The following is a 57,128-nucleotide window of genomic DNA, read 5'->3' as shown; positions in this document are numbered from 1 at the left end:
CGCCAAGTCCCGCGCCTGTTGCCGCGCTTGCGCCCGCACACCACGTCCGCGGGATCGTTTTCCCGCCAGCGTTATCTCCAGCATCGCGAGTACAATGCTCTGATTGGTACAGCGGTGATGATCGCGGCGCTCGTGGCCAAGCTGCTTTGGGCCGGCCGGTAGCTTGATCTTCGTCATGAAACGACTTCTCCTCGCGACCGCCTGCGCACTACTGTGCGCCGCCATCGGTGTCAAGCTCGCAGGCCAGCAGCCCGCGACCATCGGCCCGGTGGCGCAGATCCATCCCGTGCCCGACAACTACACCTTCCCCAACGGCCAGGCATTCGTGTACCAGGCCGAATGGCGGCTGTGGACCGCTGGTACTGCCCGCATCACCATTAACCAGGCCGGCGACAATGAGAGCGTCAGCGGCACGGCCGAAGCCAGCGGCGTCGTTGCCCTGCTCTATCCCGTCCACGATCGCTTCGAGTCCACCTTCGACCGCCGCACCTTCTGTTCCCAGACGCTCACCAAGCACACCGAAGAGGGCTTCCGCGCCCGCGAAACGCTGATCAACTTCAACTATGCCCGCCGCCGCAGCATCCTCGATGAAACCAACCTCAAGAGCGGCCAGGCCAAGCACGTGGAGCACGAGATTCCCGGCTGCGTCACCGATATCCTTTCCGGCGTCTTTTATGTCGCCGCGCAGCCGCTCGCTCCCGATTCCACCTATACCTTTCCACTCAACGAAGGCGGAGACACGGTTGACGTGCGGGTTCACGTCGAGGCCCGCGAGCAGGTGAAAACGCCTGCCGGAACCTTTTCCACCATCCGCGTCTCCCCGGAAGCCGCTTCCGGGCTGCTCAAGAGCCGCGGACGGGTCTGGATCTGGCTTTCCGACGACGCCCGCCGCATCCCCGTCCAAATGCGCTCCCGTATGTTCTGGGGCACCCTGACCTTCCGTCTGGCCAGAATCGACGCCAAGTGACTGGGCAAAATCCGTGGTAGCCTGCGGCGTGCTGCCCGATCTCGTCCTACGCCGGTGTCCGATTTGTAACTTCGACAACCGTTCCCAACCTGTCCATCCCTATTCCGAGCCGCCGTGGGAATTGAAGCAGTGCGCCGGATGCGGGCTGGTCTACCTGGAGAACGCACCCGCGTATCAGAAGCTGGAAACGGAGTTGGCCTGGGAAAAAACCTGGGCGGAAGAAGGCCGGCTGCGACGCCGGCGAGAGCCGATCTTGTACTATGCAAGCCGCACTCTGCAAAGCATTCCCAAGCGGCTCTTGCGGCGGGATAAGCTCATGTCGTGGGTTCGGCGGTACATTGCGCCCGGGCAAATCCTGGACCTCGGATGCGCCGGCGGCCACACCCTGCTCAAGCTACCGGATGACTACGTACCGTTCGGAGTCGAGGTTTCCAGGGAGCTGGCGTCCATGGCACGCGCTCGTTTTTCCGGCCGCGGAGGAGACGCTATCCAGGGCCACGCCATCGCGGTGCTCCCACGCCTCCCGGCGGACTCCTTCTCCGGCGTGCTCATGACTTCCTATCTCGAGCACGAGCTGGACCCGGGCACCGTGCTGAAGCATGTGGTACGGGTCATGCGCACCGGAGCTCGCGCCATTGTCAAGGTGCCGAACTTCGCCAGTTGGAACCGCATCGTCCGTGGCCGGCGCTGGTGCGGTATTCGCCATCCTGACCACGTGAATTACTTCACGCCGGCACTGCTCGACCGCCTGCTGCGCGCCAGCGGACTGCGCGTGCTGCGCTTCGGTCCATTCGACCGTTTTCCTACCAGCGACAGCATGTGGCTGGTGGCAGAAAAGCCCAGCTAGCGAATTTGCCGGTTTCCACAGCCACCCTTCTCCCCTCCTGCGCATCAAGGCGCGTGGGCCTCAACTTCCAGCGACAGGTGTTTTTTGCGCGGCTTCCCGCCACATCGAGAGGCCAACTATGTATGTAATTAGCTGATATTAAACGTGAAACAATGATTGACAGTAACACACTAAGATTTTATGATTGTAAATTGTAAAGCACTGATGAAGCCCCCAAGCTGGCGCTTGAGGCGAGTCAGCCACCAAAGTCAAGGAGGAACTTGCTATGCCGATCATTCGTTGGGATCCGTTCCGGGAGTTGAACCTGATCACCAGCCGCATGAACCGTCTGTTCCAGGACACTTATGGCCCGGGCAGCACGGAAGAGAGCCTGGCCACATCGGCTTTCGTTCCGCCCGTGGACATTTACGAGGACGAGCACAACATCACCCTCAAGATTGAAGTTCCGGGCATCGAGCAGAAAGACATGGATGTCCGCATGGAGAACAACACCCTGACCGTGCGCGGCGAGCGCAAGTTCGAGAAGGAAGAGAAGGAAGAGAACTTCCATCGCCTCGAGCGGCGCTATGGCAGCTTCTACCGCGCCTTCACGCTGCCCAACACGGTGGATCCGGACAGCGTCAGCGCCGAGTACGACAACGGCTTGCTGAAGATCAAGCTGGCCAAGAAGGCCGAAGCCAAGCCGAAGCAGATCAAGGTCAGCGTCGGCCCGGGCCAGAAGACCTTGGAGGGCAAGGGCAAGGCGGCGTAAAACAGCCATTAGCGATCAGCCGTCAGCAATCAGCGGCGGAGCAGGGGGAGACGGCTGTGAACACCGTCTCCCCGATTTTTTTGAAGTTTTGAGCGGTTAAGAATCAAATATCTGAAGCAAGAGTGCTTTCAGGATCGGCCGTCTTTAGCTGACGGCTGATAGCTGAAAGCTGAGAGCTAAAAATATGCCAATCCGTTGGGACAAATTGACGGTCAAGGCGCAGGCCGCGGTGCAGCGCGCCATGGAAGTTGCCTCCGAGCGCGGCAATCCCGAATTGCTGCCCATGCACCTGCTGGTCGCGTTGCTGGAGGACCGGGAGGGCATTGTCGCTCCGGTGCTGGAGAAAGTCGGCGCCGGTCCGCAGACAATCCTTGCGCAGGCCAACCAGGTTCTGGAGGAACTGCCGCGCGTCTCCGGCGGCGCCGCGCAGCCCGGCCTTTCCACCACCGCGCAGCGCCTGCTCGACCAGGCTTTCAAAGAGGCGGATAACTTTAAGGACGAGTACGTCTCCACCGAGCATCTGCTGCTGGCCATGACCGACCAGCGCGGCGACCGGGCGCACGACCTGCTGGCCCGTCACGGCGCCACCCACGATGCCGTGCTCAAGGCGCTCACCGCGGTGCGCGGCAATCAGCGCGTTACCGACCAGAATCCGGAAGCGAAATACCAGGCTCTGGAGCGCTATGCCAAGGACCTGAATGAGCTGGCGCGCCGCGGCAGGCTCGATCCGGTGATCGGCCGCGACGAGGAAATCCGCCGCGTCGTGCAGGTGCTCTCCCGCCGCACCAAGAACAATCCGGTGCTGATCGGCGAACCCGGTGTGGGCAAGACCGCGATCGTCGAAGGTCTGGCCCAGCGCATCGTCTCCGGCGACGTACCTGAAATCCTGAAGAACAAGCGCGTGGTCGCCATGGACCTCGGCGCCATGCTTGCCGGCGCCAAGTACCGCGGCGAGTTTGAAGATCGCCTCAAGGCGGTTCTGAAGGAGATCGAGGAGTCGGAAGGGAAGATCATCCTGTTCATTGACGAGCTGCACACCCTGGTCGGCGCCGGCGCCGCCGAAGGCGCCATTGACGCCAGCAACATGCTGAAGCCGGCCCTGGCTCGCGGCGATCTGCGCGCCATCGGCGCCACCACGCTGAACGAGTATCGCAAGTACATCGAAAAGGACGCCGCCCTGGAGCGCCGTTTCCAGATCGTCTTTGTCGGCGAGCCCAACGTCGAGGACACCATCGCCATCCTGCGCGGCCTGAAAGGGCGCTATGAGGTCCACCACGGCGTGCGCATCAAGGATTCGGCGATTGTCGCCGCTGCCACGCTCTCGCACCGCTACATCACCGACCGTTTCCTGCCCGACAAGGCGATTGACCTGATTGACGAGGCCGCCGCCTCGCTGCGCATCCAGATTGATTCCATGCCCACGGAAATCGACCAGCTCGAGCGCCGCGCCACGCAACTGGAAATCGAGCGCCAGGCGCTGGTCAAGGAGACGGACGTCAACTCGCGCGAGCGCCTCGCCACCGTCGAGAAAGAGCTGGCCAACCTGCGCGAGCAATCGAACCGCCTGAAAGCCGTATGGCAGCAGGAGAAAGCGAAGATCAACCGCATTCGTGAGCTGAAGGAGCGCATCGAAAAGCTCAAGCTGGAAGAGCAGTCGGCCACCCGCACAGGCGACTACACCCGCGCCTCGCAGATCCAGTACGGCGAGCTGCCGCAGCTCCAGGCCGAACTCGACCGCCTCAACCAGGAAGCGGATGGCGCGTCTGCCGACGGCGAGTCCGCGCGCATGCTGAAGGAAGAAGTGGACGAGGAGGACGTCGCTCGCATCGTCAGCAAATGGACCGGCATCCCGGTCAGCAAAATGCTGGAGGGTGAGGTCAAGAAGCTGGTGGACATGGAGAACCGGCTGCGCCAGCGCGTCGTCGGGCAGGACGCGGCGCTGGAGAAGGTCGCCAGCGCCATCCGCCGTTCACGCGCCGGGCTCAGCGACCCGCGCCGTCCCATCGGGTCGTTCATCTTCCTTGGCCCCACCGGCGTGGGCAAGACCGAACTCGCCCGCGCGCTCGCCGAATTCCTCTTCGACGACGAGCACAACATGGTGCGCATTGACATGTCGGAGTACATGGAGCGCCACGCTGTCGCACGCCTGATCGGCGCGCCTCCGGGCTACGTCGGCTACGAAGAGGGCGGGCAGCTTACCGAGGCAGTGCGCCGCCGTCCTTACTCGGTGGTGCTGTTCGACGAAATCGAAAAAGCGCATCCCGACGTTTTCAACGTGCTGTTGCAGATCATGGACGACGGACGCCTCACCGACGGCAAGGGCCGCGTGGTGGACTTCCGCAACACCATCATCATCATGACCTCGAACCTGGGCGCCTCGTACCTGACGCCGGAGAACCTGGCCACGCCCGCCGCGTTCGAGCGTGTGCGCGCGCAGGTGATGGCGGTGGTGCAAGCCAGCTTCAAGCCCGAGTTCCTCAACCGCGTGGACGACATCATCCTGTTCAACCCGCTGGGCAAGGAGCAGTTGACGCGCATCGTCGAGCTGCAACTGGAATCGCTGCGCCACCTGCTGGCCGAGCGCAAGATTTCCCTCGAGCTGACGGATGCGGCCAAGGAATTGGTGTTCACCGAAGGTTACGACGTGCAGTACGGCGCGCGCCCGCTGAAGCGCGCCCTCCAGCGTCTGATCCAGGATCCGCTGGCGCTGAAGATTCTCGACGGCGAGGTGCTGCACGGCGACCACGTCATCGTGGAAGCGGACCTGCCGCGCCGGCGCATGGTCTTCAAGGTTTCGCGCCGCATCGGCGAGGCCGCGCGTGCGAAGAAATAAAGATTCAACCACGGATCGCCGCGGATGAACACGGATCAGACAATCAGATCTGATCCGCGTTCATCCGTATAAACCCGGCCTTGTGGTTTTCCCTTTGCGTCCCTTTGCGTCCTTTGCGGTTAGCTTTTGCTCGCGACTCGCGACTCAACTCAAAACTCCGAACTCGCCACCGTCAGCTTGCCCTTCCGTACCGCCTCGATGAAGTCGGTGTACGCCGGTTCGCCGGCGCGGTCCCGCACCGCCGCCGCAATCTGCCCCCGGTGATACACGCCGTGCATCAGCACGTGCATCAGGATGTCGCGCACCTCGTTGTTGTACTGCTCGCCTTTGGAGTTGGTGTAGGCAATCTCGGCGTCGAGGTCGGCGTCCACAAGTTCCGCCAGGTACTGCTCCCAGGCTTGCCGCAGCTCCGCGATCTGCCGTTCGCAATCCTCCAGCCCGAACTCCGGCCACACCGCGGTCTGCTGCCTCCCCTGCTGCAGCCGCGCCATCCACAACAGCTCGGCGGCCACGATGTGCGCCATCACCTTGCGAGCGCGCTCCGGCGGATGTTCCATCTCCTGCAACGAGCGCAGCGCCTCGCGGTTGGCCCAGTCGTCGAATAGAAACATTTCGCGTAGGTAGCCCAGCATGCCCCTCAGCCTCCCATCAGCAACAGATGCCCGGCCGCTCGCCGCAGATGAACATTTAGTGCTGTTTTGGAGCGCGTTCGCCTGCGAACAAAATCATCAATCGACAATCGACAATCGGCAATGCCTTTGCTTTGTCCCACACGCAACCCGTCCCAGCGGCGCGTCCCGGCGCTGGGCGCCTCGTCGATCCCGCGGCGAAACTGCCTGTAAGCCATTAACTCTGCGGTAAATAGGCGACTTTTCCTGCGCCGCGCAATCCGTGTCTGCCTGTACGATTACACTGTTATTGCAACCGGCTGCCGTGGAACGTCGCTTGCCGTGAAGCTCTATTACGCGCTCTGAGGAGGTGGTTCATGAGGTGCCGCACTCGAATTCCGGTACTCGCAGCCGTTGTTGTCCTGCTCGCCATTCTGATTGCGTGCACCAGCGGAGGCGGAGGCAGCGCCCCGACAAGAATCTCCATCAGTCCCGCTGCGGTTAGCGTCACGATCAGTGACCCGGCCACCTGCTCGTCGGCCGCCGGCGGTCCTTACAGCAACGTCTGGGTGACGATCACCGACGTCCAGATCAACACCAGCGCCACCGCCGCCGACAACGATCCCAACTGGGTTGACCTGACGCCCAACCTGAAAAACGCCCCGCAGCAGGTGGACCTGCTCGCCGCCGCGACCAGCCAGTGCTTCCTGGCGACCCTGGTTTCCAACACCGCGCTGCAGCCTGGCACGTATCAGCTAATCCGCATCATCCTCGCCAACAACAGCGCCATTCCTGCCAACAACCACTGCGGCGTAGCGGGAGCGAATTGCGTTGTCGTAGCGGCAACCGCGACGCCGCAAACGCTCCAACTCTCCAGCGAGTCGACGACCGGAATCAAGATTCCTCCCGGCCAGATTGCCGGCGGCAGCTTCACCGTCGCATCGGGTGAAACCAAGGACCTGAACATCAATTTCGATACCTGCGCGTCGATCGTGGTGCTGGGCACCGGCCAGTTCCGCCTCACGCCCGTCCTGCACGCGGGAGAAGTAGCGGTGACCGCGGTATCGATCACTGGCACGCTGGTGGACAAAGCGACCAACTCCCCCATCGCCGGCGGGAAAGCGATCGTCGCCCTGGAGCAGAAGGACGCCAGCGGCGTGGACCGCGTGATCATGCAGACGACGCCCGACAGCACCGGCGCATTCAACTTCTGTCCTGTTTCCGCCGGCACGTACGACGTGGTGGCGGTTGCGGTGAGCGGCGCCAACGTTGCCTACGCGGCGACCATCACCACCGGCGTGCCACAAGGAAGCGCGCTCGGCAATATCCCGATGACTGCGGTCACCGGCACCAACACTTCGCCGGGGACCATCACCGGCCAGTTGACCTCGGTCAACGCCAGCAGCGCCGCCACGTCTGCCGATGTCTTGCTGTCAGCGTTGCAGAACGTGAATGCCACCAACTTCACGATTCCGGCCGGCACGCAATCGGCGACGCTCAGCGTCACCTCCCCAGCCAGCTACACCATGACCCTTCCGCCGGTGAATCCGACCGTCGGCGCATTCGCGGCGAACGGAACGACGTATACAGCGGGCGCGGCCGGCAACGCGGTTTACGTCGTTGAGGGCCAGGCGTTTGTGCCGATGTCGGGCGGCACGGCCGATTGCACGCAGCCCAAGCAGACCACGGCGCCGGTTACGGTGTCGGCAGGTGGCAGCACCGCCGCGCCCACGCTGGCCTTTACCGGATGTCAGTAGATGTCGGTAATTGTTTCGCTTTGCGTTGTTCTCGCTTGCAGACCAAAGGGCACGGGATTCGTCCCGTGCCCTTTTGATTGCAGCGTGCACTAAGGGTTTGTCATTCCGAGCGCGGCGAGGAATCTAGGTTTTTCTGAAACTGAAACCGAAACTGAAACTGATTTATTTCTTTTCCTTCGCGCCCTTCGAGTCGCTCTTGGTTTCGGTCTTAGTCTTGGTCTCGCCTTTGGTTTCGCTCTTGGTCTCGCCTTTGGTTTCGCTCTTGGTCTCAGCTTTGCTCTCGGCCTTTTTCTCGCCTTTGCTGTCACCGCCAGAGCCTTTGCGCTGGTAGTCGGTCACATACCAGCCACTGCCCTTGAACTGCACCGAGGACGTCGACATCATTTGCGCGATCTTCCCGCCGCACTCGGGACACTTCGGCGGCGGCGGATCGGAGAGGCGCTGCAGTTTCTCAAAGCGGAAATGGCAGGCCTGACATTCGTATTCGTAAAGCGGCACGCTTCGATTGTAGGGGCGCGCGCAAACCAGCGTCAATTCAGCTCTTGGCTCTTAGCCGTTAGCTTTTAGCTGCTTCGGTTTGGCTAAAAGCTAAGAGCTAAAAGCTAAGAGCCAAGTTGCGAACAACTGCTAGACTCTTCTACCGATGAACAACGCGCAAGAAACCGGTGCGCCGCTCGCGCCCGGCGCGGCGCTGTACGTGGTGGGCACGCCCATCGGCAATCTCGAGGACATCACCTTGCGCGCGCTGCGCACGCTTCGCCAGGTGGACGTCATCGCCTGCGAGGACACGCGCCAAACGCAAAAGCTGCTGCACCATTACGGCATCCAGACCCCGATGGTCAGTCATCACGAACACAACGAAATTACCCGCGCCGCCGAACTGATCCTCAAGCTGGAAGAAGGCGCGCGGATTGCGCTGGTCACCGATGCCGGCATGCCCGCGGTCTCCGATCCGGGGTTCCGCCTGATTTCGCTCGCCATCCGGCACCACATTCCGGTGATCCCGATTCCGGGCGCGTCGGCGTTTCTTTCGGCACTGGTGGCCAGCGGGCTCGCCACCGACTCGTTCCGCTTCAGCGGCTTTTTGCCGGCCAAACGCGGCGAGCGCCGCAGCCTGCTGGAAACCATCCGCAACACGCCGCGCACGCAGATCTTCTATGAAGCGCCGCACCGCATCGTGGAGGCGATGGAAGACGTGGTCGCCGTGCTCGGCGGCTCGCGCCACGTGGTGATCGCGCGCGAAGTCACCAAGCTGCACGAGGAATTCCTCCGCGGCCGCGCCGACGAGGTCCTGGAGCGCCTGCGCGCGCATCCCCCGAAAGGCGAGATCACGTTGCTGATCGGCAAAATGGAAGAGCCGCAGGAAAGCGCGGCGCAACCGACTCCCGCCAACGTGCGCGACCGCGTGCGCCAACTGATCTCATCCGAGCAGCTCGACGAAAAAGCGGCGCTGAAGAAAGTGGCGCGCGAGCTGGGCATCTCGAAAAGCGAAGCCTATCGCGAGCTGCAGCGGGCGAAGTAATTTCTCGCCTCTGAGCGCGCGCAGCACGCGGCAGAACGTAGCCCACGGCGTAAGCCGTGGGACAACGTATAAGCATGCGAGAAAGCCCGCTTCAGCGGGCGACAGAGATGCGAGCCACTGTTGCGAGGGGAGTTTTCTTAACCGACACCTCGCCGGGCCGCGTAGCGGCAGCAGCGTCCGTTTGGAGGCCCCGGCGCCCTCGCCGGGGCCGCACTCGCCAACCCAACAACCCGACTGCCGCGGGCGCCCTCGCCCGCAGCGACTGAAACCGAAACTGAGACTGAAACTTACTTTTTCGCCACGATCACCCGTGGGATTCCCTGTAAATCCGGCACCGCGCGCACATCCCGCCAGTCGTGCAGCACCGCGCGCACCGCAGCCTCTTGCGAGTAGCCGATTTCCATGGCGAGGTAGCCGCCGGGTTTGAGGGCGGCACGGGCCTGCGGGGCGAGGCGCCGGATGACGTCCATGCCGTCTGGACCCGCGAAGACGGCGCAGCGCGGCTCGAACTTGCGGACCTCGAGCTGGACCTTGTCGTACTCACTTTCGCCGACGTAGGGCGGATTGGAGGCGACGATATCGAACTCACCCGCGATCCCGTGCAGCAGGTCGGTGGCGTGGAAGGTGACGCGATCGGTGAGCAGCAGGCGGGCGGCATTAGCGCGCGCAATTTCCAGCGCTTCTTCCGAAATTTCCGTGGCATGAATTTCGGCGCGCGGCAGCTCCGACACCAGTGCCAGCGCGACGCAGCCCGACCCGGTGCCGACGTCCACAATTCTTATCGGTTGCCCCACCCTTGTCTCGCCCGATTTTGGCGAGACAGGGTGGGGCAGTCCCTTGCACAGCTCCAGCACCGCTTCGACCAGATGCTCGGTTTCCGGACGCGGAATCAGCACCGCCGGGCCGACGATAAAATCCAGCCCCCAGAATTCCTGGTGGCCGGTGATGTATTGCGAGGGCACGCCGCGGGCGCGTTGTTCAAGCGCTTCGTCGTAACGATTTTGTTCGTCGGGAGAAAGTTCGCGCTCGGGGTGGGCGTAGAGGTAGGCGCGGTCGCAGCCGAGGACAAACATCAGCAGCACCTCGGCGTTCATGCGCGGAGAGCCGACGCGGTTTTCCTCCAGCATGGCGATGGCCGAGCGCAGTGCGTCTTTCAATTGCATGATGAAGCGATTTAACCACAGAGGGCACAGAGGAACGAGTCGCGAGTTCCGAGTTGTGCGTGTGCCGCGCCGCTGGCGCTCGGGTGTGTCTTGCGCAGGTTACCCACCGCTGCCGCGGTGGGCTAACGAATACCGCGCCTCCGGCGCTGCGTGGAGCATAGAATCACGCCGTGCGATGCATCACCACAGCGACCTTCGTCCTCGCGGCCAGCGTGCTTGTCTTGGGCCAGACCGCCGATCCTCCCGCCGTTGAAGAAGTCTTCCGGCAACTGCCGCCCAACCCGCACGCCCTCGAATTTCTACAGATGGGCCTGCACGGGCCGATGCACCCGCAAGTATTCGGGACCAATATCGATGGGAATTTCATCCCGGCGTACAAGGTCGGCGGTGGCGTAACGGCGCCGCGGGGCATCAAGATGCCCGATCCGGATTACCCGGAGAAACTTCGCGCGCGAGGAATAGAGGGAGCAGTCCTGCTGTGGGTAGTCGTTGGTACAGATGGAAGCCCCCATGACATTACGATCGGGCGGTCAGGAGGCTTTGAATTCGACAAGGCTGCGATAAAGGCTGTTAACAAATGGCGGTTCAAACCGGCAACCAAGGACGGAACTCCGGTCGCAGCAAGAATCAATGTTGAAGTGAACTTCCGCCTCTACCACTAGCTGCTACGCCAGCACCGTCGCCTGCTCTCTCAGCAGGCCAGCGCCGGAGGCGCGAAATTCGTTAGCCCACCGCGGCAGCGGTGGGTAGGCTGCGGAATCATTGCGGAGCGCCAGCGGCGCGGCACATTTCGAGCCTGACCGCTTCAATCCCCTCTGTGTCCTCTGTGGCTAGGCCAGCACCGTCGCCTGCTCTTTCAGCTTTTCCGCCTGGAAGTGCGTGGAGAGCGCGTCAATGAACGGCTGGAGTTTGCCGTCCATGACTTCGTCAAGCTGGTGCAGCGACAGGCCGACGCGGTGATCGGTGACGCGGTTCTGCGGAAAGTTGTAGGTGCGGATTTTTTCGCTGCGGTCGCCCGTGCCCACCATGGCGCGACGCTCTTTCGCCAGCGCCGCCTGCTGCTTCTCGCGCTCCATGTCGTACAGGCGTGAGCGCAGCACGCGCATGCCTTTTTCGCGGTTCTTGATTTGCGATTTTTCGTCCTGGCAGCTCACCACGGTGTTGGTCGGAATATGCGTGATGCGCACCGCGGAATACGTCGTGTTCACCGACTGGCCGCCGGGGCCGGAGGAGCAGAAGGTGTCGACGCGAATGTCTTTGGGATCGATCTTGATGTCCACGTCCTCGGCTTCGGGCATGACCGCCACGGTGACGGCGGAGGTGTGGACGCGGCCCTGCTGCTCGGTTTCCGGGACTCTCTGCACGCGGTGCACGCCGCCCTCGTACTTGAGCTTGGAGTAGGCGCCGCGGCCCTCGATCATGGTAATCACTTCCTTCAGCCCGCCGACACCCGATTCCGATGACGACAGCACTTCCACTTTCCAACGCTGCGCTTCGGCGTAGCGCGAGTACATGCGGAAAAGCTCGGCGGCGAACAGCGATGCCTCGTCGCCACCGGTGCCGGCGCGGATTTCCAGGATGACGTTCTTCTCGTCGTTGGGATCTTTGGGGATGAGCAGGACTTTGAGGTCTTGTTCAACCTGGGCGAGGCGCTGTTCCAGCGATTGCAGCTCTTCCTGCGCCATCTGCTTCATTTCGGGGTCGGATTCCTGGACGAGCATTTCGCGGGTCTCCGCGATCCCCTTTTTCAGGTCCTTGTATTCCCGGTACTTCTCGACCAGAGGCGCAATCTCGCTGTGCGCCTTGGCGGTCTTCTGAAATTTGCCGGAATCCTGCATGATATCCGGCGACGCCAGCGCCCTGGTCAGCTCTTCGTAGCGAGCTTCGATTTGTTCGAGGCGGTCAAACATGGTGGTCGATGGTCGATGGCGTTCACTTCGCAGCGCCCTCGGTGACATGTGATTCGTCGAGCGAATTGATCAGTCCCGTAAGGCTTCGAGCGACAACCGTTACCTGCCCAATCAGTTCCTTTGTTTTCTCTTCCGATATGTATTGTAGCTGTTGCGCAAGCAGAAATTGAGTTTCCAGTTCAAACAAGGAGCCGCGCGCGTGGAACAGAAAATGGAGGAACTCACGATCGGAGCGATGACCTTTGCCCTCGGCAATGTTGCTCGCGACCGAAACTGCCGCGCGTCGAATCTGCGACGACATCCCGTACAGTTCGTGTTTGGGGAATAATTCGGTCGCCTTATACGCCCCAGCCGCCAGTGCCATCGCCTGCTGCCATACCCTGAGGTCCTGGAATGAACCGCTCATATAGTGCCTCCGCAAATTGCTTAGTATTTGGAGGAGTGTACTAGAGGAAATCAAAGAAGGAAGGGCCCATCAGGAGGATTCGGCGCCGGGCAGCCATCGGCCATCGGCCATCGACCATCGACGTTCTACGCGATCACCAGCTCCCCACCCCGCTGCGCTTCCATTTCCATGGCGAGGTTCAGGGCGCCGATGGCGCACTCCACCTGGTCGTCGGCGGGAGGCTGGGTGGTGATCCGCTGCAGCCAGAGGCCGGGCGCGGTCATGACGGCAAAAAGCGAGCCGCGGTGCTTGGCGGCGAAGCGGATGATCTCGTAGGAAACGCCGGCGATCACCGGCAGCAAGGCAATGCGGATGGCGAAGCGCGTGCCGAAGGTGTGCGCCGGGATCGCCGTGTAGGCGACGATGGAGATCAGCATCACGGTCATCAGGAAGCTGGTGCCGCAGCGCGGGTGCCAGGTGACGTGTTTCTGGACCGCGGGCGGAGTGAGCGGGTCCCCGGCTTCGAAAGCGAAGACGGTTTTGTGTTCCGCGCCGTGGTACTGGTAGACGCGGCGCAGGTCGGCCCACAGTGAGGTCATCCAGATAAATGCCAGGAACAGCGCCAGGCGGATGACGCCGTCCACCAGGTTGAAGACGATCTGATTGCCGAACACCGGCGAGACGTGCTGCTTCAACTCGGTGGTGGCCACCAGCGGCAGGAACTTGTACATGAAGATGAAAAAGCCGACCGAGAGCAGGATGTTAAGCGCGGCTACCCAGCCGTTGATCTCAAGCTTCTTGCCGTTCTTGCCGGCCGGAATTTCATCGAGCACAACATTGGCGGAATAACGCAGCGCCCGGAAACCCAGTCCCATGGCCTGACCGAGGGTGACCGCGCCGCGAACGATCGGCCATCCCATCCACTTGTGCTTTTCCGAGGGGCGTTCCAGGGTCTCGGAATGCGAGGCAATGGTGCCGTCGGCGCGGCGCACGCAGATGCCCCAGGCGTGCGGCGAGCGCATCATGACACCCTCCAGCACCGCCTGGCCGCCTACCAGGGTCTCTTCACCGCTCTCCAGCGCCGGCAGGAGCTGCACAGCAGCCAGAAAACGCAGGTACTTACGCAAATTCTTCATGCCAGTCACTTGGATGATCGGAGCGGCCTCGGGGGTTCTGTTCAGCCTAGCCGGAAGCCGCGGCGGTGTCAATTTCCCCGAACTCGCAGGCTGCAGGCGGTCTGTTCCGTTTTCGTATCAAGATTCCGTTTCCTGAAATGCGGTTACGGAAATGGGTAGGTTAAGTATGGGAATATCGGACCCACGTTATGGACCATCAGCTCTTCGAACGCGTTCAAGCCGTGCTGCGGGAACTCGCTGCCATTCGCGCCGAGCTCGGCACTCCCACCAAAGACCCGGCCACCGGCCTCGCCGCTCCCAGACTCTCCGCCGAACAAATGCGCGATTTCAAGCGCGAGATTGACCAGATGCGCACGTTTCTGTGGGCGTGCATGGACACCTGGGAGGCCGGCTCTACCGATCCCAGGAACCGCTTGCAGCAGCTCCGCATGGAGTCGGCGGCCGAAATGCTTCGGCAACTTCGGCAGGACTTCGGCATTACCGGCATTCCGCCAACCAAGGCAGGACGCCGACTCTCCGTCCAGATACGGGAGGTTACACCGCTGCTGCCCGAGTGAGTCGCGCGGCGTCCCGTACAAAGCATGGCGTATCCGGCGACCCTGCGGGACCATACCTGGCTGTTTGTTTTCTGAAACTGAAACTGAAACTGAATCTAATTTTTCTTCTTGCCGCGCAGCTTGTGCCAGAGGTCCGGGCCGAACTCGCTCAGCAGATTCCAGCCGGCGGTGTTGGCAAGGCTCAGGCCGCCCGACGCGGCGGTTCGTCCGGGGTCGCGATCCACGTCAGGCAGATAGGTATTGCTCAGCGCCGCCGCGGCAAATGCGCCGCCGACCGCACTGAAATTAAAGCTCTGGCGGTCGGCGTCGGTGCGCGTCACCAGCACGCGCGAGATCGAATAGGCGAAGCGGCTGCCGAAGCCGCCATGACCCTTGCGGAAATAACGCGGGTCTTCCTGCAGGATGGAGGGCAGCAGGAATGACTGGAAAAACCGTGTGGACTCGGTGGTCGCCAGCTCCGCGCCATAGCGCGCGCCATAGGCCTCCCATCCCTGGCCGAAGCCGCGAGGATCGGTGTCGGTGGCCTGCCAGATGGCCGCGTCGACGCCGGCCGCCAGCAGGTTCGCCGGCGAGTAGCTGCGCTTTACCCAGACCATCAGCTTCTGTTGCGCGGTTAACGGGCAGACGTTCGTGTCCGGCGGCGCGTTAACGGTGGTGCTCGGCATGCTCATAACTTTCTGCGCTCCGCCGACAATGCCCCCGCGCCGATGCTTCTCCTCCAGCGTGGACGCGTCCACACAGTTTGAAGTTTGAGCTTGCGCCGCCATCGGCAATGCCAACGCCAGCACCACTGCCGCAAGGGGCAATCGCATTTGATCTCTCCAGCGGAGACGGCAGGATACCAGCAAAGTATTTGGATGCCGATGGAAGTTTAGGCGCTGTTCGGGGACACCGTGTCCTGTGCTGGGCCGAATCGCGGGGGATGAAATCGTTCGCGTCCCACGCGGTTTTGGCTTCATTTTGCACATTCACGATCTCCCGAACGGAGCAAGCAATGCGCTTGCGGGCTTGTACAAAACCGCAAGCTACGCTGCCCGCGCGGCTGGCCTCCGTCTCTCTTGTGAGAGGCTGCACCATTTTCTGGCAGGGGGTTGTGGACGGGCTGCACGCGATTGAAAATGCAGCAGATAAAAAGCACCTCCAACTCTTGACTTATAAATTAGTGAGAGTATAAGGGCACTCGTTCTTTGGCCGCTTCTGAAGTTTGCCCGGTTGGTGCGGCGTCCGGGGCTCGAGCCAAGTCGCTGTCCGCGCTCTCGAGGCGAAAAGGACGGAAGGCAAGGCAAGGGTCTATAGCCAAGCGCTGGTCGAGGGGAACAGGAAACGTAGCCAAGAGCAGGATAGAGTCCCGAGGCGTCAGTTCCGTTTTTCCGGTTGGTGGCAAGCCCGGAGCCCGAGCTCGAAAGATCGCGCGTCGCGACCCGCAAGGAAGTGACGAGAGCAGGTCAGCGAGGGTCTAAAGCAAGCTGCTGGTCGAGGAGAACGGGGCCGACATCACCTCGGGACTCTTAGTCTTTGCTGCTCTCCGCTCTTCTGATAGCTGACAGCTTACTTCGCTTCGTCCTTGTCCTTCGTTTCCGTGGCAGCGGGCTTCCCCTGGTCCTTCAGGCCGTCGCGAAAGCCGCGGATGCCTTCGCCGAGACCCTTGCCCAGCTCGGGCAGCTTCTTGGGGCCAAAAATGATCAGGCAAAGCACCAGGATCACCAGCAGGTGCGTCGGTTGAAACAGTCCTTCAAACATCATCATCTCCTGAGAAGCGGCCCTTGGATTATACGACGACGTCACTGCACCCTGTGACCCTTCTCGCGCCGCCAGACCCGCTCCCCTACTTAGACCCTTTTACCTTGGTGAAGTTGCAGAATTTACGATGGATAGGACGCCGCCGTCGTCCGGGGCCTTGGCCTCAGGCGGATCGGGTCGAGATCAGGCGAGGTCACCGTTTCCGCTTTCCGCTTCCTCCTCTTTTTCGTCCTCGTCTTCCTCGTCGGAGACCTTGGTGAGTTCCAGGGGCTCGGTGGTGACCACCTCAAAGTCGCTGCCGCACTCCGGGCAGGAGACAATTTCGCCTTCGTCCACTTCGTCGACTTCAATGTCGAGATCGCTTTCACATTCCGGACACAAAACCATTCCTGCCCTCCCTGAGCAAAACCGGGCCGTGCCGCAGCGCGGCCGAGCAACCTGATAATATTTAGAGTTTATTGTGTGCGTCGTCAACCATTCTAGTTGATGCCCACTGTTTAAGGATCGTATGCCCCATGAAACGCCATGCAGTTTCCGGCTGATTGCCGGTGTCATTCTGATGGCGGCCGCTTCCACGGCGGTTGCCCAGGCTGTTGCTTCCTCTCCCAAGTCGATCCCAGCCGAGCGGGCCGTGATGGCGAAGCCGCTGCCGGCGCCGCCAGACCCGCAGATCGCCGCCGCCTTGAAGCAGGTGTCCGCGGCGCAGATTCAGGCGACGATTGAAAAGCTCGTCAGCTTCGGCACGCGGCTGACGATCGGTGAAAACCCGGCGCCGAGCGGCCGCGGCATTGCGGCGGCGCGCGCGTGGATCAAGTCGGAGTTCGAGCGTTACTCGCAGGCCTGCGGCGGGTGTCTGGAAGTCAAGACGGACGTCTTCACCGAACAGCCTCGGCCGCGGGTTCCCAAGCCGACGGAAATCGTGAACGTGTACGCCGTGCTGAAGGGCGCGGACCCGCAGGCGGCGAAGCGGATCGTGCTGGTCTCGGGACATTACGACTCGCGGCCGAGCAACGATCAGGACCTCCAGGCCGATGCACCCGGCGCCAACGACGACGGCAGCGGCACGGCGGTTTCCCTGGAGTGCGCGCGCGTCCTCAGCAAGTACAAGTTTCCCGCCACAATTATTTTTCTGACTGTCGCCGGCGAAGAGCAGGGTCTGCTGGGCAGCGCCCATTTTGCCGAGATGGCCAAGCAGCAGGGCTGGAACATCGAAGCCGTGCTCAACAACGACATCGTCGGCGGCGACAAAACTCCCGGACAGGATCACAGCGTCGTGCGCGTGTTTTCCGAGGGCATTCCGCTGGTGGATTTGGGACAGCGGCGTCCGTCACCTCCACAGTTAGATCCCTCGAAAAAACCCGACGGCGCCGTTCCCTTGGACCAACTGCCCAACCTGCCGGCGATTGCGGCCATCCGCTCCCTGGGCGCGGAATCCGATTCGCTTTCCCGCGAGGAGGCACGCTACCTCCGCCAGGCAGGCGCCCAATATCTGCCGCCATCGTTCCAGCCTCTGCTGGTTTTCCGGCCCGACCGCTACCTGCGCGGCGGCGATCACACCTCGTTCAACCGCCTGGGTTTCGCGGCGGTGCGCATCACCGAGTATCGCGAGAATTACCATCATCAACATCAGACCCCGCGCACTGAAAACGGCATCGAATATGGAGACTTGCCGAAATTCGTGGACTACGAATATGTGGCCAACGTGGCGCGGCTCAATGCGGCGACACTGGCGTCGCTGGCTTCGGCGCCGGCGCCCCCGGCCAAGGTGCGCATTGAGGCACAGAAACTGGATAACGATTCCACGCTGATGTGGGACGCCTCGCCGGACGGCCGCGCCGCACGCTACGAGGTCCTGTGGCGGGCGACAACTTCCGCCGACTGGGAGCACGTGGTGCCCGCCGCCGGACTCACGGAAACCACGGTTTCGGTTTCGAAGGATAATGTAGTCTTCGGAGTGCGCGCCGTGGACGCGCAAGGGCGTCGCAGCCTGGTGGTCTTGCCCCGGCCAGATCGATAAAGTGTGTGTGAGAACTCACTTTCGGGAAACGCAGTGGTCCAAGGCACCCATAATCCAGCCGCGGAGCGGCGGGTTTCGTTAGCCCAGCGCGGCAGCGCTGGGGCAAGTCGGACAAAACTGTCGAGCGCCGGCGGCGCGACACAGTTCTCACACAGACTCGATAGTGCAGCTCCGGGACACGCGAGAACCAGGGACTCGCGAGAACCAGCGCGCGCAGCGCGCCAAAGAACGTAGCCCCCGGCGTAAGCCGGGGGAACAATTAGCAAGAGGGCGGCCGAGCCCGCTTCAGCGGGCGAAAGAAACTGGCCGGGAGTGCGCAACTTTGACCACACGCAATTATCGCGGTTACGGCGGAGGTCGCGGCGGCGGCTTCGGCACCATGAGCATGGGATTTCCGCCCTTCACCCGCGCGGTGAAGTGGCTGGTGATCGCCAACGCCGCCGTGTACCTGCTGATGTTGATCCTGGGCGCGGTGGCGCCGTCACTGGCGGGGTTCATCGCCGGAGTGGGCGCGCTCGTTCCCGCCGCCGTCGCCCACGGCTGGATCTGGCAGCTCGTCACCTATTCCTTCCTCCATGCGGGACTGTTTCACGTCCTGTTCAACATGCTGACGCTCTGGATGTTCGGCTCGCAAATGGAGCGCGACTGGGGGCGCCACCAGTTTCTGGAATTTTATTTCTACTGCGCCATCGCGGCCGCGCTGGTCACGGTGGGCATTGCGTACCTGGGAACGGTGGCGGCGTTTGGCTTCCTCGGCATCGGCCCGCTGACGGTCACGGTGGGCGCATCGGGCGCGATCTACGGCCTCATGGTCGCTTTTGCCGTCCTGCACGGCAATCAGGAATTCATGCTGTTCCCGCTGCCGTTCATGATCAAAGCGAAATACCTGGTCGGCATCCTGCTGTTCATCTCGCTGGCCGGCGCCTTCCAGGGCATGGGACCTGGCCGACGTGGCCAGTCAGTCGCCTATTTCGCCCACCTCGGCGGCGCGCTCTTCGGCTGGATCTATGTCCGCTTCCTGCCGCGCCGCGGCCTGATGTCCGGAGCGTCGGAGCAGTATTTCGGGGTGCGCAACGCGTACTACCGGTGGAAACGCCGCCGGGCCGCCCGCAAGTTCGAGGTCTACATGCGCAAGCACGATCGCGGCGACCAGATCGACAGTTACGGCAACTCCCGCCCGCCCGAAGATAAAGTCAATGGAGAGACGCGCCGCCCGCCGTGGGTGAACTGATCCGGCACAGGCACTGGGGAACTGGTCCCCGATAGGGACTTGCAGGCGAGTGGCCAGTGGTCAGCAGGAACACCTGCCTGACTGGGCACTGGTCACTGGTCACTGGCCACTTACATCCGACCACGCCCCCTCAATCAATTCCAGTTTTTCGATCACGCCTTCGACCTTTGAAAGCTCCGACAGGCGCTGCCACAGCCGGTGGACTTCGGAGTCCTCATGCGCTTCCGCGCGCGCCTCTTCCGACCTCCAATAGCGCAGGTTGATCAGCCGCCGGCGGTCTTTGGCGTCGCGGTATAACAGGTCGCGGCTGTAATTCTTCTTCCGCAGGAGAGCATAAAGCTCGGCGAGGATCTCGATCGTCTGCTCTTCCTTCCCCTCTGCCGGCCTGACGTACGCGATCGAAACAAGTTCGGCCATTCGCTTACCTCTTGCTGTCTTCCGGATTGCGTTCCGCCGGGGTCCGCGCCCGGCGGCGCTCCGGCGGTCGTGGTTCTTCGCCGACCATGTGCAGCCGCATCAGGTTGGTGGACCCGGAAGCGCCGCGCGTGCCGGAAATCACCGCCACCACGTCACCCGGCCCGGCGGCGCCTTGCTGCATGAGTTCGCGTTCCGCGCCGCGCACCATCTCCTCGGCGGTGCGCACGTGCTCGCAGGCCACCGGCCGCACTCCCCACAAATGGTTCAGGCGGTTACACACGCTCGGGCGGTGCGCAAATGCATAGATTGAGGCCTTGGGCCGGTACTTCGAAACCAGGCGTGCAGTGGTGCCCGTCTCGGTATAGACGGCGATGGCGCGCATCTCCAGTTCCTCGGCGGCATGCGCAACCGATTCGCAGATGGTTTCGGAAATGGAGAGTTTGCGGCGATGTTCGCGGCGGCGTTGCGGCAGCGAGGCTTCGCGCATGTGGGCTTCGGATTCCAGGACGATGCGGCCCATCATCTCGACCGACTCGCGCGGATATTTGCCGCTCGCCGTTTCCGCCGAAAGCATCACCGCGTCGCTGCCGTCGAACACCGCGTTGGCGACGTCGCTGACCTCGGCGCGCGTGGGGCGCGGGTTGTCCACCATCGATTCCAGCATCTGCGTCGCGGTAATCACCGGCTTGCGCCATTCCGCGGCGCGCCGGATGATGTGCTTCTGGATGATCGGCACCTGCTCCGGCGGCATCTCCACCCCCAGGTCGCCCCTCGCCACCATCACCCCGTCGGCGACTTCCAGGATTTCCTCCAGGTGCTCGATGGCCTGCGGCTTTTCCAGCTTCGCGATCACCGGCACGTCGTCCTCGCGCACCCCGATCAGGCGCTTGGTTTCGCGCACGTCGGCGGCGGTGCGCACAAACGAGATGGCGACCATGTCCACCGCGTGCCGCAGGCCGAACTCCAGGTCTTTGCGGTCTTTTTCGGTGAGCGAGGGAACGCTCAGCGCCGTGCCCGGAAGATTGATCCCCTGGTGCTCGCCGAGCATGCCGCCGTTCACCACCTCGCATTCCATGTCGTCGCCGTGGATCGCTTTCACTACCAGCTCGATCAAGCCGTCCGACAGCAAAACGCGCGAGCCCGTCTCGACTTCCTGCGCCAGCCCCCGAAAGCTGGTGGGAATCAGGGCAGGCGTCCCCAGAACATTGCGCGGCGTGATGGTCACCCGCGAGCCGGTCTTCAGCACCATGGGGCGGCGGTCACGCAGCCGGCCGGTGCGGATCTTCGGTCCCTGCAGGTCCTGCAGGATGCAGATGCTGCGCTCCTGCTTGGCGGCGGCGCGCCGCAGCCGCTCGATCACCCGGGCGTGCTCCTCGTGCGTGCCGTGGGAAAAATTCAGGCGCGCCACGTCCATCCCCAGGCGCATCAGCTCGCGCAGCATCGCCTCCGAGCTGCTCGCCGGCCCGACCGTGCACACGATCTTGGCCCGCCGCTCGGCTGTGCTGCCCGCCTGGCTCATCTCCGTCTTCGACGGGAAATCAATCGTGGCCATGGAGCAATGTGCTAGGTGCTAGAACTGGTTTCAAAATTCGGTTTTTGGGTAGGGCACGGCTTCAGCCGTGCCGCTCAAGGCCGCAAAAATTGTGGGCTTTAGCCCCTGAGGGACATTCCTCCCGAGGCGAAAGTGTATTTGGGAAACCACTTCTAGGTACTAGGTACTCGGTACTAGGTACTGACAAACTGAGAAACTGACCTGCTGAAAAACTATTGCCCCTTGTTCCCCGCCACCACCATGCGCGGATAGAGCAGCGCGTTGAACTCGGCGCCCACCAGCACGATCACCGAAATGATGTACAGCCAGATCAGCAGCACAATGGCCGCCGCCAGCGAGCCGTAGAACAGGCTGTAGGCGGCAAAGTGGCGGACATACCAGCCAAACGCGATGGTGGCGGGAAACCAGATGGCGGTGGCCAGCCCCGCGCCCGGCAATACCGTGTGCCAGCTCAGGGTGCGCGGCACCGCGTTGTGATAGATGAGCTGCATCACCGCCACGCTGGTCAGGATGGCAATCAGCCAGCGCAGGGCGGTCCACACCAGCAGCACGTACGGTCCCAATGCGTACCCCAGGTCGGCGGTCAAGCGCGCTTCAATCTGGTTGCCGAACGCCACCAGCACGGTGGCAAAGGTCAGCGGAATCCCCGCCATGACGACCAGCCCGAAGGCGATCAGCCGTTCCTTCACCACCCCCCATACTTTGGGGAACTGGTAAGCGTTGCGGAAGCCTTCCATCCAGGAAATCATGACCCCGGAGGCGGTCCACAGCGTGATCAGGGATGCCGCCACCAGCACCCGGCCCGACTTGCCCTGGGTGGATTCGAAGAAGGCGCGGACCACGCCGCTGGCGCCGGGCGGCAGGATTTGGTAGGCAGCGCCGGAGACCTCGCGTATGTACTCGGCGCGGCGCTCGAAGGTGGCAATGATGGCGCCGGCCACCATGAGCGCGGGAAACAGCGTCAGGATGGCGGAAAAGGCGCCGCCCTTGGCGACACCAAAGGCATCGTGCACGAAGGCACGCCACAGCGCGACGCGCACGTTCTTCAACAGCTTCAGCACAAATAGCCCGCGAGATGGCTCCGTGGGCCCGCGGTCGGGAGGCCGCGCTGGCGCCGGCTGGTCAGAAATTTTGATGGCGGAGCCGACGGTATCCCCCTCCACAATCGGCGTACTTTATTCCACAATCGGCTACTTTATAAGGTTTCGGCCGCTTCCGAAATACCCTACTTCGGTACCCCACGAAACAGGAAGAGGGGCGGATGCCCCGCATTCACCTCTCCGCCCATATTCTAAATGGTCGATCGCGCCTCAGCCTAGCGTCGCGCCGGTCGCGGGCGCCAGCACGCTGATTCCCGATTACCCACACTTCACTTTTGCCCCCGAGTGCGGGTAGAGTCGCGACCACTCTCGGGGGATCGCCGATCTCTCGCCCGGGTAGAGTCGCGACCACTTTCGGAGGGTCGCTCATCTCTCGCCAGGGTAGAGTCGCGATCACTCTCGGGGGATCGCCGATCTCTCGCCCGGGTAGAGTCGCGACCACTCTCGGGGGGATCGCTCATCTCTTGCCATCACTCCTCAGCCGCGTAGCGGCGGGTGAAAATAGCCCGGCGCTTCAGCGCCGGGAACTCCCCCAAACAAAATCATCCGAGTCCCGTAGGTGTCTGTGTCATAGCTCGATTTCGCCCGTTGCAGTGGTCCAAAAGCGAACCGAAACCAGCCGCGGAGCGGCGAAATTCGTTAGCCCAGCGCGGCAGCGCTGGGTAAAGTGGACCAAAAAGCGTGAGCGCCAGCGGCGCGGCACGGCTATGACGCAGACTCCGCAGGGACGGCACGAGCACAGCCCCGCCGGGGCGGCAGAACCTAGCCCGGCACGTAAGTGCCGGGTCAAATGGCAAAAGAAGACCGAGTCCCGTTAGGGACGGCACGAGTTTCGGAACAGTCTGCTCATGAGCCGTTTCCGCTAACTCCATACTTCCAGCTCGAACCTTCTGTAGCGGTGGATCAGCTCGAAATCGCGGCGATTGGAGGTGATCAGGCGCGCTCCGTGGGAGCGCGCTGTGAGGGCAATCAGTACGTCGAAGTGAAGAGCGCGCCGCCGATGCGGAGACAACCCGTGAGCGGCGCGAATCTTTCCGAGCAACCGGCCTGATTCAATCCAGTTGTTCTGGGTCGGGGTCAGAACCGGATGGCTGCGCTCGAGGGCTCCGACGATTCTGCGCTCAGAACGTGTGCTCGCGCCCCGCCACAGTTCCGCCAAAACGACGGCCGAAGTTCGGATGAACCCTGTAACCGACGGAATGCGCTGGAGACCTCCTCATGCAGTTAGACCGAAGTGGCGTATGGAGTAAGGTGGCCCAAAACAGCAACCTCATCCAGCGTGCTCCGCACAATAGCAGGGTTGCGGTGCCCAATAGCTGAGAGGACTTCATCAGCAAACTCTTTGTACACCTGGATGATTCTTCCAATCCGGTCTTCACCAGTGCCGTTCAAGCCCCCTTCAACCATCACGAGTTCCGGATACTCGTAGAGCAGTTCCGTCTTGGACAAGTGTGCAAAGCGATTACAAAAGAAGATCAGATCCTCAATGTTTCGAAGTTGCTTCTCTGTTGCCTCATTTCCAGGATTGAAAATGTCGAAAATGTAACGGTCGTCATACTTCTCGAGCCCCGAGGCAATCAACGATATGCGCCGCACTATACAGGGCAAGCACGAACCACAGTGGTTAGAGTCCTTGTACCGCAATGTCAGATTCGGGTAGCCCCAGCAGGTAACGGTATGCTTGATCTGCGGCAAAAGCTTCGTGCTTCGGAGAAGCTTGCATTCTTCACTCTTGGTCCAAAACGCAAACGAATTGCGAACAGAAAACTTACGTCCATAGAGCGCACTGATCAGTTCGTTGAAATACCGCAAGAACAGCGGATGGGCGTGGCGAGTCGAGCGGCTGCCCTTCCGCGCCTCAGATATCGGGACGTTCAGCGACATCACGCCGTTCTCGCAGATGTAAATATCTGAAAGACCACGCACCGCGGCGGCAGCGGCGGCGAAGCTCAAGAACATGAAGGACCTTGCGCGATGCGAGCTCTCTTTGCGTTTATAAGGAGGGCTCGTTGACGTCTTGTGAGAGGTTACGCGGTACTTGAGATGTTCGAACGATCGGTCGAATTCTCGTCCTACCGCTTGCATCAACTTGTTCTGAAGAACCTTGAGCTGAGGGCTGGCGTGATGACTGGCGAACAGCGGACGCCGACCGTTCTGAATTAAGTAGACAGCGCCTGCCAGGGAATCCAGTCCACCTGAAAACAGGCTCACACAATCCGAATCGGCGCGGGGCGATGCGGGATGCTGATCAACGACAGGCCGGGTTTCGCTCTCACCTTTCTTCCGTACGAAGCGAAATTCAACGTTGTCGCCGGAAAGAAACCCCACAGCATTGGTGAGGATGGGCTTAACCTCCTCCCAACGGTCACAATCACGCACGGCCACGACGAACGATAGGTTCCGGATCCAGTTCTCGTGGCGCCCACGGGGAATGGCTTTGTCAGCTAGATACACGTAAGCAGCGATCTCGCAGAGATCTCGACTGACCGGATCGAATTCGCTGCTCAACTCCCGCGAAATCCCGTCCACATCCAGGAGCACGTTCCCGGACTGGCGATCAGATGACAGCAACAGGGTTCCCTCGCCGTCTTTCTGTCGGCGGATCTCACTTGCGCCGTAGCCACAGATAATATTGGCCTTCATTGGAAAGCTTGCCCCACGATCCCCCTATTCTACCTGTTCACACTGCGTTTGACGCAGCGCAATGCTTAGGACGGTCTCCCCTGCTCAAGTTTCTCAACAACGTCCCTTTGCATCTCTTTCCATTTATGCCCGCCTCGCTTGAACGCCTTCAGAATGTCCTTTGCGTCAGTCCCCGCTGCTTCCGCTGATTTCACAAATACTTCACCGACCGCCCTCGCCACTCCGCTGTCAATTTTCTTGACAACCTGCTCCACCTTTGCCGGTGAAGCCTTACCACGTGCCCCGTCAAGGGTCCCTCTTTCCAGGGAACTGATCACGTTCTGCAAGAATACAGCTGCGGTCCTGCTCTTTCCGGCGCTCCGGAAAGCCTCGCGGATCTCTTCCGCCGACGCATCGGCCGCGGCCCTCCCCCTTGGGAGGCCTTCCGAGATTACGGTCAACAGGGTTCGGCGAAGTGCATCATTTGCAGCTGGGGCTGCATCGGTCGCCTTGGAGCCTGCAGCAAGGTTTTCGTCCAACGACTGGCTGACCTTTGCCGCCAACGCGCCATAGGGCCTTTGCACGTCCGGGGAGATTCCGTGCTTAGTAAATACATCCTGAGCGTTCCTACTCCTTTGCAGGTCTTCTGCCAGGGTCAAGAGCAGTTCGTAGGCAGTTCTAACGCTTGCGCCTGCCAGGGCCTTTGCGTAGGGACTACTTGTGCTAAAGGTTCCAATTAGATCGGCCCCGGTGTCCCAAGCCTGACGGTCGGCGTCTGGGCTTCTCGGGTTATATTCATAAATCCTTGCCCGGATACGCTTTGTTTTCGCAGCTGAAAAATCGGTTACGCTTTGGCTGCCCATGCGATGACACCTCGCGTTGCATGAACTAATCCAGTTTGGACTTGCTTTGTTGCTCGGCCTTCTCTTGCTCCTCTAGTAGTCCGCGTGCAGCATTAAGGAGGCCTCTGACCTCCTCATTGTTTGAATCGCTGCCGTGTGCTTTTTCCAAGGTGTCGACGGCGTTCCTGTACTCGCCCTTTTGTATATACAGTCGGGCGAGATTGAACAGTGCGAGAATATGCTTATAGTTGAGACGCACAGCCTCTTGGTAGTCCCGAAGGGCGGCATCAATTTGGCCCGTATCCTCATGCGCAATGCCCATGTTGTATGGGAGATCTGCGTCCTTATCGTCCAGTTGGCGGGCTTTTTTATAGATCCCGATAGCTTCCTCCGGTTCCCCATGTTCAGTCAGCGCATTGCCAAGGTTCACAAGGGCCTCGTAGAAGTTCGGCTTAGCCCGCAGGGCTTCGCGGTAAGCAGAAATGGCTTCAGTGAACTTACGGTTTTGTTGAAAAGTTACACCCAGGTTGTAAGCCACAAACCCACCTCGCGGGACGAGGTCGAATGCTCTCTTCACGAGGTTTAATGATTCCTCTATCTTATTTTCCTTGATCAACTCGTCGGCACGAAGCACCGCCGCCAATTCATATAGCTGGATGTCAATCTTCCTATTCTCGCGCATTCTGCACCAACTTCGTCAGACGATCTAGGGCTTGTTCGTACTTGCCGATTGCGATTTCATGGGCTGCCAGAAGTGTGGGGTGCGACGCTTCAACTACTTTAAGACCTAATTCGCGAACTGCCGAGTCCAGACCAACCATAGTTGCTGGTTGTGGACCTATCTTCCAGGGACCCATTTCTTGCGATCGTACCAACAAGAAAAAGATAGTGCCGTCGGTTACCACATCGCCAGAGATGATTCGCTCCTTGCCGAACAACTTCCGGGCAACCGAAATCGCAGCGTCAAGCGAGAATCCCTGTACTTCGACTGAAAAACGAGCCTGAACGCTAAAATCCTTCAGATCCGGCAGCTTGAGCTCTTTTAACTCCGAAGACCCAAGCCCCACCAAACTTGTCGATTTGCCCCGAATGCCATGCTCCGCTTCTCGTTGGATTTCCAGTAGCGCGTCCCGCAGTGCGTTCGCCACAGTGTGCTCACTGAAGGGGAGCTTCGCATCCGCCGGAAGGCAGAAAGGCGAAATCACGGTAGCATCCTTTCTCCCTCTGTAGGCCGCGTAAACAACCACCAGGATTACCGCGTACATGGAAAAATAAGCGGGAAGCGAACCGTGCTCATGAGGCAATAGCCACTTTGCCACGTGTGCAGAGTGAGCTGCCAAAAAAAGTAAGATCTCCCCGAGCCTTTTGAGAACACCGCTGACTCGCGAAACAAAGTGCGGCCAGGTTTGGCTGATTGGCCCGATCAAGCCGAAGAGCACCAGACAGAGTGGTAAAGAGTCAACGACACCTCCCCTGCGATTTCGGCTTCTATTCATAGTTTGTGGGTTGTGAGTAGCTCCGCACACATCGACTCTGTTGCTCGAAAACTAGGAACAACTCGAGAAACGGTTAACGTGCCACCTGCAATTGCGTCAATCACAAACTAGATATGCGCCGAGATGGGGAAGCGAGAGGATACTAGTGTGCATTTCAAGTAGTGTCAATGACTAACAATGCTAGGGGAAACTCTGAATCTAGCCTGGGCCTGGTACCCAAACCGTACGGAGCGAGTCTATCGGTAACAAGCAAAAAATCGCGGGGCCTTTCGGCCCCGCGATTCACAACTGACAACTAACAACTCAGAACTAACAACTACTCCGCCGCCAGCTCTTCCGGTTCGTTCTCGCCTTCGTGGCGCATGAGTTCCAGGGCGCGCTCGGCTTCCTCGTACGCCTGCGAGACCTCCTCCTGCACCTTCTGCGCGGCTTCCTCCAGCTCCGGCGACAGGCGGACGTTGCGGTAGTACTCCATGCCCGTGCCCGCCGGAATCAGCCGGCCGACGATGACGTTTTCCTTCAGGCCGCGCAGGTGGTCCACCGAGCCGTTGATCGAGGCTTCGGTAAGCACGCGCGTGGTCTCCTGGAACGACGCGGCGGAGATGAACGACTCCGTCGAGAGCGACGCCTTGGTGATGCCCAACAGCAGCGGACGTCCCGTTGCCGGGCGTCCACCCTGCTGGATGACCCGTTCGTTTTCCTCGCGGAAGCGGAACTTGTCCACCTGCTGCTCCAGCAGGAACTGGGTGTCGCCCACGTCTTCCACCTTCACCCAGCGCATCATCTGGCGCACGATCACCTCGATGTGCTTGTCGCTGATGTTCACGCCCTGCAGCCGGTAGACCTCCTGGATTTCGTTCACCAGGTAAGCCTGCAGCTCCTTCTCGCCCAGGACCGCCAGGATGTCGTGCGGGTTCAGCGGGCCATCCATCAGCGGCTCGCCCGCCCGGACGCGTTCGCCTTCCTGCACGTTGATGTGCACGCCGCGCGGCACCGAGTATTCCTTCTCCGTGCCGTTGTCGGCGATCACGTACACCTTGCGCTGGCCCTTCGAGATTTCGCCGAACTTGACCGTGCCGTCAATTTCGCTGATCACCGCGGTCTCGCGCGGCTTGCGCGCCTCGAACAGTTCCACCACGCGCGGCAGGCCGCCCGTGATGTCCTTGGTCTTGGTGGTCTCGCGCGGGATCTTGGCCAGCACGTCGCCGGGGAAAACGGTGTCGGCGTCCTGCACCATCAGGTGAGCGCGCGAAGGCATCAGGTAACGCTTGGTGCCCTTGCCCGTGCCCGACTTCATCACGATCGCCGGCTGCCGCTTTTCATCCGGCGAGTCGGTCACCACCAGCCGCGACAGGCCCGTGACCTCGTCCACTTCTTCGTGCAGCGTGAGCCCTTCCTGCAGGTCCTTGAACTGCACCGTCCCGCCGATTTCGGTCAGGATGGCGAAGGTGTAAGGATCCCACTCCACCATCACCTGGCCCAGCGTGACCGGGGAATTGTCCTCCACCTTGAGGCGCGCGCCGTAAACCACGGCGTAGCGCTCCTTTTCGCGGAGCTTCTCGTCCTGCACCGTGATCGAGCCGTTGCGGTTCATCACTACCAGGTCGCCGGTTTTGGACTTCACCGTTTGCAGGTTGATGAAGCGCACCACGCCGTTGCTCTTGGCCTCCAGGCGCGATTGCTCGCTGACTCGCGACGCCGTGCCGCCGATGTGGAAGGTGCGCATCGTGAGCTGCGTGCCGGGTTCGCCGATGGACTGCGCCGCGATCACGCCCACCGCTTCGCCCAGCTCGACCAGGCGTCCCGAAGCCAGGTTGCGCCCGTAGCACATGACGCACACGCCGCGCTTCGACTCGCAGGTCAGCACGGAGCGGATCTTCACCCGCTCGATGCCCGCCGCCTGGATGGCGCCCGCCAGGTCTTCCGTGATGTCGTTATTGATGTCCACGATCACGTTGCCTTCGTAGTCCTTGATCTTCTCCAGGGACACGCGGCCGACGATGCGGTCGCGCATGGGCTCGATGATCTCGCCCGACTCGACAATCGAGCCGACGTAGATGCCGTCCACCGTGCCGCAGTCGTACTCGCTGATGATCACGTCCTGCGCCACGTCCACCAGGCGGCGGGTCAGGTAGCCGGAGTCCGCCGTCTTCAGCGCGGTGTCGGCCAGGCCCTTGCGCGCGCCGTGGGTCGAAATGAAGTACTGCAACACCGTCAGCCCCTCGCGGAAGTTTGCCGTGATCGGCGTCTCGATGATCTCGCCCGAGGGCTTGGCCATCAGTCCGCGCATGCCCGAAAGCTGGCGAATCTGCTGCTTCGAACCGCGGGCGCCGGAGTCGGCCATCACGTAAATCGGGTTGATGTTGCCCTGCTTGTCCTGCTTCTCCATGTCGGAGAACATCTCGTCGGCCACTTTTTCGGTAATCGCCGACCAGATTTCGATCACCTTGTTGTAGCGCTCGCCGTTGGTGATGGCGCCATCCAGGTATTGCTGCTGGACGCTCACCACCTGCTTCTCCGCGTCGCGCACCAGGATCTTTTTGTTCGCCGGGATCACCATGTCGTCAATCCCGATCGACAGGCCGGCCTTGGTGGCGTACAGGAACCCAAGCTGCTTGATCTCGTCCAGCATGGGGACCGTGGTCTCCAGGCCGAAGCGCAAGTAGCAGTAATTCACCAACTGGCCCACGCCCTTCTTCTTCAGCAGGCCGTTCATGAACGGCATGCCCTCGGGCAGGTGATCGTTCAGGATCGCCCGGCCCACGGTGGTGTTGATGTACTGTCGCTCCAGGTGGACCGGATCGGTGTGCAGCACGTCCTGGTCGTCGTAGGCCGAGAGCAGGTCAATCACGTCGCCGGTATAGCGCAGGCGGATCGGCGTCAGCGTTTCCACTTCGCCCATTTCCAGCGCCAGCAGCACTTCGTCAATGTTGGCAAAGGCGCGGCCCTCGCCCTTGGCGCCCGGCTTGGCCTTGGTCAGGTAATAAATTCCCAGCACCATGTCCTGCGTGGGCACGGTGATCGGCTGGCCCGACGCCGGCGACAGGATGTTCTGCGACGCCAGCATCAGCACACTGGCTTCCACCTGCGCCTCCGGCGACAGCGGAATGTGGACCGCCATCTGGTCGCCGTCAAAGTCGGCGTTGAAGGCGGTGCAAACCAGCGGGTGGATCTTGATCGCCTTGCCTTCCACCAGCACCGGCTCGAATGCCTGGATGCCCAGGCGGTGCAGCGTGGGAGCGCGGTTCAGCAGCACCGGATGGTCCTTGATGACCTCTTCCAGGATGTCCCACACGATCGGTTCCTGCGACTCCACCATTTCCTTCGCCTGCTTGATGGTGGTGCAGTGCCCGGTCTGCTCCAGCCGGTGATAGATGAACGGCTTGAACAGCTCCAGCGCCATCTTCTTGGGCAGGCCGCACTGGTGCAGCTTCAGTTCCGGGCCCACCACGATCACCGACCGCCCCGAGTAGTCCACGCGCTTGCCCAGCAGGTTCTGCCGGAAGCGCCCCTGCTTGCCCTTCAGCGTGTCGGAGAGCGACTTCAGCGGGCGGTTGTTGGCGCCGCGCAGCACGCGGCCCCTGCGGCCGTTGTCGAACAGCGCGTCCACCGCCTCTTGCAGCATGCGCTTCTCGTTGCGCACGATGACTTCCGGCGCGTGCAGGTCCATCAGCTTCTTCAACCGGTTGTTGCGGTTGATCACCCGGCGATACAGGTCGTTCAGGTCGCTGGTGGCGAAGCGCCCGCCGTCCAGCGGAACCAGCGGACGCAGCTCCGGCGGGATCACCGGAATCACGTCCAGAATCATCCAGTGCGGCTTGTTGCCGCTCTTGCGGAAGGCCTCGACCACTTTCAGGCGCTTGGCGTACTTCAAGCGCTTCTGCATCGAGGTCTCGTTCTTCATCTTCTCGCGCAGTTCGGTGGAGAGCTCCTCCACCTCCACCCGCTTCAGCAGTTCCTTGATCGCCTCGGCGCCCATCATGGCCTTGAAGCCGGTGGCGCGGAACTGCTGGTCCAGTTCGCGGAACTTGGTCTCTTCCTTGATCACCTCGTGGTCTTTCACCGGCGCGTCGCCCGGCTCCACCACCACGTAGGCCTCGAAGTACAGCACCGATTCCAGGTCGCGCAGCGAGATGTCGAGCAGGTGCCCGATGCGGCTGGGCAGGCCCTTGAAGAACCACACGTGCGAGCACGGCGAAGCCAGCTCGATGTGCCCCAGGCGCTCGCGCCGCACCTTGGAGAGCGTCACTTCCACGCCGCACTTGTCGCAGATCACCCCGCGGTGCTTCATGCGCTTGTACTTGCCGCACAGGCATTCCCAGTCGGTGACCGGCCCGAAGATGCGGGCGCAGAACAGCCCGTCGCGTTCCGGCTTGAAGGTGCGGTAGTTGATCGTCTCCGGCTTGGTGACTTCGCCGTGCGACCAGCTCCGGATCTTTTCCGGCGAGGCCAGGCTGATGCGGATGGCATCAAAATCAGCGATCGTGTTGCCGAGGTCGAATGGGCTCGAACGGTACAAAGTAGCCTCCGATTTGCAGCGCCAACGCCGCTGCGGGCGGCTCCCGAAATCAGCTGGCCAGGGGTCAGTGATCAGTGGCCAGTTTCAATTTTCGATCCGCCGTTTCGGGAGCGTCACCGGCAGACCCCGTTTTCATAAAAATGCAGAACTTGTGTGGGTCGTGGCGTGACCAGGGTCGGCTGACCACTGGCCACTGACCACTGGCCACTTCTTTTTTAATCCGCCGCCGCCGTTGTCGCCTGCGTCGGCTTGCGCTCGCCTACCTTGATCAGCTCAACGTCCAGGCAGAGCGACTGCAATTCGCGAATCAATACGTTGAACGATTCGGGCACGCCCGGCTCGATCGCCGCCTCGCCCTTCACGATGGCCTCGTAAATCTTGGTGCGGCCATAGACGTCGTCCGACTTCGCCGTCAGCAGCTCCTGCAGGATGTAGGCGGCGCCATAAGCTTCCAGCGCCCACACTTCCATTTCTCCGAAACGCTGTCCGCCGAACTGCGCCTTGCCGCCCAGCGGCTGCTGCGTGATCAGCGAGTACGGGCCGATGGAGCGGGCGTGGATCTTGTCGTCCACCAGGTGCGAAAGTTTGAGCATGTAGATGTAGCCGACCGTGACCGGCTGCTCGAACTTGTCCCCCGTCATGCCGTCGAACAGCACCGTCTTGCCCGACTCCGGCAGCGCGGCCTCGTTGAGCAGCGACTTGATCTCGTTTTCGCGCGCGCCGTCGAACACCGGCGAGGCGAAGTACACGCCCCGTCCCATGCCTTCGGCCACGTTCTCCAGCGTCTCGTCGTCCAGGTCGCTCACTTCCTCGCTGAACGGCGTGTCCTTGAACAGCGACTTCAACTCGCGGCGCATGGCTTCAGCCCGTCCGTTGGCGGTCACCATCTCGCCGATCTTGCGGCCCAACTCGTGCGACGCCCAGCCCAGGTGCGTTTCCAGGATCTGGCCCACGTTCATGCGGCTGGGAACGCCCAGCGGGTTGAGCACGATTTCCACCGCCGTGCCGTCCCCCGTGTAGGGCATGTCCTCTTCCGGCAGGATGCGGGCAATCACGCCCTTGTTCCCGTGCCGCCCGGCCATCTTGTCGCCCACGCTCAGCTTGCGCTTCATGGCGATGTACACCTTCACCAGCTTGATCACGCCCGGCGGAAGTTCATCGCCCTTCTGCAGCTTGTCGACCTTCTCGCGGACGATCTTGCGCAGCACGTCGATCTGCCGCGAGGTCATTTCCTCGATTTCGTCGATCTGCTCGTTGTTCCGCGGGTCCTTGTCGGCGAACTTGATGCGCTTCAGATTGCGCGTCGAGATGCGCTCGATGGTGTCGCGGTCCAGCATCGTGCCCTTGGTGAGCAGGCGCTTGTTGGTGCGCTCGTCGTGCAGGTCGGCCTGCACTTCCTTGCCCCCCAGGATCGCTTCCAGCCGCTTCAGGCGCTCGTCGGTCAGGATTCGGATTTCATCCGCCAGGTTCTTCTCCAGCTTCGCCACCTGCGCCGCCTCGATCACCTTGGCGCGCTCGTCCTTCTCCTGGCCCTTGCGGGAGAAGATCTTCACGTCCACCACCGTGCCCTCGATGCCCGGAGGGCAGGTCAGCGAAGCGTCGCGCACGTCGCCGGCTTTTTCGCCGAAGATGGCGCGCAGCAGCTTCTCTTCCGGGGTGAGCTGGGTCTCGCCCTTGGGCGTGACTTTGCCCACCAGGATGTCGCCCGCCTTCATCGTCGCACCGATGCGGATGATGCCGCTCTCGTCGAGATCGCGCAGCGCGCTCTCGCTCACGTTGGGGATGTCGCGCGTCACTTCCTCGGGGCCGAGCTTGGTGTCGCGCGACTCGATCTCGAACTCCTCGATGTGGACGGAGGTGTAGTAATCGTCCTTCACCAGCTTCTCGGAGACCAGGATCGCGTCCTCAAAGTTGTAGCCGCGCCACGGCATGAACGCCACCAGCACGTTGCGCCCCAGCGCCAGCTCGCCGAAGTCCGTGCACGGGCCGTCGGCAATCACCTGCCCCTTGATCACCCGCTGTCCCTTGCGCACGATCGGCTTCTGGTTGATGCAGGTGTTCTGGTTGGAGCGCTTGAACTTGGTAAGCTGGTAGATGTCGCTGCCCACCTCGCGCGAGAGCTGCATCGGGTGATGCTCGCCCTCCACGCGCACGATGATGCGCTCCGAGTCCACCGAATCCACCAGGCCGCTGCGCCGTGCCAGCACTACCGCGCCGGAATCGCGCGCCGTCACCCCTTCCATGCCCGTGCCCACCAGCGGCGCTTCCGCCCGCAGCAGGGGCACCGATTGCCGCTGCATGTTGGCGCCCATCAGCGCGCGGTTGGCGTCGTCGTGCTCCAGGAACGGCACCAGCGAGGCCGCCACCGACACCAGTTGCTTGGGGCTGACGTCGATGTAGTCCACTTCGTCGCGCGACACCAGCACGAAGTTGCCGGCCTTGCGCGCGTTCACCAGTTCGTTGACGATGCGTCCCTTGTCGTCCAGTTCCAGGTTGGCCTGCGCGATGGTGTGTTTGTCCTCTTCCCAGGCCGACAGGTAGAAGGAATACGGCTCGGTATCGATCAGCTTCTTGCGCCGTTCCTTCAGGTCGGCATTGGCCTTGTGGGCTTCCGCCTTCTCGATGTGGTCGCCGACCCGGTAATCGCTGTCCCCGGCATTGACCACGGTGATGAAGTCCATCACCTTGCTCTGCTTCACCCGCCGGTACGGCGATTCGATGAAGCCGTAGTCGTTGATCCGCGCGTAGCAGCTCAGCGACGAAATCAGTCCGATGTTCGGGCCTTCCGGCGTCTCGATCGGGCAGATTCGGCCGTAGTGCGTCGGGTGCACGTCGCGCACTTCGAATCCGGCGCGCTCCCGCGACAGTCCGCCTGGCCCCAGCGCCGACAGGCGCCGCTTGTGCGTGATCTCCGACAGCGGGTTCGTCTGGTCCATGAACTGCGACAACTGCGACGACCCGAAGAACTCCCGGATGGCCGCCATCACCGGCTTGGCGTTGACCAGGTCGTGCGGCATGGCCGTCGACATTTCCTGGTACACGCTCATCTTTTCCTTGATGGCGCGTTCCATGCGCACCAGGCCGATGCGGAACTGGTTCTCCAGCAGTTCGCCGACCGCCCGCACCCGCCGGTTGCCCAGGTGATCGATGTCGTCCACCGTGCCGATGTTCTTGCGCAGCTTCAGCAGGTAGCGGATGGTGGCGTAAAAATCATCCGGCTCCAGCGTGCGCGCGTCCAGGCTGGTGGCGTCGCCCTTTTCGAACAGCTTGATGTTGAACTTCAGCCGGCCCACGCGCGAGAAGTCGTATTTCCGCGCGTCGAAGAACATGCCGTGGAACAGCGACGTCGCCGTATCCAGCGTCGGCGGATCGCCCGGGCGCAGCTTGCGGTAGATTTCGATCAGCGCTTCCTGCGGCGTCTTCACCGAATCGCGCCGCAGCGTCTGGCTGACCACCATGCCCACGTCGTCGCGCTCGGGGAAGAACACGCTGATCTCGGCGATGCCGGCATCCATGAACTTGCTCAGCAGCTCGCCGGTGATTTCGCTGTTGGCCTCCAGCAGCACCTCGCCGGTTGTGGTGTCCACCACGTCAGAGGCGGTCCATCCGCCCTCCAGGTCCGTGATGTCCATCTCGATCTCGGTCACGTGCGCCTTCTGGATGTCCCGCAGCAGGGCGTGGTTCACCTTGCGTCCGGCGTGCGCGATCTCCTCGCCCTTGCTGTTGGTGACGCGGTGCGAAAGCTTCATGCCCAGCAGGTTCGTGGGACGCTCGCTGCCCGCCTCCAGCGTCCAGCGGACCTTCTTCTCGCGCAGCGAAACCCGGTCCACGGTGTAGAACGTGCGCAGGATGTCCTCGTCGGATCGCAGGCCCAGCGCGCGCAGGAAGATGGTGCCCAGGAACTTGCGCTTGCGGTCAATGCGCACGTACAGGATGTTCTTCTGGTCGTACTCGAATTCCACCCACGAGCCGCGGTAGGGAATGATCTTGCCCAGGAAGTAGGTGCGGTTGTTGGCGGTTTCGAAGAACACCCCCGGCGAGCGGTGCAACTGGCTGACGATCACGCGCTCGGTGCCGTTGATGATGAAGGTTCCGTTCGCCGTCATCAGCGGCACGTCGCCGAAGAAGACTTCCTGCTCCTTGATGTCGCGGATGGAGCGGTTGCCGGTCTCCGCGTCCTTCTCGAAGATCGTCAGGCGCATCGTGACCTTCAGCGGCGCCGAGTAGGTCATGCCCCGCTCTTCGCACTCGCTGACGTCGTACTTCAACTGCAGCCCCACCGGGTCGCCGCACTTGTTGCAGAAGTCCGGCGTGTTGGCGTTATACGTTCCGCACTTTTGGCAGAGCACCTCGCCGGGATGGAACGGGTCGGTGATCACCGTGAACCCGCAGTTCCGGCAGGTCGTACGCAGGTGGTGCAGCCCCTTCAGGTGTCCGCACTTGCACTCCCAGTTGCCGATCGCGTAGTCCACGAACTCCAACTGCGAGACGTTGCGGAAATCGCTGATCGGGAACACCGACTGGAACACCGCCTGCAGCCCGGCGTCGTCGCGCTCGCTCGGCAGCCGGTCCATCTGCAGGAAGCGGTCGTAGCTGCGCTTCTGCACTTCGATCAGGTTAGGAATCTGGATGGTCGCCGGTATTTTGGAAAAATCAAGGCGCTTACGGAAAGCATTATGCTTCTTTGTCGGCATTAGAACTCCTCAGCTCTGCGAACGGCGGCCTGGAATCCGCCCGTGCTTCGTCCCGTTGATCGCCCCTGTTCGGCTGGGCGGGGCGAACGAAAGACGGCAGCGCCCTCGGGGACAAGTCTCTCCGTGGGCGCCGCGTGCGGCACTTCAGCTATCTAAATTTTGTATTCCGCGCCAGTAGTTGGCCTGTTCCTACGGTCCCGCGAGGACCGCCCGCCTGTTGTGTGTCACCTGTTCAGGACACGGCCGGTGTACTCCGTTGGATGTCCCCCGGCCCCGTCCTGATTCAGAATTGACTCGTGTGCACCGGCCTCCCGGCCCGTGCACCCTCAGCCCAGTTACTTCGATCCTTGGTGCCCCACATCTGCCTGTTTCTTGGCAGATGTGGGCGACACCTATCTCTACTTCACTTCAACCGTTGCGCCGGCGTCGGTGAATTTCTTGCGGATGTTCTCCGCTTCTTCCTTGTTGACGCCTTCCTTGATCGCCTTGGGCGCGCCGTCCACCAGGTCCTTGGCTTCCTTCAAGCCCAGGCTGGTGACTTCACGCACCGCTTTGATGACGTTGATCTTGTTCGCGCCCACTTCCTTCAGGATGACGCTGAACTCGGTCTTCTCTTCCACCGCAGCCGCCACCGCGCCTGCACCGGCGCCGCCGCCCGCCACCATCACCGGGGCCGCAGCCGCCGCCGACACGCCGAGCCGCTCTTCCAGCTTCTTCACCAGCTGTGCCGCATCCAGCAGCGACAGCCCTACGATTTGCTCTTCCAACTGTTGCAGATCCGCCATTTCAGTCTCCACCTTTTGTTATCAGTTGTTTCGGATTCTCAGATCACCCGATCACCAGATGACCCGATCGCCCGATTTCCTGTTATCCCTTGCCAGGTTTCCAGTGCGGCTGGGTCCGCCGTCGCGCCAGACTACGCGACTACGATTTCCGTTCCGCAACCCCTGACAACCGATAATGAAATTGGTAATCGGTAATCTGTAATTGAGTAATTTGGTCGAGAGCCGATGCGCCCCAACGGCAAATTACAAATTACAAATTGCAAATTACAAATGCCTACGCTCCGGCGGCAGCTTCTCCGCCACCGGCAAACTTGTTCTCCTTCACGCCCTGGTTCACCACCACGGCCAGGTTGCGGCCCACGGCGCCCATCGCCGTTACCAGCCGCTGTGCCGGAGCATTGATCAGGAAGAGCAGCTTCGAGAAGATCTCTTCCTTCGACGGCATGGTCGCCAGCGCCTCGATCTCCTTCACCTGGATCACGCGCCCTTCCACCACGCCCACCTTGAACTTCAGCTCCGGATTGTCCTTGGCGTATTTCTGCAGCACCTTGGCCAGCGTGACCGGATCCCCGGTCGTGTAGGCGATCGAGGTGACGCCGGTCAGGTCCTTCAGCACCGACTCCAGCGCCGTGCCCTGCGCCGCCCGCTCTGCCAGCGTGTTCTTCACCACCTGGAACTTGGCGCCCGCGCCGCGCACCGTCTTGCGCAGATCTTCCGTCTGCGCCGCCTTCAACCCGGAAAACGTCGCCAGGATGGCCGTCGTCGCCTGCTTCATGTCCTGGCTCAGCTCTTCCACTTGCTCGATCTTTTTCGCTCTCGTAACCGCCATCGTCCGATCCCTTCCGATTCCGCCGCTCGGGAGCTCACGCTCAACCTCGGCGACTGAAACTGAAACTGAAACTCGAAACTACAATTTCGCCGCCGCTTCCACCGCCGCGGTGTCAATCGCGATCCCCGGGCCCATGGTCGAGCTCAGGTACACGCCCTTCAAATACTTGCCCTTCGCGGCCGCGGGCTTGGCCCTGATCACGCTGGTCAGGACCGTCGTCGCGTTCTCGATCAGCTTGTCCGGCGTAAAGGAAATCTTGCCCACCGGCACGTGCACCAGCGCCGTCTTGTCGGTGCGGAATTCCACCTTGCCGGCCTTCACTTCCATCACCGCTCGCGCCACGTCCGTGGTCACCGTCCCGGTCTTCGGGTTCGGCATCAGGCCGCGTGGTCCCAGCACTTTGCCCAGTTTTCCCACCGACCTCATCATGTCCGGCGTGGCCACCACGGCGTCATAGTCAACCCAGTTTTCCTTCTGGATCTTTTCCACCATGTCTTCCCCGCCGACATAATCCGCGCCCGCGGCTTCCGCCTCGCGCACCTTTTCGCCGCTGGCGATCACCAGCACTTTCTTGGTCTTGCCCAGTCCGTGCGGCAGCACCACCGTGCCGCGCACCATCTGGTCGGCGTGCTTGGGATCCACGCCCAGGCGCATCGTCAGGTCCACCGTCTCGTCGAACTTGGCGTACTTCACCTTCTGCAGCAGCGGTACCGCTTCGTCCAGCCGATACGCACGGCTCTCGACCGCGGCACGCGCCTTGGTAACGTTTTTTCCTGCCTTGATTGCCATTTCCTTTTCCTCGTCTCCCACCGCTACGGCTTACTCGCCGTGCCGTGGTGTTTTCGACTTGCTACCCTTTTCGGCTGTGTTTTTCAGATCATCCGATCACCAGATCACCCGATTTCAATTCCCATGCTCCGCGCCGTGCCCTTCACGCTGTTGATCGCCGCTTGCAGCGACGCCGCGTTCAGATCGGGCATCTTCTGCCGCGCGATCTCTTCCACCTGCTTCTCGGTCACTTTGCCGACTTTGTCCTTGTTCGGCGTGCCCGAGCCCTTGGCGATCCCGGCCGCGCGCTTCAGCAGAATCGACGCCGGCGGCGTCTTGGTAATAAAGGTGAAGCTGCGGTCGCTATAGACCGACACCACCACCGGGATAATGAGCCCTTCCAGTTCTTTGGCGCTGGTGCGCGCGTTGAACTGCTTGCAGAACTCCATGATGTTGATCTGCGCCTGGCCCAGCGCGGGGCCGACCGGCGGCGCCGGCGTCGCCTTGCCCGCCGCGATCTGCAATTTCACTGATCCTGTTACTTTTTTCGCCATTTCGCCTCTACCTCTGCTTTACGCCGGGTCTAAGATTTTCGGCCCGGTGTTTCTGGCCACTGGCCACTAGCCACTGACCACTGTTACGCCACTTTCTCCACCTGCCCGAACTCCAACTCCACCGGCGTCGAGCGCCCGAAGATGGTGACCATTACTTTCAGCGTCTCGCGGTCTTCGTTCACTTCGTCCACGATTCCAGTGAAGGTCGCGAACGGCCCTTCGGTGATGCGCACCGACTCGTTCTTCTCGAACTTGACCTTGAGCTTCGGCTTGTCCTTGCTTTCGGCGACGCGGAAGATGATGGTGTTGACTTCGTCTTCCGACATCGGCGTCGGCTGATTGCCCGCCCCCAGGAACCCGGTCACCCGCGGCGTGGACTTCACCACGTGCCACAGGTTCTGCCCCTCCGGGCTGGATAAATCCATGTCCAGCTCCACCAGCACGTAGCCGGGCAAAAATGCCCGCTCGGTGGTGTACTTCTTGCCGCCGCGGATCTCGGTCACCGGCTCGGTGGGGATCACCACCTGCCCAATCTTGTGCTCCAACCCATACGCGGCTTTGCGCGATTCCAGCGACTCCCTCACCTTGCGCTCGAATCCCGAATAGGTGTGGATGATGTACCACCGCATGTTCGGGTTCGTCGGAGGCGGGATCGGGCTCGGCTCGGTTCCTTCCGGCGGTACCCCGCCCGCTTCAACCGGAGCTTGAGGAGGAACCGGTTCCGCGCTGGCTTCGTTTTTCTGCTCTTCTTCCATTCTTATGTGGCACGGGTCTCTGACCCGTGCACTCCTTCACTATCGGTGGGTAAAGTGGCGCATGACCGTGTCAATGATCCGCGCGATCGTGTTGTCCACTAACCAGAAATACGCGCCGAACAGAAACACCGTGATGATCACCACCACCGTCGTGCCCTGCACTTCCTTGCGGCTGGGCGTGGTGACCTTCTTCATCTCCGTGCGCACGTCGCTGTAGAAGGCCTTGATGCGCTGCGGCCAGGACTTCATTCGTTCCGTGAAGCTGCCTTCGCTCATCGCTGTCACTGCTGCCGACTTTCCCATTCGTTACTGCCCTTCTCTTGTTTCCGCGGGCCCTTGTCGAACGCTCACCCGTTTCCTGCCCGGCTCTGCAAACTGGCAGGGGCGGAGGGATTCGAACCCCCAAGTCCGGTTTTGGAGACCGGCAGTTTAACCGTTGAGCTTACGCCCCTGTCTCATTGGTAATTTGTAATTGGGTAATTGGTAATTTGATCGAGCCGATGCTTCCGGCCCGCTTTCGCAAATTACAAATTGCAAATTACAAATTACAAATCCGTTGCGGCCCCTACTTCACCTCTTTGTGAGGGGTGTGCTTGCGGCACTTCCGGCAAAACTTGCTCATCTCCAAACGGTCCGGTGTCGTTTTCCGGTTCTTCGTCGTGGAGTAGTTCTTGTCTTTGCACGTCGTGCACTGCAACTGAACAATTTCCCGTGGCATCACTTCTTCCTTCCAAACTTGTCTTCAGATCGCCCGATCAGCCGATCGCCGGATCACCCGATCTAGGAAATAATCTCGGTCAGCGTTCCCGCGCCGACTGTGCGGCCGCCTTCGCGAATCGCAAAGCGCAGCCCCTTTTCCATCGCCACCGGCGTGATCAGCTCGATTTCCAGGTTCACGTTGTCGCCCGGCATCACCATTTCCGTGCCCGCCGGCAAGTGCGCCACCCCGGTCACGTCGGTGGTGCGCAGGTAAAACTGCGGACGATAGCCGTTGAAGAACGGCGTGTGCCGCCCGCCTTCTTCCTTGCTCAGCACGTACACTTCGCCCTTGAACTTGGTGTGCGGCGTAATCGAGCCCGGCTTCGCCAGCACCATGCCGCGCTCCACGTCTTCCTTCGGCGTGCCGCGCAGCAACAGCCCGGCGTTGTCCCCCGCCATGCCTTCGTCCAACTGCTTCTTGAACATCTCCACGCCCGTGACCACCGTCTTGCGCGTCTCGCGGAACCCCACGATCTCCACTTCCTCGCCTACCTTGATCTTGCCGCGCTCGATTCGTCCGGTCACCACCGTGCCCCGTCCCGAGATCGAGAAAATATCTTCGATCGGCATCAGGAACGGCTTGTCCAGTTCACGCGTCGGCATCGGCACGCTCTTGTCCACCGCCGCCATCAGCTTGTCGATCTCCGCTTCCCACTTGGCTTCCCCGTTGAGCGCGCCCAAGGCCGAGCCGCGGATCACCGGCACCTCGTCGCCGGGAAAGCCGTAGCCCTTCAGCAGCTCGCGCACTTCCAGCTCCACCAGGTCGAGCAGCTCCGGATCGTCCACCGCGTCGCACTTGTTGAGAAATACCACCACGTAGGGCACGCCCACCTGGCGCGCCAGCAGCACGTGCTCCCTCGTCTGCGGCATGGGACCGTCGGTCGCCGCCACCACCAGGATCGCGCCATCCATCTGCGCCGCGCCGGTGATCATGTTCTTGATGTAGTCGGCGTGGCCCGGGCAATCGACGTGCGCGTAGTGCCGGTTCACGGTCTCGTACTCGACGTGCGCCGTGGCGATGGTGATGCCGCGCGCCTTCTCCTCCGGCGCGTTGTCAATCGAGTCGAACGAGCGGAACTTCACGTTCGGATTGTTCTTGCCCAAAACCTTCGTGATCGCCGCCGTCAACGTCGTCTTGCCGTGATCGATGTGACCGATCGTGCCCACGTTTACGTGCGGCTTGGTGCGCGCAAATTTTTCTTTCGCCATGATTGCGTGCCTCTAAGAATCTCGATAGACGTGATGAAATTTGTGCCGCAACTCCCCCGGCACCTGTTCCACTTGCCCCAGGTAGAACTCCCGCATCTGGCCCTTGTCGGGTACCGTCAGCGCCTCGTACAGCGCCTGCGCCCCGCATCCCTTCAGCTCCGGCGCCGCGCTCTCCAAAATCCTCTTCGCCAGCACCGTTTCGAAATCGCGTATCCGCACGCCCTTGCTCTTCAGCGCCGCCAGAAATTTCTCTACCCGCCCGGAGCCAAAGATCTTTTCAATCGCGCCACGGAGTTCCGCGAATTCCTTTTCCTTCTCGACCGGAATCGCCGCCCGTTCAAAACCCACCGCAGGTCACCACCCAAAATCTGGAGCGGGAGATGGGAATCGAACCCACGACCAACAGCTTGGAAGGCTGTGACTCTACCACTGAGTTACTCCCGCTCTCTGTTGGACGTCCGCGCAACTACTGCAATCCCTGGAGCCGATGATCAGGATTGAACTGATGACCTCTCCCTTACCAAGGGAGTGCTCTACCAACTGAGCTACATCGGCTACTGACCTTTGTTTTCGTTCCTCTCCAGCGCCACTCGCCGATGGTGCAGCCACGACTTCACCGCAAACATCGCCAGCAAAGCCAGCGTTACGCCGCGGATTTTCTGGTCCGGCAAGGTCAGCCACGCCACCAGTCCCAGCAATCCGTATACGGCCAGCGCGATCGAGAAACGAGACACCTTGCTAATCCTGGTGCACAGGGGAGGATTCGAACCTCCGTAGCTCCAAGGAGCGGCAGGTTTACAGCCTGCTGCCATTAACCGCTCGGCCACCTGTGCATGTCGGCCAGTGCGGAAGGAAAAGCACTCGGCGCAAACATACTTCCGCGCCTCACCACCGCATTACGGGAAGCATCCTGTAGGAGTTCGATCTCTTGAGGAGCGCGCGCCGCAACCGTGACTACTCCCTGGCGTACCGCCACACGCCTGGGTTTCTTGTTCGTGCTTATGGAGCTGGCGAAGGGATTCGAACCCCTGACCCTCTGATTACAAATCAGATGCTCTACCAGCTGAGCTACGCCAGCAAAATCCTTCCCGCCGCCCGGCACAAACTATAAAAGTTATCACAACGGAACTCCGCGTGCAAGCAGAGAACCTCTTTCGCCGGACACACTTCCGCCGCCTCCGCCCTCCGGCACACTTCCGCTTGCCTGGGTTTATTTCGGAATCAGCAGCAAGGGAGTGGACATGACGGCAAAAGCCTGGAATTCCAGTCCAAAACTTATTTTACCGAAATCACGCGCCAAGCGCCAGCCGGGAAAGACTCCATCTTCGAGCTTCTTGCATTACCCAATCGCCGAAATGGTTCGGGCCGTAACTTACGCTAAGTGCTGTTATCAGCAGTTATTCAGGAGGATAATGCGGCTGGCGGTCCCGCATGCCCAATGGCACGAGGCTATTACGATCCGTCGGAGGTTGCCTCGCGGCGCTCTTCATCTCCGTGCTCATCGCACTATTCTTCATCTCCCATCTAATGCCGCCATTGTGGCACGCAATGCGAGGCAATTCGGTATCGGTCGCTGAGTGGCGGGTGCGTGTTCCGAAAGGCTACTCGCGGCTCTGGGGCGATAACTCGTTCTATGCGTTCTCGTTTGGCGCACCGTTTATCAACAGGCGCTACGCTTCCGTTTACGTATATCCGCACACGCCGTTACCCGCTGTCTCGCCGCAGCAAATCGAATCAGCGGTAGTAACAGTCGCGAGAACCGATGGATACGTTTTGGGGCAACGGAAGATCGTCGAGAGCACTGCGGGTACCAATTATTGCTTCCAGTTCAGCGACCCTCTGCAAGCCGACCACATCGTGATTCGGTGCATGACCGCGACCCGCAATCTCTCGGTATTTTTCAACGGAGATCGCCGATTCAGCGATGACTTCTACGCTGTAGTGAGCGGTATCCAGCGGCTGTAACTGTTGTGAAATCCCCTTGTCGCAAGTTACGCCGGCCTGTGTTGCCACCCACGAACTACGTTCTAAATTGCAAATTGCAAATTACTAAATTACAAATGGTGCAAATGCGCCGCCGCCACATCATCATTATTGCCGTCGTCCTGGTAGCCGCTGCGGCCATCACCGCCGCGCTGCTGCTGCGACGCGGCAACGCGCCCCAGGCCGCGCGCCTGCTGCCCGCCGCCGACGCCTACTTCTACGTTGACCTGACGCCCCTGCGCGCCGCCGGCCTGTTCAAGAATGCTCCGGCAAACATAGATCCCGACTACGCCCAGTTCGTCCGCGACACCGGCTTCCAGTTCGAGCGCGACCTCGACCAGGCCGCGTTCGCCGTTCACCTGCCCTCCGCGGCTGACCTGGCCAGTTCCAGGACCCCGCCGGAAACGCGCTACTCGGAAGTTTTTGTCGGCCGCTTCGATGGCGCCAAGCTCGCCGCCTATCTCCGCAGAACCGCCGATTCCATCCGTCCCTACGGCAACACCCTCATCTACTCCATCCCGCTGCCCGGCCGGACGCTGCGCGTCGCCGTGCTCAACAAGCGCATGGTGGCCTCGTCCAACGCCGAGAGCCCGTTCGCCATCCAGGAAATCATTGATCGCCACGCCGAGACCTTCACCGGCGGCGGTCCCGATCTGCTCCGCCGCTACTACCGCCACGTCCCGCTCGCCAGCCTGGCCTGGGCGGTGGCGCGCACCGCCTCCGCCGACCAGCAGGGCAACGCGAGATTCGTCCTGCCCGGCGGCTTCGACCTGTTTTTTCCGCCCGACACCGTGATCGTCGCTGCCGTCCGCTATCTCGGTTCGGTGCAGGTCCGCGCCGACGCCTTTACTCGCACCCAGGAAGACGCACAGCATGTCTCCGACCAGCTCAACGCCTTTCTCGCCATCGCGCGCACCGTCGAATACCGCGCCCAGGCCGGCGCCGTCGATCCCGACCTCAAAGCCTTTTTCGACAGCATCAGCATCAGCCAGTTTCCCGATCGCGCCGAACTGAACGCCACCATCCCTCCCGGTTTCGTCAAAAAACTCGTCTCCGAGCCTCCGGTCGAAGCCATCGGCGCCGCTCCCCAGCCCGAAAAGAAACCCACCCCAAAGACACCGAGACGCAGGGGAAGAACGAAGAAATAGTCTCCAGTCTTCAGTCTTCAGTCGTCAGTCTTGGGTCGCTAACTCGCCAGAATGATTGCGGTTGTCATCCCGAGCGAGCGCACCCGCAGGAGCCTGCCTCTGAGCGAAGTCGAAGGGGCGCGCGAGTCGAGGGACCTTGCGTTTCCTGGGGAATTATCGGCTGGCTTTCCTAGCGACTGGCGACTGGCGCCTGGAGACTACTTGGCTTTCCTGACGACTGGCGACTGAGGACTGGAGACTGAAGACTGACGACCGAAGACTGGCGACTGAAGATTATTCTCCCGCGTTGGTGGGCGTGACACTTGCCATTGTTGTGCGGAGGAAATGGTAAGGATTCACCGGATTGTTGTGCAGCCAGACTTCGTAGTGGAGGTGGGGGCCGGTGCTGCGCCCGCTGAGCCCGACGTACCCGATCACCTGCCCGCGGTGGACGCTCTGCCCCGGTGTCACCGCGAAATTCGACAGATGCCCATAGCGCGTGGTGAACCCCTGGGCATGCTCGACTTCCAGCATCCGGCCGTAGCCGGCGTAGAAATCGGCAAAGGTCACCACCCCATCGGCCGGCGCGACTACCCGGCTGCCGAATTCGGTCGAGATGTCCACCCCGCTGTGGAACGCGCCTTCTCCGTTGAACGGATCAATCCGCTCGCCAAACGACCCGGTGATCCGGCCCTCGACCGGCCACAAGTTCGGCTCTTCGGAAAGCCTCAGCCAGTCGGCCGCGGTAAAGTTCCGGCGGCCCATCATGCTGATCCCGATTGCCGCCCCGCCGTTCAGTGCTGAAGTTTTCAACATCCAGAACTGGTCCAGCGACTTCTTCACCTGCTCGTCCGGCATGGAAGCATCGCGACGCGACATGGCCAGCAGCGGCTGCGACTTCAGCCCGTACAACGCCGTTACCTCGCTGGCGAGGGATCCCAGTGACGCTACCTGGATATCTTTTTCCTGCGCCACTTTCTCCAGCCGGTTATAGCGCGTCTTGAGCTGTTCCTTCTCCGCTCGTACCTGATTGAAGCGCATGGTCTTCATCAGCATGCGGCCATACGAGCCCGCCATCCCGGTGATGCTCAGCATGCCGATCAGCGCCCCGGCGAGAAATACTTGGACGTAATGTAAGGGAATGGGAATCTTGCGGAGTTGGCCTTCGGCGTCTCGGGCTACAAAAAGTATGTAGAAGCGCTTGCGCAAATCTCTCTCCGCTAAGTACCTGGCCGGAAGACTGTCCCTAGCCTGGTTCGATGTCCCGCGTTGAGGCTGGTTTGCCTCGGAGTGGTGCATCTCGTGCGGAACAGTCCTGCGCTCCTGACTGCAAACAAAGGAGCTAGATCGGAACGTCAAAAGTTACCAGAGTGTTACACGAGTGTCAATCTGGATTCCAGATTAGAATGCGAGGATCCCCTTAACCTCAGAGTTACCCCTCCTTAAGTGATTGGCGTCACTGACATTGCCCTACCCAACTTCCACCAGACCGTACCTCCGCTGCCAGTGCGACCGCAGATGCACCAACGCTCGCGATACCTCCAGCGGTGAAACTTCCGGGTCTTTGCCCGATACCACCACCGCCGCCTCCCGACGCGCCGCCTCCAGCAGTTCCCGGTCGCGGAGCAGGTTGGCCACCCGAAATCCCGGCAGTCCGGCCTGCCGGGTACCGAAGAACTCTCCCGGCCCACGCAGTTGCAGGTCGGTTTCGGCGATTTCGAATCCGTCGGTGGTACGCACCATGGTGTCCAGCCGCTGCTCTGCCTCCGCCGTCACTTTGCCGCCGGTCACCAGCACGCAAAATGACTTGGCCGCTCCCCGCCCGATTCTGCCACGCAACTGGTGCAATTGCGCCAACCCAAAGCGCTCGGCGTGTTCGATCACCATCACGGTGGCGTTGGCAACGTCCACCCCCACCTCGATCACCGTGGTCGAAACCAGCACGTCTATCTGCCCCGCCTGGAAGCGCTGCATGATCTCGTCCTTCTGCTCGGCATCCAGGCGTCCATGCAGCAGCCCGATCCGCAAGTCCGGCAGGATCCGCCGCCGGATCTCGTCGTACATCTTGGTTGCCGCCTTGATCTCTTTCTCCTCATTTTCCTCGATCACCGGGTAGACCACGTACGCCTGGTGCCCTGCCGCCACCTGCTTGCGCACAAAGGCGAAGACTTCCTCTGCCCGCTCGTCGCCCACGCGCCGGGTCATGATCGGCGTCCGTCCCGGCGGCATCTCGTCGAGCACACTGACGTCCAGGTCGCCATACAGGGTCAGCGCCAGCGTCCGCGGAATCGGTGTCGCCGTCATCACCAGCGTGTCCGGCTGAAGGTCTTGGGGACCGGTTGCAACATCCGTGCTTCGCGTCCCGGCCATCGACCGTCGACCATCGACCGTCGACTGTTCTTCCTCCGCCGCCAGCGCCTTCTTCATCAGCTTCAGCCGCTGCATCACCCCGAACCGGTGCTGCTCGTCCACGATCACCAGCCCCAGGTTGTCGAATTCGACCTTCTCTTCTATTAAGGCGTGCGTCCCGATCACCAGTTGCGCGTTGCCCTGCGCGATGTGCCGCCGGATGTCGCGCTTCCTCCCCTCCTCCACCGACCCGGTCAGCAGCACGATGCGATACCCCGCCTTTTCCAGCATCCGCCGCGCCGACAGGTAATGCTGCGTCGCCAGGATTTCCGTGGGCGCCATCAACGCCGCCTGGTAGCCGTTCTCAATCGCGATGATCGCCGCCTCCAGCGCCACAATCGTCTTCCCCGACCCGACATCGCCCTGCAACAGCCGCCGCATCGGCGCCGGCTGCTTCATGTCCTCGGCGATCTCCTTCAGCACCCGCTTCTGCGCCGCCGTGGGATGAAACGGCAGGATGCGCTTGATCGCCTCCCGCACCCGGTCGTCAATGCCGAACGCGATCCCCGGCAGCGCCCGCATGCGTTTCCGCTTCAGCTCCAATCCCAGCTCGAGGAAAAACAGTTCTTCGAAGATCAGCCGGATCTGCGCCGGGGTCCGTGCCGCCTGCAGGTCCTCCAGCCCCGCCGACTCCTCCGGCCAATGCGCCCTCCGGAACGCCTCCCGGCGGGGCATCAGCCCCATCCGCCGCTGCACCGCCCCGGGGATTGCGTCCACGATGTCCGGCGTCAGGTTTTCCAGCGCGCCGTGGATCACTCGCCGGAACCAGCGCGACGTCACCTTGCCGCTGCCTGCCGACTCGTAAACCGGCACGATCCGCCCGATCTCGGTTGACTCGGCAATCGACTCCAGCGCGTCGCCATCATCCAGGATTTCGAATTGCGGGTTGATCAGTTGCAGCCGCTCGCGCCCCCGCTTCGATTGTTCAACTTTCCCGTATAGCGCCACCAACTGCCCCGGCTGAAACCGGTCCTTTAAATAGGTGCCGTTGAACCATATGCACTTCAGCATCGCCCGCGCGCCAGCCCCAAACAAGCCCGCCGGTTGCCCCACCCTTATCTCGCCTCCTGGGTGGCCCACCCTTGTCGCTCCCGCCGGAGCCTGCCCTGAGCGCAGTCGAAGGGGAGCGGCAGAGCCTGCCCTGACCTTGTCGAAGGGGTGGGGGTTTTCTCTGCCCAGCACCGGATCCCCCACCGTCAGCTCAAACAGCGGCATCCTTTTGGTTCGAAACAGCGCCGACGTTCTCACCTCGGCGATCACGCTCGCCATCTCGCCCGGCCGCAATTCTCCGATGCGCCGCGGATTCAACCGGTCTTCATAGCGAAAGGGCAGGTAGTACAGCAGGTCCTCGACCGTGGTGATGCCCTTGGTGGCCACCACCTCCGCCAGGCGCGGACCTATCCCCTTCACGTACTGCGCCGGAGTATTCAGTTCGAGCATGTGCTCCCTAGTTTCAAGTCTTGAGAGTCAACTTTCAAGGCCGCTCATTACTTTCGTCGGCTGAAAGCTGATAGCTGAGAGCTGACAGCTAAAACAAAAACGGCCCGAAGCTCTCGCCCCGGGCCGGATCCTCACGAAACCGCCGTTACTTCTTGGTCTTGGTCTTCTGCTTGCCGAACGAGGTCTCCACCTCTGCCCCCAACTGGGCAAGCATTTGTTTCGCGATTTCGGCGTGTTCGCCGGTCGGCTGCAGTTCCAGGTATTTCTTCAGCGTTTCCTCAGTTCCCGGAGGCGCTTCCATCTTATTCCCCTTCAGAGTCGCTTTGTTCAGCAGATTCATCGCCTTCTGGTAATAGGCCTCGGCTCTGGTGGGATCAGCTTGGATCGCCCTGTCGAACGCCTGCGTAGCCTCGTCCACCTTGCCCGTGTTGGTTAGCACCGCGCCTTCATTGTAGTAATACATCGCGGCATTCTGTGGATCGATCTGCGCCGCCTGGCTGTATGAAGCAATCGCAGCTGCGGTGTCGCCCGACTTGGCCTGCGCATCGCCGAGATTGTTGTAGTAAGCCCCCATCGGCTTGATGGCGATGGCTTTCCTGAAATCCTCGGCGGCTTTCTGATAGCGAGCGGTTTTGTCGGCGGGCGTCGTGATCTTGGCCGCGCTCTGGCGCTCCGCATCGGCCAGCTTGAACCACAGCACGTCGCGTGTCGGATCAAGCTGCGTCGCCTCGGCCAGCGTCTGGATGGCGAGATCGTAATTGCCCGCCTGCTCCGCCGCCGCAGCTGCCGCCAGCTTCTCGTTCAGCCCCTTGATCTTGAGGTTCTCTTGCTGGACGGACTCCTGCTGCTTTCTTTGTTCCTCGCTGACCTGCGGCTTCTCCTGCGTGAGGTCAATGTTGACTACGGTCTCTTCGCCGACCGCCAGCGTCACCGGGACGTTGGTCAAGTTGAAGAGCAGTTTCCCGTCCTTGCTGATCTTCACGTCATATCGGCCGGAGATGATGCCGAGTGAATAATAATTGCCGTTCTTATCGGTCTTCAAATCGTACCGCCGCCCGTTCTCTCGGTTCGTCAACTGGACCACGGCGAACGGAACCATTTTGCCCTCGCTGTCCTTCACATAACCCTTAATCGCAGCCAGTTGGCCCCATGCCGCCGGAGCCGACAACACCGCCATCACCGCCGCTAACACGCACAGAATAATTCTGCGTTTCATTGCCAATCTCCCGTTATGAATTCCGCGCATGTCCCGCGCGCGGCCAAATCTTATTACTTACCGCCGGTCGCACCGGGTCCCCGGCAGGCCTGCTGATGGCTTGCTGGGGTGCTCGCACGCGCTCTCTTGCTCGTACGGTATGGGATCGCGCGCACCTGCCGCCGTGAACGCGCGCCGCCGCAATACGCAGCTTTCGCACACGCCGCACGCCCGGTCTTCCCGGCTGTAGCAACTCCACGTTAAATCGAAGGGTGCGCCCAATTCAAGGCCGAGCGTCACAATCTCCGCCTTTCGCATCCCGATCAGCGGGGTCACGATTTCGATCTTCCCTTCCCGGGTCCCGGCGCGGATCACCTCATTGAACGCCCGATAATACGCCGGCCGGCAATCCGGGTACCCCGAGCTGTCCTGTTCCACCGCCCCAATCATGATCTTTTCCGCCCCCAGCACTTCCTGATCGGAACATCGGATGTGGCGCGGGCGCCCTCGCCCGCGTTTGAAGCGCCGGCATTTTCGGTGGTGGAACCGCCGGGCTGGGTAGAACCGCGGGGCTGGTGTGGCACACGCGCCCCCGCGTGTGCATCAACATTCTTCCGGTTGTCATCCTGAGCGAGGTCCAACGCGCCCCGGTTTTGGGCGCGTTGCGACCGAGTCGAAGGCCCCCTACTCCCACCCGCACCTTCCGGGTCGCGACCCTCAAACTCTCCCGCCGCCCGCGGCACCGCCAACGAACGATCCGTCAGCGCCGATCCCCCAATCTGCCGCAGCGCTTCATTCCGGATCACCATCCGCCGCTTAATCCCCAGACGCTGGCACACTTCTTCAAACGCCCGCCGTTCGCGCTCTTCCGTCCGCTGGCCGTACATCACGTGCAGCGCCGCCGCGTCATAGTCGCGCGCCGCCAGTGCCGCGCACACACACGAATCCATCCCGCCGCTCAGCAGCACCACCGCACGTTCACGGCCTGGCGCTCTTCCAATCGACTGGGCTCGTCCAGGCATAACCATTTCCTACGATCTCCGAAACCCCATTTCCGATTGCCGATTGCCGATTTCGCGACGCTCCGGCCCAATCGACAATCAACAATCGACAATCGGAAATGGGGTTGCTGTCAGACCAACACATCGTGATTACACGCCTTTCGTTTCCGGCGCCCAGATGAACTTGTGGATCTGCAGCCCCAGGCGCACGTTCAGCCCGTCGGCCACCATCCAGTCCGCCAATGCGCGCGGATCCAGCAGGCACTGCGACGTGTCCCGCTCCCCGCCGGCGTCCTTGCGGAAGGCCGGCGAGAAGATCGCGCCCGCCCCATTACTATCCAACCCATGTTGCCGCACAAATTCCCGCGCGAACTCATAATCCTCGCGCGAGGCCAGCACAAACTTCACCTCGTCGCCCCGGTTCAGCATCGCCAGGTTTGCCATGTCAAACCTGCCGCCTTCTCCGGATCCGGGGCATTTCACGTCCACGATCTTGTGCACCGCGCGCGGCACCGCGGCCAGCGGACGCTCGCCGCTGGTCTCCAGCAGCACGGTGTAGCCGCCATCCAACAATGTCTGCATGAAGGGAACAAGCTCGCGCTCCTGCAGCATCGGCTCTCCCCCGGTAATCTCCACCAACCCGGAGCCGGCCAGCCGGCGCACCTCGCCTTCCACCTCCTCCGGCGACATCTTCCTTCCGCCGGTGAAGGTGTATTCGCTGTCGCACCACGTGCAACGCAGGTTGCACCCCGTCAGGCGTACAAAGGTGCACGGCAGCCCGGCAAACGAGCTTTCTCCCTGGATGGAGCGGTAGATTTCCGTGATCTGCATGAGCCTGCAAGGGTCTTTCGGTCTATCGGTCTATCGGTCTGTCGGTCGTGTGCTTCTGATTCCTCGGTTTGACAGAAAGACTGATAGACCGACAGACCTTCTGGAAACTAGAAACCGGAAACTGGAGACTATTCGAAGTACGTCGCGGTCGTCGTATCCGTCTCCCAGATCTTGACCTGCTTCACCAGCACGCGCCCGCCCGTCGCCTGCTTCAGGTGCGACGTGGCCTCCTGGTAGAAGTAGCGCGCCATGTTTTCGGCCGAGGGGTTGAGCTGCCGGAACGGCTCGATGTCGTTGAGGAACTGGTGATCGAGCCGATCGATGATCTGGTTCATGGCCTGCTTCAGGTCCTTGAAATCGTACAGCAGTCCGATTCCGTCGAGCTCTTCGCCCGCCAGGGTGATGCGGACCTTGTAGTTGTGCCCGTGCGGATTCTCGCACTTGCCGCGATACCCGCGCAGCGCGTGCCCCGCCGCAAACGAATCTTCTACGCTGATCTCAAACATGCACTTCTATTGTAGCTTGCGCGCAGGAAAAACGCTGTCCGGAAGCAATTAGGCAGCTTTAGCCCTGGGTCTTCCCGTTTGACGCAGGCGCGGGATCCAGCGTGGCACGCGGCGGCAGTAATCGCGGTATTCCTCTCCGAAGCGCCGCTCCATGTCGCGCTCCTCACAGAGCGGCACCCACCAGTGCAGAAACGCCAGAAAGCCGATGAAGCCGAGCCACAGACCGGCCAAGCCGAACCAGAAGCACAGGCCAATCAGGCCCATGCCCACGCCTACCATCATCGGATTGCGCACGATCCCGTACGGGCCGCTGTCCACAATGCGCTTTGTCTTGGCGACGAACGGATGCGGTGAACCCCGTCCTTTCAGCAGGAATAGGCCGGCACACCACAGCATCAGCAGTAGACCGCCAATCGCCAGACTCGCGCCCAGCCACACGATCTTTGGACCACGCCAGCCCATCAGCCGGTCGAGCCAGATCCAGCCCAGCGTGACGAGCAAAACCGACATTGGCAGCCACAACACCCGCAGGACCATCATGGCGACTCTCCTGCAGGTACGCTACTCCGCGGCGGCACTGAGTTGCCGGAAAAAACGTCGGCGAGTGGCGCCAGCGGGCCGATTTGGAACCTGGTTGTGCCGGGCTTCACTCCTACTGTGATCTGCGTTTCGCTAACAACTTACACCTGGCAACTGACAACTGCTTTTTCACACCCTCCCCAGCACTTCCCTCGTCCGTTCATTCCGCACGTTCCCCGTGTTCAGCGTCGTCTTCGGTTCCAGCAGCATGACCTCGACTTCCTCGTCGGCGATCGGCATGTGCTCCAGCCCGCGCGGCACGATGATAAATTCCCCCGGCAGCACCGTCTCCTCCCGCTCCACGCCCTGCTCGCGAAACTTCATCCGCAACCTTCCGCGAATTACCAGGAACAGTTCGTCTTCCTGCTCGTGGTGGTGCCAGACGAACTCGCCCTTGAACTTCACCAGCTTGACGTAGGAATCGTTCACCTCGCCGGCTATCTTCGGCGACCAGTACTCGGAAAACTGCGCCAGCTTCTGCGCCACATTCACGACTTCCATCGTTCCTCCTCCGGCGGGTCGCGGTTGTCCCGCCCTTGTCGTGGTTGCCCCACCCTTATCTCGCCCGGGGTTGGCGAGATAGGGTGGGGTTTTTCTCAACCGACAATCGTCAATATCTTTCGCTAACAACCAACAACTGGCAAGTCCGCGGAATGACCTTGGGATGAATGCAACCACGCAGTCGGCTGTCTGCAATCAACAATCAACAATCGTCAATCGGCAATGCCTCACTCCGTGTTTTAGAATGACTCTAGACTTCCCGTGCGTCGCTCCATCACATTTGCGCTTTCCCTCCTGGGTCTGTTCGACTCCCTTTACCTGCTCTGGGTCTACGCCTCGCCGGCGCATCCCATGGTCTGCCTGGGCGGTGGCTGCGACCAGGTCCGCGCCAGCCGCTTTGCCCACATCGCCGGAGTGCCGACTCCCCTGTACGGCGTGGTCATGTACGGCATTCTTGCGCTTCTCATCTTCGCCGAGCCGCTGGTAGCGCCTGCATCCGGCGCGCTGCTGCGCCGCGCCGTTGCCGTCATCGCCGCCTTGGGCGTGATCGCCTCCGCCGCGCTGACCGCGATTGAAGCCTTCATCATCCGCGCCTGGTGCGTTTGGTGCGTAGTGCAGGCCGTCGCCGTCACGCTCATCTTTATTCTTTCCCTCACGCTGTTGGGCTCGCGCTTCGACGATCGCGCCCGCTCCCGCGCCGCCTTCTGGCGTCACGCGCTGGTGCTGGTGCTGGCCATCGTCGTCGGCTCTCGCGCCTTCACCTGGCTCCAAAGCCGCGAACAAGTCCCCGTCGAGGCCGCCGCGCCCACCGCCGCCGACGTTGCCTCTCGCCTGGTGCGTCCGGACAGCCACAGCACCGGCAATCCGCAAGCCCCGGTCACGCTGGTCGAATTCGCCGACCTGCAGTGTCCGTCCTGTGTCGCCGCGGAGCCCGAGATGCGCGAATTGCGCCGCCTTTACCACGACCGCGTGCGCTTCGTCTTCCGCCAATTTCCCCTGGAAAGCATTCATGTCTATGCCCTCAAGGCCGCCGAGGCCAGCGAGTGTGCCGCCCAGCAGGGAAAGTTTTGGCAGTCGATGGATCGCTTATATTCCGCCAACGGGGACCTCAAGGACGAATCGCTGCTGCGCTACGCCGGAGAGCTTGGCCTGGATACCGCGATGTTCCAATCCTGCCTCGGCAGCGGCGCAACGCTGGCGGTAATTCAGCGTGACCGCGAAGACGGCCACGCCCTCGGTGTTCGCGGCACGCCGACGTTTTTTCTCGCCAACCAGCGCATCGTTGGCGCGCCCGAAATGGCCCGATTCCAGCAGATGCTGAACCAGGCGCTCGCTTCCTCATCCGCCTCTGCTCAAATTCCGGCCGCTTCGGCCCCTGCCCCGCTCGGAGGGTCGAGCAAGCCTGCGCAACAACAGCAAGCATCATCTTCGCTGGGCGCATTCGGCGCCGCCTCCAATCCCTTCCTCAACGTCGCCGGCAACTCCACCGATTGCTCCGAAGACGCCTCCCGGGGACCTGAACCGCCGATGATCCACACCGCGGAAGCCGAGAAGCTGTTCCACAGCGGCGCCGTGTTCGTGGACGTCCGCTCTGCCGACGACTTCCGCGCCTCCCACATTTCGGGCGCGGTCAACATTCCCCTGCTCGAAGCTCAGCGCCGCTCGACCGAGCTGCCGCGCGACAAAACCATCGTCCTCTACGAAGGTGGAACCGGAGGCAGTGCCGATGCCTGCGCCGCCAGCCGCGCCGTCGGCCGCGTTCTGCTTAGCCGCGGATACAACAAGGTCGTCGTCTACCAGGACGGTCTCAGCGGCTGGCAAAAACAATCGCTGCCCATAGGCCACTAGCGTTTCTCAGCGGCTGTCATCGGGAGAGAGCGGGCGGGCAGGCTGAGGGGCTGCAGTGCGCAGCGCTCAGAGTCATTGCTTGCAATGAGCGCCAACGCAGCTAGAATGACGGTGGATGATCGTCAAGCACATACAACTCAAGAACTGGCGTAACTTCCGCTACGTCGATGCTCCACTTCGCGAGCGGGTATTCTTAGCGGGGCCAAATGCTTCCGGAAAATCGAACTTCCTGGACGTGTTTCGATTCTTACGGGACATTGCGAAGCCTGGGGGTGGGTTGCAGAAAGCGGTTGAAGACCGCGGCGGCATCTCCAAAATTCGTTGTCTAGCGGCTCGCCAACACCCGGACATCGAAATTCAGATCGACTTGGCTAACTCGCCGGATGCCTCGGCAGAATGGAAGTACGCGCTTGGAATTAAACAGGCACCCCGCGGACGTCGCCTACCTTATCTCGCCTACGAGCGCGTTTGGCACCGCGAGCGTCAGTTGATTAACCGCCCCGACGAAGATGACAAGAGCGATCCATTACGGCTTACGCAGACACACCTTGAACAAATCAATGCGAACCGATCATTCCGCGATATAGCACGTTTTCTCGAGACAGTGCTTTACCTACATCTCGTTCCTCAATTGCTCAAACACCCGGAGGCGTTCGTCGGTCCAGGCATTCCTGGTGATCCATTTGGGCGTAATTTCCTTGAGAGGGTGGTGAAAACGCCAGAGAAAACTCGCAGATCGCGGCTGAAGAAAATTGAAGGCGCATTGTTGCTGGCAGTACCTCAGTTGAAGGGCCTGACGGACGTTGTCGACCAAACGGGAACACCTCATTTGGAAGCCGAATACAAACATTGGCGGTCAACCGGCGCGAAACAGCGAGAAGATCAGTTTTCTGATGGCACACTGCGGCTGCTTGGGCTGCTTTGGTCGCTTCTTGAAGGCGATTCGCTCCTCCTCCTTGAGGAGCCAGAATTGTCCCTGAACTCTGGAATCGTAAGAAAGATTCCCGCACTCATTCACCGACTCCAACGCCAAAAAGAGCGCCAGGTCATTCTTAGCACCCACAGCGCTGACCTACTTTCTGATATGGGTATAGGAGGTGATGAGGTCTTATTGCTTACACCCAGCGTGGAGGGCACGAAGGTAGAGCTTGCGTCTTCCATCAAAGAGGTCCGAATGATGCTGGAGCATGGTATTAGTGTTGCGGATGCCGCACTCCCGCGCACCGTACCTGAGCAGGTCCATCAACTCGACCTATTCGAATAAATGCCACCAATTCCAGTCAATCTTGCGGTCGAGGACGCTCTCAGCGAGGCAGTTCTACGGCGTATGGTTGCTGCGACCGGTAGAAACTACGCGATTGGGTTTGTGTACGGTCGCGGTGG

At 61.4% G+C, this 57,128-nt stretch carries 54 protein-coding genes and 5 tRNA genes (2 of these 59 only partly in view); 16 read left to right on the top strand and 43 right to left on the bottom strand.

Translation table 11 applies throughout. The features are described 5' to 3' along the window. The 5 genes from LAN70_12785 to clpB form a co-directional block, all read left to right on the top strand. Positions 1-162: the final stretch of an isoprenylcysteine carboxylmethyltransferase family protein gene (locus LAN70_12785; protein ID MBZ5512028.1), read on the top strand. It extends 381 nt beyond the left edge of the window; the window shows 162 of its 543 coding nt (coding positions 382-543); its start codon lies beyond the left edge, outside the window; it ends in the stop codon at positions 160-162. A gap of 13 nt (positions 163-175) precedes the next feature. Continuing rightward, positions 176-967, top strand: a complete 792-nt coding sequence (locus tag LAN70_12780; GenBank protein MBZ5512027.1) for a DUF3108 domain-containing protein — start codon at positions 176-178, stop codon at positions 965-967. A gap of 13 nt (positions 968-980) precedes the next feature. Beyond that, complete coding sequence (locus tag LAN70_12775; GenBank protein MBZ5512026.1) at positions 981-1,814, top strand: methyltransferase domain-containing protein; 834 nt, start codon at positions 981-983, stop codon at positions 1,812-1,814. A gap of 265 nt (positions 1,815-2,079) precedes the next feature. After that, a complete protein-coding gene (locus tag LAN70_12770; protein ID MBZ5512025.1) occupies positions 2,080-2,565 on the top strand; it encodes an Hsp20/alpha crystallin family protein in 486 nt (161 codons plus the stop codon). 184 nt (positions 2,566-2,749) lie between these two features. Then, on the top strand, positions 2,750-5,398 hold the full coding sequence (clpB, locus tag LAN70_12765; GenBank protein MBZ5512024.1) for an ATP-dependent chaperone ClpB: 2,649 nt from the start codon (positions 2,750-2,752) through the stop codon (positions 5,396-5,398). 149 nt (positions 5,399-5,547) lie between these two features. On the opposite strand, the gene LAN70_12760 is transcribed toward clpB, so the two are convergent. Next, positions 5,548-6,030 carry a DinB family protein gene (locus LAN70_12760; protein ID MBZ5512023.1) on the bottom strand — a complete coding sequence of 161 codons (483 nt, stop codon included), beginning with the start codon at positions 6,028-6,030 and terminating at the stop codon, positions 5,548-5,550. 353 nt (positions 6,031-6,383) lie between these two features. Here LAN70_12760 and LAN70_12755 point away from each other — a divergent pair, with 353 nt between their 5' ends. Next, positions 6,384-7,763 carry a DUF4382 domain-containing protein gene (locus LAN70_12755; protein MBZ5512022.1) on the top strand — a complete coding sequence of 460 codons (1,380 nt, stop codon included), beginning with the start codon at positions 6,384-6,386 and terminating at the stop codon, positions 7,761-7,763. 162 nt (positions 7,764-7,925) lie between these two features. Here the strand turns inward: LAN70_12755 and LAN70_12750 are convergent, their stop codons facing one another. Further along, positions 7,926-8,261: a zinc ribbon domain-containing protein gene (locus tag LAN70_12750; protein ID MBZ5512021.1), complete on the bottom strand. Its 336-nt coding sequence runs from the start codon at positions 8,259-8,261 to the stop codon at positions 7,926-7,928. 145 nt (positions 8,262-8,406) lie between these two features. Between LAN70_12750 and rsmI the strand changes: the two genes are divergently transcribed. Then, positions 8,407-9,285: a 16S rRNA (cytidine(1402)-2'-O)-methyltransferase gene (gene rsmI / locus LAN70_12745; protein MBZ5512020.1), complete on the top strand. Its 879-nt coding sequence runs from the start codon at positions 8,407-8,409 to the stop codon at positions 9,283-9,285. Positions 9,286-9,572: 287 nt separating this feature from the next. Here the strand turns inward: rsmI and prmC are convergent, their stop codons facing one another. Further along, on the bottom strand, positions 9,573-10,448 hold the full coding sequence (gene prmC / locus LAN70_12740) for a peptide chain release factor N(5)-glutamine methyltransferase (GenBank protein MBZ5512019.1): 876 nt from the start codon (positions 10,446-10,448) through the stop codon (positions 9,573-9,575). A 170-nt stretch (positions 10,449-10,618) separates the two neighbouring features. On the opposite strand from prmC, the gene LAN70_12735 reads away from it, so the two are divergent. Then, positions 10,619-11,110, top strand: coding sequence for an energy transducer TonB (locus LAN70_12735; GenBank protein MBZ5512018.1), 492 nt, complete (start codon positions 10,619-10,621; stop codon positions 11,108-11,110). Between the two features lie 168 nt (positions 11,111-11,278). Here LAN70_12735 and prfA read toward each other — a convergent pair whose 3' ends face one another. The 3 genes from prfA to LAN70_12720 form a co-directional block, all read right to left on the bottom strand. Continuing rightward, positions 11,279-12,358 (bottom strand): peptide chain release factor 1, encoded by a 1,080-nt coding sequence (gene prfA / locus LAN70_12730; protein MBZ5512017.1) that lies wholly within the window; start codon positions 12,356-12,358, stop codon positions 11,279-11,281. A gap of 22 nt (positions 12,359-12,380) precedes the next feature. Continuing rightward, complete coding sequence (locus tag LAN70_12725; protein MBZ5512016.1) at positions 12,381-12,764, bottom strand: four helix bundle protein; 384 nt, start codon at positions 12,762-12,764, stop codon at positions 12,381-12,383. 125 nt (positions 12,765-12,889) lie between these two features. Further along, on the bottom strand, positions 12,890-13,879 hold the full coding sequence (locus LAN70_12720; GenBank protein ID MBZ5512015.1) for a DUF1385 domain-containing protein: 990 nt from the start codon (positions 13,877-13,879) through the stop codon (positions 12,890-12,892). Positions 13,880-14,067: 188 nt separating this feature from the next. Here LAN70_12720 and LAN70_12715 point away from each other — a divergent pair, with 188 nt between their 5' ends. Further along, positions 14,068-14,436, top strand: a complete 369-nt coding sequence (locus LAN70_12715; protein MBZ5512014.1) for a hypothetical protein — start codon at positions 14,068-14,070, stop codon at positions 14,434-14,436. Between the two features lie 95 nt (positions 14,437-14,531). On the opposite strand, the gene LAN70_12710 is transcribed toward LAN70_12715, so the two are convergent. The 3 genes from LAN70_12710 to LAN70_12700 all read right to left on the bottom strand — a co-directional run bounded on the left by LAN70_12710 (position 14,532) and on the right by LAN70_12700 (position 16,563). Next, on the bottom strand, positions 14,532-15,248 hold the full coding sequence (locus tag LAN70_12710; GenBank protein ID MBZ5512013.1) for a hypothetical protein: 717 nt from the start codon (positions 15,246-15,248) through the stop codon (positions 14,532-14,534). 736 nt (positions 15,249-15,984) lie between these two features. After that, a complete protein-coding gene (locus LAN70_12705) occupies positions 15,985-16,176 on the bottom strand; it encodes a twin-arginine translocase TatA/TatE family subunit (GenBank protein ID MBZ5512012.1) in 192 nt (63 codons plus the stop codon). 183 nt (positions 16,177-16,359) lie between these two features. After that, positions 16,360-16,563 carry a hypothetical protein gene (locus LAN70_12700; protein ID MBZ5512011.1) on the bottom strand — a complete coding sequence of 68 codons (204 nt, stop codon included), beginning with the start codon at positions 16,561-16,563 and terminating at the stop codon, positions 16,360-16,362. A gap of 172 nt (positions 16,564-16,735) precedes the next feature. Between LAN70_12700 and LAN70_12695 the strand changes: the two genes are divergently transcribed. Further along, the gene (locus tag LAN70_12695; protein MBZ5512010.1) at positions 16,736-18,193 is read left to right on the top strand and encodes a M28 family metallopeptidase; all 1,458 of its coding nucleotides are present in this window, start codon (positions 16,736-16,738) and stop codon (positions 18,191-18,193) included. A gap of 322 nt (positions 18,194-18,515) precedes the next feature. Beyond that, complete coding sequence (locus LAN70_12690) at positions 18,516-19,424, top strand: rhomboid family intramembrane serine protease (GenBank protein ID MBZ5512009.1); 909 nt, start codon at positions 18,516-18,518, stop codon at positions 19,422-19,424. Positions 19,425-19,523: 99 nt separating this feature from the next. Here LAN70_12690 and LAN70_12685 read toward each other — a convergent pair whose 3' ends face one another. From LAN70_12685 to LAN70_12565, 25 genes are all read right to left on the bottom strand, one after another. Next, positions 19,524-19,841 (bottom strand): antibiotic biosynthesis monooxygenase, encoded by a 318-nt coding sequence (locus LAN70_12685; protein ID MBZ5512008.1) that lies wholly within the window; start codon positions 19,839-19,841, stop codon positions 19,524-19,526. Between the two features lie 4 nt (positions 19,842-19,845). Then, complete coding sequence (gene pyk / locus LAN70_12680) at positions 19,846-21,360, bottom strand: pyruvate kinase (protein ID MBZ5512007.1); 1,515 nt, start codon at positions 21,358-21,360, stop codon at positions 19,846-19,848. Positions 21,361-21,605: 245 nt separating this feature from the next. Next, entirely contained in the window at positions 21,606-22,454 is an 849-nt protein-coding gene (locus tag LAN70_12675) for a YihY/virulence factor BrkB family protein (GenBank protein ID MBZ5512006.1), read from the bottom strand. A gap of 901 nt (positions 22,455-23,355) precedes the next feature. Further along, positions 23,356-23,652: a hypothetical protein gene (locus tag LAN70_12670; protein ID MBZ5512005.1), complete on the bottom strand. Its 297-nt coding sequence runs from the start codon at positions 23,650-23,652 to the stop codon at positions 23,356-23,358. Positions 23,653-23,717: 65 nt separating this feature from the next. Next, on the bottom strand, positions 23,718-25,136 hold the full coding sequence (locus tag LAN70_12665; protein ID MBZ5512004.1) for a 7-cyano-7-deazaguanine synthase: 1,419 nt from the start codon (positions 25,134-25,136) through the stop codon (positions 23,718-23,720). A 65-nt stretch (positions 25,137-25,201) separates the two neighbouring features. Beyond that, positions 25,202-25,978, bottom strand: coding sequence for a hypothetical protein (locus LAN70_12660; protein MBZ5512003.1), 777 nt, complete (start codon positions 25,976-25,978; stop codon positions 25,202-25,204). Positions 25,979-26,003: 25 nt separating this feature from the next. After that, positions 26,004-26,639: a tetratricopeptide repeat protein gene (locus tag LAN70_12655; GenBank protein ID MBZ5512002.1), complete on the bottom strand. Its 636-nt coding sequence runs from the start codon at positions 26,637-26,639 to the stop codon at positions 26,004-26,006. Then, positions 26,626-27,297 carry a hypothetical protein gene (locus LAN70_12650; protein MBZ5512001.1) on the bottom strand — a complete coding sequence of 224 codons (672 nt, stop codon included), beginning with the start codon at positions 27,295-27,297 and terminating at the stop codon, positions 26,626-26,628. The genes LAN70_12655 and LAN70_12650 overlap by 14 nt, the downstream gene beginning before the upstream one ends. A gap of 472 nt (positions 27,298-27,769) precedes the next feature. Then, positions 27,770-31,972: a DNA-directed RNA polymerase subunit beta' gene (rpoC, locus tag LAN70_12645; protein MBZ5512000.1), complete on the bottom strand. Its 4,203-nt coding sequence runs from the start codon at positions 31,970-31,972 to the stop codon at positions 27,770-27,772. Between the two features lie 215 nt (positions 31,973-32,187). Beyond that, complete coding sequence (gene rpoB, locus LAN70_12640) at positions 32,188-36,666, bottom strand: DNA-directed RNA polymerase subunit beta (protein ID MBZ5511999.1); 4,479 nt, start codon at positions 36,664-36,666, stop codon at positions 32,188-32,190. Positions 36,667-37,064: 398 nt separating this feature from the next. Continuing rightward, complete coding sequence (gene rplL / locus LAN70_12635; GenBank protein ID MBZ5511998.1) at positions 37,065-37,451, bottom strand: 50S ribosomal protein L7/L12; 387 nt, start codon at positions 37,449-37,451, stop codon at positions 37,065-37,067. A 274-nt stretch (positions 37,452-37,725) separates the two neighbouring features. Next, a complete protein-coding gene (rplJ, locus tag LAN70_12630) occupies positions 37,726-38,280 on the bottom strand; it encodes a 50S ribosomal protein L10 (GenBank protein MBZ5511997.1) in 555 nt (184 codons plus the stop codon). Positions 38,281-38,358: 78 nt separating this feature from the next. Continuing rightward, entirely contained in the window at positions 38,359-39,069 is a 711-nt protein-coding gene (rplA, locus tag LAN70_12625; GenBank protein ID MBZ5511996.1) for a 50S ribosomal protein L1, read from the bottom strand. 104 nt (positions 39,070-39,173) lie between these two features. Then, complete coding sequence (gene rplK, locus LAN70_12620) at positions 39,174-39,602, bottom strand: 50S ribosomal protein L11 (protein ID MBZ5511995.1); 429 nt, start codon at positions 39,600-39,602, stop codon at positions 39,174-39,176. 83 nt (positions 39,603-39,685) lie between these two features. After that, positions 39,686-40,357 (bottom strand): transcription termination/antitermination protein NusG, encoded by a 672-nt coding sequence (nusG, locus tag LAN70_12615; GenBank protein MBZ5511994.1) that lies wholly within the window; start codon positions 40,355-40,357, stop codon positions 39,686-39,688. 39 nt (positions 40,358-40,396) lie between these two features. Continuing rightward, positions 40,397-40,633, bottom strand: a complete 237-nt coding sequence (secE, locus tag LAN70_12610; GenBank protein MBZ5511993.1) for a preprotein translocase subunit SecE — start codon at positions 40,631-40,633, stop codon at positions 40,397-40,399. Positions 40,634-40,733: 100 nt separating this feature from the next. Next, positions 40,734-40,809: transfer RNA gene (locus LAN70_12605), tRNA-Trp, on the bottom strand. Between the two features lie 113 nt (positions 40,810-40,922). After that, positions 40,923-41,075, bottom strand: coding sequence for a 50S ribosomal protein L33 (gene rpmG, locus LAN70_12600; GenBank protein ID MBZ5511992.1), 153 nt, complete (start codon positions 41,073-41,075; stop codon positions 40,923-40,925). Between the two features lie 62 nt (positions 41,076-41,137). Then, positions 41,138-42,325 (bottom strand): elongation factor Tu, encoded by a 1,188-nt coding sequence (tuf, locus tag LAN70_12595; GenBank protein ID MBZ5511991.1) that lies wholly within the window; start codon positions 42,323-42,325, stop codon positions 41,138-41,140. 12 nt (positions 42,326-42,337) lie between these two features. After that, positions 42,338-42,673 (bottom strand): hypothetical protein, encoded by a 336-nt coding sequence (locus LAN70_12590; GenBank protein ID MBZ5511990.1) that lies wholly within the window; start codon positions 42,671-42,673, stop codon positions 42,338-42,340. Between the two features lie 21 nt (positions 42,674-42,694). Continuing rightward, positions 42,695-42,769: transfer RNA gene (locus LAN70_12585), tRNA-Gly, on the bottom strand. 35 nt (positions 42,770-42,804) lie between these two features. Continuing rightward, a tRNA-Thr gene (locus tag LAN70_12580) sits at positions 42,805-42,880 on the bottom strand. Next, a complete protein-coding gene (locus LAN70_12575) occupies positions 42,880-43,059 on the bottom strand; it encodes a hypothetical protein (protein ID MBZ5511989.1) in 180 nt (59 codons plus the stop codon). The genes LAN70_12580 and LAN70_12575 overlap by 1 nt, the downstream gene beginning before the upstream one ends. A gap of 11 nt (positions 43,060-43,070) precedes the next feature. Beyond that, positions 43,071-43,158 (bottom strand) — tRNA-Tyr (locus LAN70_12570). A gap of 169 nt (positions 43,159-43,327) precedes the next feature. Continuing rightward, positions 43,328-43,403, bottom strand: a tRNA-Thr gene (locus LAN70_12565). Between the two features lie 353 nt (positions 43,404-43,756). Here LAN70_12565 and LAN70_12560 point away from each other — a divergent pair. Together LAN70_12560 and LAN70_12555 are read left to right on the top strand one after the other, a co-directional pair. After that, entirely contained in the window at positions 43,757-44,290 is a 534-nt protein-coding gene (locus LAN70_12560) for a hypothetical protein (protein MBZ5511988.1), read from the top strand. 95 nt (positions 44,291-44,385) lie between these two features. After that, complete coding sequence (locus LAN70_12555) at positions 44,386-45,456, top strand: hypothetical protein (GenBank protein MBZ5511987.1); 1,071 nt, start codon at positions 44,386-44,388, stop codon at positions 45,454-45,456. Between the two features lie 273 nt (positions 45,457-45,729). Here the strand turns inward: LAN70_12555 and LAN70_12550 are convergent, their stop codons facing one another. The 9 genes from LAN70_12550 to LAN70_12510 form a co-directional block, all read right to left on the bottom strand. Then, positions 45,730-46,644 carry a M23 family metallopeptidase gene (locus tag LAN70_12550; GenBank protein MBZ5511986.1) on the bottom strand — a complete coding sequence of 305 codons (915 nt, stop codon included), beginning with the start codon at positions 46,642-46,644 and terminating at the stop codon, positions 45,730-45,732. A gap of 261 nt (positions 46,645-46,905) precedes the next feature. After that, entirely contained in the window at positions 46,906-49,284 is a 2,379-nt protein-coding gene (gene recG / locus LAN70_12545) for an ATP-dependent DNA helicase RecG (protein ID MBZ5511985.1), read from the bottom strand. 145 nt (positions 49,285-49,429) lie between these two features. Then, entirely contained in the window at positions 49,430-50,500 is a 1,071-nt protein-coding gene (locus LAN70_12540) for a tetratricopeptide repeat protein (GenBank protein ID MBZ5511984.1), read from the bottom strand. Between the two features lie 57 nt (positions 50,501-50,557). After that, positions 50,558-50,929, bottom strand: a complete 372-nt coding sequence (locus LAN70_12535) for a 7-cyano-7-deazaguanine synthase (protein ID MBZ5511983.1) — start codon at positions 50,927-50,929, stop codon at positions 50,558-50,560. Then, positions 50,926-51,501 carry a 7-cyano-7-deazaguanine synthase gene (locus LAN70_12530; GenBank protein ID MBZ5511982.1) on the bottom strand — a complete coding sequence of 192 codons (576 nt, stop codon included), beginning with the start codon at positions 51,499-51,501 and terminating at the stop codon, positions 50,926-50,928. Before LAN70_12530 ends, LAN70_12535 begins: the two co-directional genes overlap by 4 nt. Before the next feature lie 129 nt (positions 51,502-51,630). Further along, entirely contained in the window at positions 51,631-52,311 is a 681-nt protein-coding gene (locus tag LAN70_12525) for a radical SAM protein (GenBank protein ID MBZ5511981.1), read from the bottom strand. A gap of 128 nt (positions 52,312-52,439) precedes the next feature. Then, positions 52,440-52,817: a 6-carboxytetrahydropterin synthase QueD gene (gene queD / locus LAN70_12520; GenBank protein MBZ5511980.1), complete on the bottom strand. Its 378-nt coding sequence runs from the start codon at positions 52,815-52,817 to the stop codon at positions 52,440-52,442. A 48-nt stretch (positions 52,818-52,865) separates the two neighbouring features. Continuing rightward, the gene (locus LAN70_12515) at positions 52,866-53,357 is read right to left on the bottom strand and encodes an isoprenylcysteine carboxylmethyltransferase family protein (protein ID MBZ5511979.1); all 492 of its coding nucleotides are present in this window, start codon (positions 53,355-53,357) and stop codon (positions 52,866-52,868) included. Positions 53,358-53,525: 168 nt separating this feature from the next. Continuing rightward, positions 53,526-53,897: a cupin domain-containing protein gene (locus LAN70_12510; protein ID MBZ5511978.1), complete on the bottom strand. Its 372-nt coding sequence runs from the start codon at positions 53,895-53,897 to the stop codon at positions 53,526-53,528. 261 nt (positions 53,898-54,158) lie between these two features. Here LAN70_12510 and LAN70_12505 point away from each other — a divergent pair, with 261 nt between their 5' ends. The 3 genes from LAN70_12505 to LAN70_12495 all read left to right on the top strand — a co-directional run. Then, entirely contained in the window at positions 54,159-55,745 is a 1,587-nt protein-coding gene (locus LAN70_12505) for a thioredoxin domain-containing protein (GenBank protein ID MBZ5511977.1), read from the top strand. Positions 55,746-55,860: 115 nt separating this feature from the next. After that, the gene (locus tag LAN70_12500) at positions 55,861-57,009 is read left to right on the top strand and encodes an AAA family ATPase (protein MBZ5511976.1); all 1,149 of its coding nucleotides are present in this window, start codon (positions 55,861-55,863) and stop codon (positions 57,007-57,009) included. Further along, positions 57,010-57,128, top strand: the start of a protein-coding gene (locus LAN70_12495) for a DUF4276 family protein (GenBank protein MBZ5511975.1). It continues 487 nt past the right edge of the window; 119 of the gene's 606 nt are visible here — the first part of the coding sequence; it begins with the start codon at positions 57,010-57,012; its stop codon lies beyond the right edge, outside the window.

The sequence above is a fragment of the Terriglobia bacterium genome, from assembly GCA_020072845.1.
GTDB lineage: Bacteria > Acidobacteriota > Terriglobia > Terriglobales > Acidobacteriaceae > JAIQGF01.
Note: the sequence above shows the minus strand (reverse complement) of the source record. Positions and strands in the feature narration are given on the sequence as shown.

Bases quoted from the DNA above. Each gene is read 5' to 3' on its own strand.
- LAN70_12715 (MBZ5512014.1), top strand. From the start codon at position 14,068: ATGGACCATCAGCTCTTCGAACGCGTTCAAGCCGTGCTGCGGGAACTC.
- rpmG (MBZ5511992.1), bottom strand. From the start codon at position 41,075: ATGCCACGGGAAATTGTTCAGTTGCAGTGCACGACGTGCAAAGACAAG.
- LAN70_12665 (MBZ5512004.1), bottom strand. From the start codon at position 25,136: ATGAAGGCCAATATTATCTGTGGCTACGGCGCAAGTGAGATCCGCCGA.
- prfA (MBZ5512017.1), bottom strand. From the start codon at position 12,358: ATGTTTGACCGCCTCGAACAAATCGAAGCTCGCTACGAAGAGCTGACC.
- LAN70_12725 (MBZ5512016.1), bottom strand. From the start codon at position 12,764: ATGAGCGGTTCATTCCAGGACCTCAGGGTATGGCAGCAGGCGATGGCA.
- tuf (MBZ5511991.1), bottom strand. From the start codon at position 42,325: ATGGCGAAAGAAAAATTTGCGCGCACCAAGCCGCACGTAAACGTGGGC.
- recG (MBZ5511985.1), bottom strand. From the start codon at position 49,284: ATGCTCGAACTGAATACTCCGGCGCAGTACGTGAAGGGGATAGGTCCG.
- pyk (MBZ5512007.1), bottom strand. From the start codon at position 21,360: ATGAGCCAGGCGGGCAGCACAGCCGAGCGGCGGGCCAAGATCGTGTGC.
- LAN70_12660 (MBZ5512003.1), bottom strand. From the start codon at position 25,978: ATGGGCAGCCAAAGCGTAACCGATTTTTCAGCTGCGAAAACAAAGCGT.
- LAN70_12655 (MBZ5512002.1), bottom strand. From the start codon at position 26,639: ATGCGCGAGAATAGGAAGATTGACATCCAGCTATATGAATTGGCGGCG.
- rplA (MBZ5511996.1), bottom strand. From the start codon at position 39,069: ATGGCAATCAAGGCAGGAAAAAACGTTACCAAGGCGCGTGCCGCGGTC.
- LAN70_12720 (MBZ5512015.1), bottom strand. From the start codon at position 13,879: ATGAAGAATTTGCGTAAGTACCTGCGTTTTCTGGCTGCTGTGCAGCTC.
- LAN70_12760 (MBZ5512023.1), bottom strand. From the start codon at position 6,030: ATGCTGGGCTACCTACGCGAAATGTTTCTATTCGACGACTGGGCCAAC.
- LAN70_12780 (MBZ5512027.1), top strand. From the start codon at position 176: ATGAAACGACTTCTCCTCGCGACCGCCTGCGCACTACTGTGCGCCGCC.
- rplJ (MBZ5511997.1), bottom strand. From the start codon at position 38,280: ATGGCGGTTACGAGAGCGAAAAAGATCGAGCAAGTGGAAGAGCTGAGC.
- queD (MBZ5511980.1), bottom strand. From the start codon at position 52,817: ATGTTTGAGATCAGCGTAGAAGATTCGTTTGCGGCGGGGCACGCGCTG.
- prmC (MBZ5512019.1), bottom strand. From the start codon at position 10,448: ATGCAATTGAAAGACGCACTGCGCTCGGCCATCGCCATGCTGGAGGAA.
- LAN70_12700 (MBZ5512011.1), bottom strand. From the start codon at position 16,563: ATGGTTTTGTGTCCGGAATGTGAAAGCGATCTCGACATTGAAGTCGAC.
- LAN70_12705 (MBZ5512012.1), bottom strand. From the start codon at position 16,176: ATGTTTGAAGGACTGTTTCAACCGACGCACCTGCTGGTGATCCTGGTG.
- rpoB (MBZ5511999.1), bottom strand. From the start codon at position 36,666: ATGCCGACAAAGAAGCATAATGCTTTCCGTAAGCGCCTTGATTTTTCC.
- nusG (MBZ5511994.1), bottom strand. From the start codon at position 40,357: ATGGAAGAAGAGCAGAAAAACGAAGCCAGCGCGGAACCGGTTCCTCCT.
- rsmI (MBZ5512020.1), top strand. From the start codon at position 8,407: ATGAACAACGCGCAAGAAACCGGTGCGCCGCTCGCGCCCGGCGCGGCG.
- clpB (MBZ5512024.1), top strand. From the start codon at position 2,750: ATGCCAATCCGTTGGGACAAATTGACGGTCAAGGCGCAGGCCGCGGTG.
- LAN70_12770 (MBZ5512025.1), top strand. From the start codon at position 2,080: ATGCCGATCATTCGTTGGGATCCGTTCCGGGAGTTGAACCTGATCACC.
- LAN70_12510 (MBZ5511978.1), bottom strand. From the start codon at position 53,897: ATGGAAGTCGTGAATGTGGCGCAGAAGCTGGCGCAGTTTTCCGAGTAC.
- LAN70_12695 (MBZ5512010.1), top strand. From the start codon at position 16,736: ATGGCGGCCGCTTCCACGGCGGTTGCCCAGGCTGTTGCTTCCTCTCCC.
- LAN70_12560 (MBZ5511988.1), top strand. From the start codon at position 43,757: ATGCCCAATGGCACGAGGCTATTACGATCCGTCGGAGGTTGCCTCGCG.
- rplL (MBZ5511998.1), bottom strand. From the start codon at position 37,451: ATGGCGGATCTGCAACAGTTGGAAGAGCAAATCGTAGGGCTGTCGCTG.
- LAN70_12540 (MBZ5511984.1), bottom strand. From the start codon at position 50,500: ATGAAACGCAGAATTATTCTGTGCGTGTTAGCGGCGGTGATGGCGGTG.
- secE (MBZ5511993.1), bottom strand. From the start codon at position 40,633: ATGAGCGAAGGCAGCTTCACGGAACGAATGAAGTCCTGGCCGCAGCGC.
- LAN70_12530 (MBZ5511982.1), bottom strand. From the start codon at position 51,501: ATGCCTGGACGAGCCCAGTCGATTGGAAGAGCGCCAGGCCGTGAACGT.
- rplK (MBZ5511995.1), bottom strand. From the start codon at position 39,602: ATGGCGAAAAAAGTAACAGGATCAGTGAAATTGCAGATCGCGGCGGGC.
- LAN70_12535 (MBZ5511983.1), bottom strand. From the start codon at position 50,929: ATGATTGGGGCGGTGGAACAGGACAGCTCGGGGTACCCGGATTGCCGG.
- LAN70_12755 (MBZ5512022.1), top strand. From the start codon at position 6,384: ATGAGGTGCCGCACTCGAATTCCGGTACTCGCAGCCGTTGTTGTCCTG.
- LAN70_12555 (MBZ5511987.1), top strand. From the start codon at position 44,386: ATGGTGCAAATGCGCCGCCGCCACATCATCATTATTGCCGTCGTCCTG.
- LAN70_12500 (MBZ5511976.1), top strand. From the start codon at position 55,861: ATGATCGTCAAGCACATACAACTCAAGAACTGGCGTAACTTCCGCTAC.
- LAN70_12710 (MBZ5512013.1), bottom strand. From the start codon at position 15,248: ATGCGATTGCCCCTTGCGGCAGTGGTGCTGGCGTTGGCATTGCCGATG.
- LAN70_12685 (MBZ5512008.1), bottom strand. From the start codon at position 19,841: ATGGCCGAACTTGTTTCGATCGCGTACGTCAGGCCGGCAGAGGGGAAG.
- LAN70_12515 (MBZ5511979.1), bottom strand. From the start codon at position 53,357: ATGATGGTCCTGCGGGTGTTGTGGCTGCCAATGTCGGTTTTGCTCGTC.
- LAN70_12525 (MBZ5511981.1), bottom strand. From the start codon at position 52,311: ATGCAGATCACGGAAATCTACCGCTCCATCCAGGGAGAAAGCTCGTTT.